The organism is Mesorhizobium sp. B3-1-8, from assembly GCF_006439495.1.
In the GTDB taxonomy this organism is placed as follows: Bacteria; Pseudomonadota; Alphaproteobacteria; order Rhizobiales; family Rhizobiaceae; genus Mesorhizobium.
On sequence record NZ_VFTK01000025.1, the window covers coordinates 1 to 57,671 of the forward strand.

Genomic DNA, 57,671 nt, shown 5'->3' on the forward strand with positions numbered 1-57,671 from the left:
ATCCCCAAAAATCAGTGTTGAATCTGATTTGCCGGCCTGTGGGAATCCCAATTCCTTAAATCGTCACTACGGCCTAAAACGGAATCGCGGATATGGTTGCCGGAGAACCGAATGACGTGCGATTGAAAAGTGTCGACGGCCAATGGATTGTTCAGGTCGTCGAAAATGGCAAAATAACTCGGCGTCTGTTCAACGCTCAAGCCGTTGCCGAGAGCTACGCCGAATTCCAGCGAATTAGACTTGGCCTACCCGGAAAGCCACCAATTTGGGAACCCGGTGGATGAGCGCGCTAAGAGGATTCCTGAAATACCAGACTTTATCATCGACGATGTGCTCGACCTCGCCGAGTACTCTGATCGCCGTATTGTCACTACCCCGGTTGATACACACGGAGTCCGCCTCCGTCTCCACCTCACAGTCGTGACCTCAGAATCGCTTTGCGAGCGAATTGCCAACGCGCTGGAGTGCCGGTACGGCGAATAGCGACCCTAAAGCCAAACTGCTTCCGTGGGTCGACAATATCCGTGATCACGCATTGCACGCCTAGCACCGGCATTGCGGCCAAGCTCGTCTTGCGATGTCACAGGGGAGAGGGCTTGGTTCGCGCAATGGACTAAACGCCATTGCTGAGCTGGTTAGTCGTAAGCGCTGTTGTGGGGCCACCTTTCGGGAGAGGTCGCGATCTGTGAGGTTGCCGGTTCTGTATTGGGATCGGAGATCGGCTTGTGTCTGGACTTGACCTTACGCTTGACCCTGAGCGGCAGCCTCGACGTTTCGAGGTGATCAACGGTGCTGGCGGTCGGCGCCAATGGTCGGTGGATGACAAAGCACGGATCATTGCGGAGACGCTGGAGCCGAACGCAATCATTTCCGAGGTCGCCCGCCGTTATGGTCTCAGGCCGCAGCAGGTCTTCGCCTGGCGTCGCGAGGCGCGCAAACAGGCCGCTTCGGTGCAGCAAGATTCTCCCGCCTTCGTGCCGGCGGTGGTGGGCGCGCCGGAACCTATAGCCAGGCGTCCACCGAAGCAGCGGAACCGGAAAGACACCCGAGACGCCGGCGTGATTGAGCTTGAGATCGACGGCATCGCCATGCGCGTTGGCCGTGGCGCCGATACCAAGACGGTGGCCGCTGTAATCCGCGCGCTGAAGGCGACGACGTGATCGGGCCGACGGGTGCAGTCAAGGTGATGGTAGCGACCAAGCCGGTGGACTTCCGGAAAGGGGCAGAAGGATTGGCCGCGCTGGTGCGCGAGACGATGGGCGCCGATCCGTTCAGCGGCGCCGTTTACGTCTTCCGCGCCAAGCGCACCGACCGGATCAAGCTGATCTTCTGGGATGGCACCGGCGTCTGCCTCTATGCCAAGCGTTTGGAGGATGGGGAGTTCCGCTGGCCGAAAGTGCATGACGGCATGATGCGGCTGACGGCCGCGCAGCTCTCGGCGCTACTCGAAGGGCTTGACTGGCGGCGAGTCCACGAGGCGCGCCGGACCCGCGTTCCAGCCCAGGCCGGCTGACCCGCGACGAAGTGAATCAGCCTGGATTCCGCTGTCGCGGGCTGTCGGCGAATATGGTCTGATCCTGTCATGGCGATGACTGCTGACCAGCTTCCCGACGATCCGGACGCGCTGAAGGCGATGGTCCTGGCGCGCGACGTCGAGAACGCCCGCCTTCACCAGATCATCAAGGAATGCAGCGTCACCGCTTCGGCCGTCGTGCTGAGACGCTCCCCGAGGATCAGTTGCTGCTGGGCCTCGAAGAGGCCGAGCAGTTCGAGGCGGCCGGCGAGGAAGAGAAGGAGCAATCTGCTCCCGCCGAGCGCCAAGCAAAGGCCACGAAGCGCCGAGCGAACCGGGGCGCGCTGCCGGCACACCTTCCTCGCGTGGAGATGGTCGTCGACATCGAGGATCAAGCCTGCCCGTGCTGCCGCAATGATCTGCATCGCATCGGCGAGGACGTGAGCGAGCGGCTCGACATCGTTCCGGCGCAGCTGCGTGTGATCGTTGTGCGCCGGCCCAAATATGCCTGCCGCGCCTGTGAGGATGTGGTCGTTCAGGCTCCGGTGCCCGCCCGGCTGATCGAGGGCGGCCTTCCGACCGAGGCAACGATCGCCCAGGTCCTGGTCTCAAAATATGCCGATCATCTGCCGCTCTATCGTCAGGCACAGATCTACGCCCGGCAGGGCATCAATCTCGATCGCTCCACGCTCGCCGACTGGGTCGGCCGCGCCGCCTGGCACCTGCGTCCGGTGCATGAGCGGCTGCTTGGCAAGTTGAAGGCTTCGCCGAAGCTCTTCGCCGACGAGACGACTGCGCCGGTGCTCGATCCCGGCCGAGGCAAGACCAAGACTGGGCAGCTCTGGGCCTATGCGCGTGATGATCGGCCATGGCAGGGAGCCGACCCGCCGGGCGTCGCCTATGTCTACGCACCCGACCGGAAGGCCGAGCGTCCGATCGCTCATCTCGCAGGCTTCACTGGAATCCTACAGGTCGATGGCTATGGCGGCTATCGTGTGCTGGCCGACAAGAGCGACGTGACGCTCGCCTTCTGCTGGGCACACGTGCGCCGACGCTTCTATGAACTGGCGGCAGCCGGTCCCGCGCCGATCGCCAGTGAGGCGCTGAGACGGATCGCCGACCTCTATAAGATCGAGGACGATATCCGCGGCCGATCGGCCGATGAACGCCGTGCGATGCGTCAGAAAAATAGCCGCCCGATCGTCGCCGACCTCGAACCCTGGCTGCGTGAAAAGCTCGGCCTGATCAGCCAGAAGACAAAGCTCGCCGAGGCGATCCGCTACACGCTCTCGCGCTGGCAAGGCCTCTCGCGCTTCCTTGACGACGGCCGCATCGAGATCGACAGCAACACCGTCGAGCGCTCCATCCGTCCGATCGCGCTCAACCGCAAGAACGCGCTCTTCGCTGGCTCGGACGGCGGTGCCGAACACTGGGCAGTCATTGCGTCGCTGATCGAAACCTGCAAACTCAATGGCGTCGAGCCACTCGGCTATCTCGCCAATGTACTCACCAGGATCGTCAACAGCCATCCGAACAGCCAGATCGACGACCTGCTGCCTTGGGCCTACATTCGGGCGCCCGAGCTAAAGGCCGTGGCCTGAGAACACCGCTTACGGTTAGTCTAGTCGCGTCTTCATTGAGAACAAGCCTGGACGGCACCACGAGCGCGGCGGCCGAACACTCCCCGTCAGTGCCTCTTTGTGCGGCTAACGGGACCGCAATTGCGTTACTAATTGCGTCCGATCGCCTTAAGCGCGTTTTTCAGGGCAAACAGTTTACGATCCCGCTCTTCGACCAATTCGGCTTCTGATCGCCCCCCATAGTCGTAGAACCCCGCGCCAGAAACAATACCAAGGCGACCCGATGCAACAAGACTGTCAACAGCATCCGAGCGACCGCGAACCACCGGCGGCACATAAGTCTTGTTTGCGAGAGTCTTCTTTATAAGGGCAACACCGCTGTAATCGCATTTCATAAGATGGCCAAGGAATATCATTCGCTCGGCAATTCCATACTTGATTGACGTATCAATGTCTTCAGGTGTCGCAATCCCTTGGTCAATAAGTGAAAAAATCTCCAAACTTATTGCCGCCTGCAAGCGGTTTGCTATATAGCCACTCACGAACGCCTTGAGGACCACCGGCCGTTTTCCTAGCCCCACCAGGAAGTTTTTCATTGTTTCAACTGTCGCAGGAGAAGCTTTCGGACTACCCACAATATCGACCAGATCGACGATGTACGGCGGGGTATACCAGTGGACGATCAGGGCGTTCGAGAGACGGCGTCCAGGAAAGAGAGGGAATACGTCGAGGTGGGACGTATTGCTCGCAATGATCGCGGGCGCCGGCGCCCATCGATCGATTTCCTCAAATACCCTTCTTTTGGCGTCGACGTCCTCGCTGATCGCCTCGACGACGAGATCTGCGCCAGAAACTGCCTTTTTTAGGTCTACGCAAGCCGATATTCTTGAAATCGCGGCGTCAACTTCCTCGCGGGTTGCTCCGTTCGTCGAAACGATAACGTCGCCTGTGATTGCAAGCTGAGCAACTGCCTTTTCGAGTGCGTCCGTAGTGAGATCATTTAATATGACGTCACACCCGCCCATCGCATGCACCAAGCCTATTGCATGCCCGAGGAGTCCTGATCCTACTATGGTTACTCTCTTATACGGAATTTCCGTTACCTGCATTCTCTTCTCCCCAATACTCGTACACCGGCAGAAATCTTTTGCCAGATAAAATTCTAGTTGCTTGCTATTAATGATATAATTAATAGAACTCGCTCGGACTTAGTCACCTTTAGGAAACAGAGCCGGCTGTGTTGGCTGTCCAGAAAGCCCGTTTTGCAAATCAACAGCAAACTGCCTTAAGCTCGGCCCGAGCGTTGTTTCGCAGGATTCTTTTGTAGCGATTTCGGTCGTGCCACCGCAAGTTATCGCCACGAGCTGCGAGCCATCCGTTGGCATGAATGGCACACCCACGGCGTTGATAAAGGAATACCATTCTCCATAGGACACTACGAAACCATCCCGCCCGTACCGCTCGAGCGCGCCACTAATTAGCGTCTGGATACGCTCGGAGTTTTGCGGTTCAGCGCGGAGTAGCTTTTCAACTAGGTCTTCTCGATCCACCTCGTTCATCCCCGCGATGTAGGCTAGCCCCATAGCTGATCGCCACATGTGCAACCGTGCACCCACGGTCACACGTAACATGACTGGACTCTGGGAGCGGCAATAGGCGACATACATCATGTCCATGCCCTCTTTGATGCCCATGGACACAGTGAGATTCGTCTGGTCCGACAGGATCTGCATCAGGGGCCGCGCTACGGAAATGACTGCACTCGCGCTTAGACCTGAGTAGCCGAGCGCTATTGTCGCGGGTCCGATACTGTGGCGTCCCAGCGAGTGGTCGTAGTTGAGATAGCCCAAGCCGACGAGGGTATGCGTGAGGCGGGAAATAGTTGCCTTTGCTAAGCCTGTGCGTTCGGCCAGTTCGAGGTTTCCCAAAGACTGATCCGCAGGCGTAAAAGCCCTAAGTATCTGGAGGCCGCGCAACAGAGCGGTCGAATAGTGCACGCCTTCGTCGCCATCGCTATTGGATATTGCTCTTTTTTTCACCTTGTCCTCGTCAGCGGCTATAGGCGCAAACAAAAACGAAATTTAATTTCATTATATTGACGATGGTTGCGAAGCTTGTCAAATCGGAAACGGAACGGGGTAGCTTTACGCCATAGATCGACGGAATCTCCAAGCACTCCGAATGGGAATGAAACAATGTGGAACGGCGGGTGCTTCTGAAGAATGCCATCCCCAGCCGCTCAGCCCACCCCTCCGGTTGCACCTTTTTGTACTAGGCTCTTCAGAGCGCAGGCGATTTATGCCAAGGCCGACCGGAACTGCTCGATAGCGCCCCAGGCTTTTGCTCAAGGACTTGCTCCAGGGATGATGGTCTTACGGTACTCGCTTGCCATCCCACTCCAGCAAATGAGCCGGTTCCTCGTTGAATTAAAAATTGCGAAATTTAATTCCATTTTTGTTGACGCATAATGGATCAATGGTCAATATACCCAGAGGTGTCTAGTCCTCAGGCGCTGCGGCATTCAATTGTGATCTGACTTTGGGCTGAGCCGATAGCGATCAGGCCGACCAATCATATTGGCTTTGAGAGACGCGTCATCAAATGCCGATCGACCTTCAGCGTCCGTTGGCATGCTCGAAATCTGAGTATGTAAACAGGAATGGATCAATGACCTCCCTCACTGTCGCAGAATGGCTCGCCCGAACCCTTGCCAGGAACAACGTTGACCATGTGTTCTTCATCGACGCCGTGATGCGCCGCACTCTGGTTGAGATGGAGCAAGTCGGCATAAAACGGATACTGGTCCACAGTGAAAAGGCCGCAGCCTATATGGCCGATGGCTACGCGCGAGTCCGGAGCGCGCCTGGACTTTGTTTTTCGCAGGCTGTGGGCGCCGCCAATCTCGCAGCAGGCTTGCAGGATGCGTTTTTGGCACAAAGTCCTGTCATAGCGATAACGGGCCGAAAGGTGCTTTCCTACCGATATCGCAACGCATATCAGGAAGTTCCACACCAGCCCCTGTTTTCTGCCGTCACAAAATTTACCGGTGATGTCGATAGGGCCAGCGACGTGCCGCGGGTATTTGGATATGCTTGGAGAACAGCATTAGCCAATACGCCTGGCCCAGTTCACCTCGATTTCGACGGGCTTATGGGCGAGCGCGTTGAGAGAGGGACGATTGATGCGCCAATTGGCAGTGGCATTTCTCCCGGTCCGGCGCCTATGCATCGTACGCTTGCGAATGAGACCGAGCTCGCGGCAGCGATCGCTCGCCTGAAAGGTTCCAAACGCCTGGCAATTGTTGCCGGAACAGGTGCAATGCTGTCAAACGCAGGGCGCGAACTCCTGACAGTTGCCGAAAGTTTCAAGGCGCCAATCGCGACATCTCTGGGCGCGCGAGGCATCGTTCCAACCAGACACCCTCTATCCGTAGGTACGGTCGGCAATTACTCTGCCGCCCCGGCTAATCAGACTGTCAGCGAGGCTGACGTCGTCCTCTTCGTCGGTTGTCGAACCGGCGATCAGGTGACACTGGATTGGCAAGTGCCATCCATGGAAACGCCGATCGTCCATCTTGATATCGATCCCCTGGAGATCGGCCGTAACTATCCAAATACAGTCGGCATTTGCGGCGACCCCAAAATGTGCCTCGCGCGCTTGCGAGAGATGGCCGGCAACTTGAACCGTGACATGGATTTTGCCGAAACAGCTGCAAGACGTATGGATGCATGGAGGGCGTCGGTCAGGCCTGCTCTAACCGATAACTCTGCTCCCATAAAGGTCGAACGACTATGTCATGAAATTGGCGATGCTCTTCCCGCTGACGCAATCCTTGTCGCCGATACCGGATATTCGTCGATCTGGACATGCACACATATTGAGCTAAACGGAGCTGGTCAAACATACTTGCGGGCCGCCGGATCCCTCGGTTGGTCTTTCCCAGCGGCAATGGGGGCACAATGCGCAGCGCCTGAACGGCGCGTCCTTTGCTTCATCGGCGATGGTGGTTTCTACTATCACCTACCAGAGTTGGAAACTGCTCGTCGATATAAAATTCCAATCGTTGTGATCGTGAACAACAATAGTGGCTTTGGCCAGTCGATTACTGGCATCCGGGCGGCCCAAGGCGAGACTCCCGGCAATCCTGACGAACTCGGTTGCTTTGGACCACTTAATTTCGCCAAAATTGCCGAAAGCTTCGGCGTTCACGGAATTCGTGTCGAACGCCCCCCGGAAATTGCAGAGGCCTTGAGCAAAGCCATTTCCCTAAAGGAGCCAGTGGTTATCGACGTCGCAACGGACATCGAGCCCCGCGCACCAACGCCATGGAAACCAGTCAGTCCAATGTGACTGTCAGGCTAGAAATCACTAATTTAGAGAGACATCCATGCTCAGTTATGACCTTTCGGGGAAACGTGCGCTCGTGACAGGCGGTGCGTCCGGCATTGGCCTCGCGACAGTAAAGCGTCTTGCAGAGTCGGGGTGCAAAGTTGCGCTGAACCACCTCCCGGACGATCCACGAGGCTTCACGGAGGTACAAATACTGCGAGATCAGGGATTTGACGTGATCAACGCTCCGTTCACGATAGGCGGCGGAAATGAAGACGAATTGGTCACCAGCGTCGTCGATCAGTTGGATGGCATCGATCTTCTGGTCAACAATGCCGCCACGCCCGGCGCGCGGCACCCTATCTCGGCTACAGACTTAGAACTTATTACCGATGAACTCTGGTCGGCAGTTCTGCAGACCAATCTGGTCGGCTTGTTCCGTTTGACTCGGGCGGCCGCCCCGATTTTGAAGGATGCGGGCGGAGCAGTTGTTAGCCTCGCCTCGGTTTCGGCCCTCACATCACGCGGCTCGAGCATGGCCTATGCTGCAAGCAAGGCCGGCATCATCACCCTCACGCGTCATCTCGCGCAGGGACTGGCGCCGAAAGTGCGTGTGAATGCGGTTGCGCCAGGCGCAGTCGACAGCACCTGGCAGATCGAATGGACCGAAGAGCAACGACGCAGTTCCATTCAGGCAACGCCTTTGCGCCGACGATGTGCTCCCGAGGACATTGCCGAAACGATTGTCTATCTGGGCTTTGGCGCTCCAATGATCAACGGTCAAACCATCGTTGTTGACGGAGGACTTACCTTGTAGAACGGGCAGTGCGAGAGCGCCTATGCCGCTTTCAACTTATCGAGACAACAAGTCGACAACCGGCGCAACCAACGCGAAGCTGACCGGAAGGGTCAGAAGGCACGCCGTTTCCCGATCGAGATCTCCACTTTTGCATCTGCGAGGAAGATTCTGCTTGCAGAAATCGGTTGCCACTGCCTACAATGATAGATGGAATTAAATTCCAATTTATTGAATCTCAGCAACTGAACTGTTCATCGCGCCACCGGAGACAGACGAGGGTATCGGCCCCGATATCCACGAAGAGGCCCAGCGTCTTTGTCAGACCGGTGTCGCGTGGCGGCTGGGAGCAATCGCAGGGTTGAGCCTGCCCCATACGGTGGCCGCTCTAAGCTCAGAAGCGCGAGCGCCCATAGCACCTATTATGCAACAATCAACCTAAAAGAGGACAGGCTCATGTCTAAAGTTGAATTGCTTAAGCGTCGCGACAAGCTCCTCGGCGAAAACGCTGTAACATTCTACGAAGACCCAGTGCATATCGTGCGCGGAGAAGGTGTGTGGCTATGGGATGCCGACGGCAAGCGCTACTTGGATTGCTATAACAACGTACCGCATGTCGGGCATTGTCACCCTCATGTGGTCGACGCAATCGCCAAACAGGCGGCCACACTCAATACACACACACGCTACTTGCATGAAGGAATTCTCGATTACATCGAGCAGCTTACCGCAACGTTTGAACCGAGCCTAAGTACCGCAACCCTCACGTGCTCCGCCAGCGAGGCGACCGATATCGCATTGCGAATTGCTCAAGTGGCGACCGGCAAGACCGGCGTAATCGCGACCGATCATACCTATCACGGCAATACGGCCGCTGGATCTCAGCTCTCGGTGCGCACACCACCGATTGGAGGGTTTGGCGGCCATGTCCGGCACGTGCCTGCTCCTGACAGCTATCGCCCGCTCGGTGGAGAGGCTGGCCAAGCATTCGCTGATGCATTTGCAGCAAAAGTGGAGGCGGCAATTGAAGATCTGCAGAAGACACCGCACGGCTTCTCAGCGCTAATCATTGATGCCTTTTTCTCAAACGAAGGTTTCCCGGATCTGCCCGCAGAGTTCCTTACGAAGGCTGTCGCTGCCGTACGAAAGGCCGGCGGCCTAATAATTGCCGACGAAGTACAGCCGGGCTTTGGACGAACCGGCGGCCACATGTGGGGCTATCAGCGCGCAGGCATCGTTCCAGACATTGTGACACTTGGAAAGCCGATGGGAAACGGTCATCCAATCGGCGGCGTCGTGACGGGATCGGATTTGATCAACGAGTTCCGCAAGCAGTTCCGCTACTTTAATACATTTGGTGGAAATCCGGTTTCATGCGCGGCCGCACGCGCAGTCCTTGACGTGCTTCGCGATGAGAACCTTCTCGAAAATGCAAGGAACGTCGGCACCTATGCGATCAATGGCCTAAGAAGGCTGGCGCAGAAGCACGACATGATCGGCAATATCCGCGGCGCTGGTCTCTTCTTCGGTGTGGAACTGGTGCATGACCGATCAGCCAAGACCCCTGCCCCCGATCTGGCGGTCAAGGTAACTGAAGACATGCGCAAAAAAGGCATCCTGATCGGGAAGCTAGGCATACATCAAAATGCCACGAAGATCCGTCCGCCGATGCCGTTCTCTGTCGAGAACGCGGATCTCATGTTGTCGACGCTCGACGACGCTCTCGGACGGCTTTAGCCACTATGACCACGATCTCAGCAGAACTGCAGGCTGCTTTGGACCTCAGAGCCAAAGAGGCGCTTTCACACTGGAATGCCTCAGGGCAGACGCCTCAGCTCGTAAAGTATCGCGAGAACGCCGTGTTCAAGGTAGAGATCGATGGACAGCCAGCCGCGTTGAGAATTCATCGCGCTGGCTATCATCAAGAGGCTTCGCTGAAGTCAGAGCTTACCTGGATGTCGTACCTCCGGTCGAAAGGACTGCCGGTTCCGGGGCTTTTGCCAGCAAATGACGGTAAATTTCTGGCGCGTCTTCCTAACAATATTGTCTTTGAAGAACAATATGCTGACGTTATGTGCTGGGTATACGGAGAGCGTATCGGTGACGTTGGCGTCCCGCTCGCCTTCAGCGAGGAGCGCCTCACGCGAATATTCGGTGCACTCGGCGCCGAAATAGCTCAAATGCACAACGCTGCAGATGAATGGGCCATGCCTGCCGATTTCGAACGGCACGCCTGGGATTTCCAAGGATTGCTCGGAGAGACACCTTTTTGGGGCAGATTCTGGGATTGCCCCGATCTTTTGAACGAGCAAAGGGATCGCCTCTCGAGGCTAAGGGTGTTCTTGCAGCCGAAGCTTCGTTTGATTGAAGCAAGCGGGCTAGATTACGGCATGATCCATGCAGATTTGGTCCGCGAGAATGTAATCGTGGATGGTGATAGCATCGGGTTGCTCGATTTCGACGATTGTGGGTTCGGATGGCGCGTGTTCGATCTGGCTACGGTTTTGTTCGGCCACCGAAACGAACGCAACTATGACTTGATCAAGTCATCGCTTCTTTCTGGCTATTGCAGCCGACGCCAACTTCGAGAAGAAGATATTGCCGCCTTGCCGATATTTATCCTTCTCCGAAGCCTGACATATGTCGGATGGATTGCAGAGCGGCGTGAAATTCCAGGATCAGCTGGTCGGCTGTCTTACTTTGTAGATACGTGCCTTTCGCTCGCATCGAGTTTCGGCTTCGATAGCGATCTGTCCTAGCGAGGTTCGAGGTTCAAGCGCACGGACTATCGAGTGAGCCGGAGGCCTTATCTAGTGTCCAACCTGCCGACGAGACGAGTAAGGCGCAGGATCTCGTGCATGGCACGGGATGGGATATCTTTGCAGAAGTCTTGCTGCACCCGGATCAGGCGAGCAGCGATGGACTCGTATTCCCGATGATCCATCCTAGCGCCGCCAACATGCCCGAGCGGTCCATCAAATTTCCCACCTGGTGACTGCGTATCAAGGTGACTTCCCCGCCAGGACCGGCGGAAGTGACGGATCCGCCCCCTCTCATCCCGCAAACATGTTGCCCATGACTTCCACCGAAACTGCGAGACCAGCTTCCTCGCACCAATGACGAAAGAGTTGGCGCGCATCACGGTCGCTGTCGGTCAACGCCAGCCGATCGCAGCCATTATGAGGCCGCGAACCGATGCAGCTCATCGTCATGATGTCCGCCCAAAGACGTTCACTATCGATGCTGGGACGAAACACTAGAGTCGATCCTTATTTCTAGGCAGTGGTGCAGCTGTCCGACCATTCAATCGGTCTCGAGATCACAGGACGGAGGTTCAAGGGTCCAGGACCCCCCCAGCCAAGTTTTTTGTTTGAGGCGACTGTGCAATCCTCCGTTGACATCCAAATGATGACACGACGGCCCCTGATGTCGGGCAGCGAGGCATAGCGCGGCTGGTTAAGGCGCAGGGTCGGTGGTGACGATCGCTAGCATCGTCAGTTCGACGGTCTGCAGCCCGCCGTCGACTTCGCGAGTCAACTTGGCCTTGTCGCCCTCAATTGCGACCTTGCAGCGTGAATCTACACCGCGCCCCAGCATCTGGCCTGTTTGGTCGACTTCCTTCAGACAGATCGCCTCCTCGACCGCGCTCTTAGAACGGGAAGCTACTGACGGATCAGAAGCATATCTGAGGCCGACCAGCCAAGGTTGATTCGTTGTCCGACGGGAATGGCTTCGAGCGAGCGGCTGGTCGGCTGCTGCTGTTGGAACTCTATTCCATTGTCGAGCCGCACCTTGCAGCGAACCGCCCCCGGCAGGAAGGTGACGTCTTCCAAAATGCCTGAGACCATATTGTCCATCGCCAGATTTTCCGTTGCGATGATCATCGCTTCCGGCCGAATGCACCCGCAGATTTCGCCGGCGCTGCCGACCGGAACATGTGTGGACCGCATGACCGTCCCTGAACTCGTTCGAACGCTGACGCCACCGGCCTCCCGCTTGAGCTCGGAAATGTCGATGATGTTGGCGTGCCCCAGAAAGGAGGCCACGAAGCGGCTATTCGGCAACTCGTAGAGTTCGCGAGCCGAACCGACCTGCTCAATGCGGCCATCGCGCATGATCGCGATCCGGTCCGCAAGGGAGGCAGCCTCGCTCTGATCATGCGTGACATAAAGGAAGGTCGAGCCCACCAGACGATGGAATTGTTTTATCTCATATTGCATCTCGTCGCGCAGGTTCTTGTCGAGGGCACTGAGCGGTTCGTCCATCAATAGCAGCAGGGGATTGTAGATGGCCGCCCGCGCAAGCGCCACGCGTTGCTGCTGTCCGCCCGAGAGCGCAGACGGGTAGCGGTCCGCCATCCCTCCCAGCCGAACGAGATCGATCATCCGCGCCAGCCGGGTGGCTATGTCCGACTTTGGAACCTTGCGCACCCTCAGTGGGAAGCTGATGTTCTCGGCGACTGTCATATGAGGAAATAGAGAATACCCTTGAAACACCATTCCGATGTTCCGCTGAAAAGGCGGTTTCGTCTCAACGTTGACATCGTCGATACGGATTTCTCCCGAGGTTGGCATGATGAAGCCCGCCGTCAGACCCAGCAGAGTCGTCTTGCCGGATCCGCTTGGGCCGATGACGGCAAATATTTCACCGGGTTCCACGTCTATACTCGTCGGGCGCAGCGCGTATAGGGATCCATATTGTTTCGCGATGCCATGAAAACTTAGCTTGTGACCACGCTTATCAGCCATGTCAGTGGGACGACCCATTTAAAGAAGCTGCAGAAGAACGACGCTGGATGAAGGCTACTGCCACCAACAAAAGCAAGGAAATACTTACAACGATGGCCGATGCTGCTGCGATCGTCGGGTCCATCTGATACTGCAGTTCGCCGAACATGAACTTTGGAAGAGTTATCGTGTTCGAGTCGGTTAGGAACAAGGCCTAATCTCATCGAACGAGGAGGCGAATGCGAAAAGACCGCCTACGAGTATAGATGGCCTGATCATCGGAAAGGTGACGTTCCAGAAGGATTGCCACCAAGTTGCGCCCATGGTCATGGCTGCAAGCTCATAATTTGGGCTGATACCCCGTAGAGAGGCGGTAACTGTGATCATTACTAGTGGTGCGGCAATGACGGTGTCGGCTATGATTACGCCGGTGTAGCTGCCAATCAAACCAGCTGCGGCGAGAACCGGAAACAATCCGATCGCCAGAATGATCTGCGGCAGCATCAGCGGCGCTAGAACCAGCGCGGAGAACGATCGCTGGAATGGTATACTGCCGCGAACAACTGCAAGCGCTGCAAATGTACCGATGACAACGGCGAGAATCGTAACCGGGACACCTACCTTGAGGCTATTTATGAAGGAAAGCGAGTAACCCGAGGTATCGATCAGTCGCCGATACCATTCCAAAGAATAGCTTTCGGGCGGAAAGCTCAAGTACCGCTCGCTGCCGAACGATAGCGGAAAGATAATCAATGTAGGAACTATCAGGTACACCATCGTCATATAAACAACTATGTGGATGGCAATCGATTGTCCTTTAATAAAGGTTTTCCACATGTGTTCAGACCCTGCCCGGTTTGATGCGGGTAAGCCGCTCGTAAAGCAAGAACAGTCCGACCGAGATGAAGAGAAGAGTAGTCGACAGCGCCGATGCTAGCGGCCAGTTCAGCGTCTTGCGTACATGCTGCTCGATCAGCATTGAGACCATCGCATCCCGAGCGCTGCCCATCAGGGCCGGCGTCACGTAAAACCCCAGCGCTGTTATGAAGACCAGAAGGAAGCCCGCAAACACGCCGGGCAGGGACAACGGAAGATACACCATGTAGAATACCTGGATCGGATTGCCTCCGAGGATCGAGGCTGCACGAATCTTGGTCATATCCATCTGCCTCATGGTGCTAAGCAGTGGAAAAATGACCATCGGCAAGAGAATTTGGACCATACCAATGTGAACACCGAGCTGGTTGTTGAGCAGCCGGAGGGGCTCGCCGATCCACCCGAGGTCTAGGAGGGTATTGTTGATGACGCCCCGTCGCTGCAGCAGCGAGATCCAGGCATAGGTCCTGATGATAACGCTCGTCCAGAACGGGATCATGATCAGGGCGATCATCAGGTTTAGCTTCAGGCCGTTGGCCCGAGACATTAAGTATGCGAACGGATAACCTAGAAACAAAGTGCAGATAGAAACCGTGAGGGCGGTCCGAAACGTATTGATCAGAACATTGATATGGGCTGGGCTGAAGAAAATCGCTTCATAATTGCCAAATCCCCAAGTGGGCTGGACCAAGCTTCTGACCACGACAACTAGCAGCGGAAGCAAGAAAGCAGGCCCCAGAAACAAAAGTACCGGCAGACTCAGAAGGCGATAGCCGCGGTCCAGGCTCCAGCTCTTAGACATGAGCAGAGGCCTCCAGTTCGGGGTCGACGATCGTCGGGGTGGTACTCGCCAAGAGAGCCGACATATATGCGTCGTTTCCTTCAAGTGTCTGCACTGGCCGAATATTTGAGATGACCATGCTCCCGGCGGGGGCATCGAACTCTCCCGAGATGACATGGACGAGAAGGGCAGACGCCAACTGACGCCTGCCCTTCTGATCAATCGGTCAGCCGTTGGTCCATTCGGTGAAGCGCCGCATGGCCTCGGCGCCGTTCTTCGCCCACCACGAGAAATCTTGCAGGATGGTAATCTTCCGGTTTTCCGGCCCAGTTGGAGTCCTAGCCAGCCGATCGGCTGGCACCAATGCAACGCCGGATTTGTTGGCCGGGCCATATGGCACATAATCTGTCAGCTTCGCCTGGTTTTTCCCCTGGCCGACAATCACTGCAAGCTCCTGGGCCCACTTGCTGTTAGGGTGGCCCTTCGGGATGACGAAGGCGTCCCCGTCCAGGACTGCGTCCTGGAAAGTGAAATCAATCGGCTTGCCCTGTTCCTTCAGCTGCTGGGCACGGCCGTTCCACAGGAAGCCCATATCGGCCTCGCCGCTCACCATGTTCTGCTGCGACTGCGAGCCGCTCGTCCACCAGACAAGATCGTCCTTGATCCGATCCAGGCTAGCGATTGCTCTGTCTATATCCAAGGGATAGAGCTTGTCACGCGGAACACCATCGCCGAGGGCAGCAATGTCCAGCGTGAGTGTCGCGGCCTTCTGAAGCGTCCGCCGCCCCTTTATATCGCCCGTCTTCTTGAAGAAATCCGTCCAGGACTTCGGCGCCTTATCGCCCGGATACACGTCGGTGTTCCAGGCCAGGCAACTTCCTGCGACGAGCGTCATGAACCAATAATCTGTCGCCATGCTGTCGAAGAAGTCAGCGCGGTCGATCATCCCGTAGTCGATCGGTTCGACAAGGCCCTGTTCCTGAACGACGCTGGCTTCTGCGGTTGCCGTTAGGATCACGTCGGCTTGGCCCCAAGCCTTGTTCTCGACGATGGCTTTGATTTCGGCAGCACCCATATAGGCCTGGGGAACAATCTTGATCCCGGTCTTCTGCTCAAAGGGCTCGTAATATGCCTTGCTATAGGCGTCCCGCAGAATCGAGCCACCGTCGGCAACAAAGAGTCGCTCAGGTTTGGATTGTGCGAGAGCAGGCATTGCAAGAGTGCTCGCTGCGACTGCGGCGCTCGCCTTCAGGAACTCTCGCTTGGTTAGCTTAATCTGTCCGAATGGATCTGCTTTAGCCATAATCATGCCTCCTTCGGCGACTCTCAAGGGCGACCATATTTAGAATATAATTCCATTAATGAGACACCTCACCGCTCCGGTGTCAATCTGAAAAGAGCTATTCTAAACCATAATTCAATGATTATTTTCGGTGAGTTTTCGTGAAAAACATACTTGTTACAACAGACGCCTTAAAAGCGTCAGTTGTATCTGTAGCGTATTGCAAAAAAATCGAAGAAACTATCTGCTCGTTTCTCGAATCTCTTCCTCAATTGCCTCATCTAAAGCTCGAATGAGCTTTTGAAGGTTGCGAATGTCTATTGCTCGCCCCAGATACACGACAGGGTTCTTATTGGCATCGGCAGCGAATTGCCTGCGCCGGATAACCAGCTTCCTTCTCATACTCAGAAGGTGGCCCAGTGCAGTGTCACCGCTTTCACCCGTTTCCACTGATGCGGAGACGCCGGCATAAGAATTGTTGTCTGCAAGAAAATCATGCTCCTCTGCGGGAGGGGGGGGCTTCAACATGTGCATCTCCAATCATCGGCGGCGTCAGCCCAAAGCAACTTGCTTGTCCCAAATTTCGCGAAGCGGCCCAGTCGTTCCAAAAAGGGGATCCTTCGCCGGTATCGGGACGCGCAAGACTTTTTCTAGCGCTTCAGCGAATTCCGCCTCTTCGCAAAGGCGGAAGTCGTGGATGCCGTATCCCATGGGGTATGCTCCAACCACGTCGAGGTCGTCGCTGATCGCCAGTCCAAGATGCCCGACGCCTGCCGGAACCACGACCACGTCGCCCCTTTCCAGTTCGACGTCAGCACCATCCTCTCCCCCGATCCGACCCCTCTGAGCACCTCTCGTGAAGCCTATCAACTCGTGCGCATCGCTGTGGAAATGGTGCTTTGGGTAGAGACCGCGGCGACTGTACCAATCCGGAAACCACCCGTTCGATCGCAGCAGGGCCTCGAAATCTCCAGGAGATCCGGAAATGGCGTTCCTGTATATCAACACGGGGTACCGCGAATTGGGCACCGTGGGACTAGATTTGAAGAAGTGCGTGTCCACGTTCATGAAAGCCTGAACCTATTCGTTATCAACACCACTGTTTAGACTAGCCCATTCAATAGCTTATTGCGGTTGATGACCTTCAGCCGCTCGCAGGAACAAGGGGGGAAAAGCCACAAGCCGGGTTCGCAAATGCTATGTCCGAGGCAGGGCCTCCCAGTTACAAACGCCGCCCTGCCTTCAGGCCGTCAAGTACCGCTTCCTCGGCAGTCCGCGGCGTCAGGCAGTCGCCGATGATATGGGTTTCGACGCCCAACCCCTCCATTTCATCTTCGAGTGTGCGGTCGGCCCGCACACCGTCGCAAAGCACGAGTGTGTCCACATTTTCGAGGACGATCGGCTTCAGGGCCATGATGTGTTCGAAATACACGCTCTCCGTGTCCGCTCCATAGAGTCGCGCATAATTCACGACCTTAATCCCTGCGTCGAAGATGCGACCGTTCAGTTCGTCGCGTACATAGTAGGGAATCATGTCGCCCGGCTGCGTACCGGTGACGGCAAGCGTCACTTCATGACCGGCCGCAGCTAGCTGCAGACTCACCCCCAATCCAACCCAATCGCATAAGGCATCAGCAACAACGACCCGTTGCCCCGCCTTTACGCTCCCGGACAAGACGTCCTCAGCAACAAGCGTGCGCATGCCTTCGAACCGGGCCTCGTCCGGGGCCCCGGGCTTGCCGCCAGTTGCCAAAACGACCGCGTCAGGAGCAAGCGCCTCGATCATCGTTCGATTTACGTGGGTTCCAAGGCGCACCTCCACGCGGGCCAGCTCCATTTCCCGGGTCAGATTTGTGACGATGCCGCCGAACTCCGCCCGGCCGGGAAGACTGGAAGCGATGTTCGCCTGCCCGCCTAATCTGTTGCCGGCCTCGCAAAGGATGACGCTGTGTCCGCGGAGGGCAGCAACTGTGGCGGCCTTCATACCGGCGGGCCCTCCGCCCACCACCAGCACGCGTTTGGTGACGGTTGCCTGCGGATAGTTTGCCAGTGAGGTTTCACGGCCAGATTCCGGAAATTGAATGCAGGAAACGCTGTATCCTTTGTGCAGATGGCCAATGCAGGCCTGATCGCAGCCGATGCAGGCGCGGATATCGTCGATCCGGTGCTCAACCACTTTTCTGGCGATTTGCGGATCACAAATCATGGCGCGCGTCATGCCCACCGCGTCCGCTGCGCCTTTCGCGATCGCGTTCTCAGCCAGATGCGGTGTGTTGAACCTGCCCGTAGCAATCACAGGGGACTTCAGGACCCGCTTCGCCATTTCAGCGAAGGGCATGAGATATCCCGCCGGCATGGCCATTGGAGCAACGATGTGCATTCTTCCGCCCAAAGTGGGGCCACTCCCAACCACAAGATGGAAGTAATCGACGATCCGCGACTGCTCCAAACGCTGCATCGCTAAAAGCGACTGGTCCGCTTCTAGTCCTGAGTTGTCGAGATCCGCCACCGACATTCTGACCCCTACTGCGAAGGACGAACCGACTTCCGCGCGGATGGCGATGCAAACTTCTTGAAGGAAGCGGAACCGGTTCTCAGCAGTCCCTCCATATTCGTCGGTGCGGCAATTCATTGATTCCGTCAGGAACTGCGCCGGCAGATAGCCATGATTGGCGACGATCTCGACGCCGTCGAGCCCTGCAATCTGCACCCGCCGGGCGGCGGATGCATAGCCGGCGACGACTTGCCCGATTTCCCGAACCGATAAAGCCCTGGGCATGGTGTGCAGCTTTTCATTGCGCACAGCCGAGGCGGAATAGGTCACCGGCCTGGAACCGTCGGAGGATCCGCCGGCATCCTTGCCCGAATGAAGGAGCTGGCCGAACAAGGTTCCGCCCGCCTCGTGCACCGCATCGGCCATCTTCCGGAAGCCCGGAATGGCGTCGTCGGTAAAAAGTTCGATCTGGTTGTCGTAAGTTGCGGAATTCTCGTCGATGCTCGAGGCCGACAGGATCTGAAGGCCCGCTCCGCCGCGTGTGCGGGCCAGCTGATACGCGATGTAGGCTTCGTCTATCCGGCCCCGGACCTGGTGTCCGGAATCATGAGCTGTGAATACCATCCGGTTCCTCAGCAAGACATTCCCGATCCGTAGCGGGCTGAGCAGGTTGGCAAAGGCGGTATCAGTCATTGCGAGTTTCTTGCCTTCAAAAGCCGCGTCCGAACCTTGCCAGCTTCGGACGCGGCGAGCGATCCATCGATATAGTGGGCTGCAACGCCTGGGCTGAGCCGGGCGCCCGTGTCGAACGGTTTTTTAGAACTCAAATCCGACAGAGTTGATTAATATCAGGATATTTGGCTCTGTCAAGCGCTCTGCGGATTGCCGTCTGCCACTCACGACGAATGACTTAACAATGCTTTGTTGCACTTGCATCGTGCAAATTACACTTAGAACAATAACGTCTTATCTCATGCATCGAAGATACAATCAAATATAAACGCCTTAGAAATCTGGCTGATCGGACTGGCTACGCATGTGAGAATGGCGGCCAGTCCGGGAGAAGAAGCTGGCTAGCAATTGGAAAATTGATTGCTGGAGCTTCCAATTGCGCCGCCGATGACAGGTCTATCGCGACGCAGACGTTGATGCGGCCGTCCAGCAGGCGGTGCATACCTTCGGCCACTACAACGGCGGGGAGGACTGCTTTGCCGTGTCTACGCGAATGGTGCGGATCTGGCGTCAGCAGCATCCACCATTGAGTACAATCGCGAGGAGAATACCGATCGCGAAACTGGTCCACTGATTTCAAAACGCCAGCGTGACCACGCTCCGATTTCGTCGCGCTCGTATCCGAACCAGAGCCGGACGGAACAGGACCTCAGAACGAGGTGCCACCGAAGGGTGAGACCAAGTTGTCCTGCAGGCGATCGAGCCTCACTACCCCCAAACGGTCCGAGATCTGAAGGCGTCCCGACTCGGCCAGTTGCCACCAGCGCGTGCCGCCCAGAAAGGCCGCCGAGGCCGAAGAGATGTCGGCTATGACGTCGGCCCGACAGTTCACGCGTTCGACATGGCCGGATGCGAAGCGCAGCTTGACCGCGTTCTCAGGCAGGAGCCGGTCGACGATCTCGAGCACGATGGGCTCCACGCCGGCGCGATCTTCGAAGGTGCTCGCGGCAAAAGCTGCCTCCGCGTCCACCAGGCGCAACCACGTCTCGTCGCGGACGGCGCTGACCCGAACGCTGCGGCTGTCCTCCAGTAGGAACGGCAGGACGTCGTCAAGGGGCCTGGTCGAGAGGGCGATGCGATGGGCGATGTCGAGGTCCAGTAAGTATCCGATCAGGGCCACATAGGCCTGCGCATCGTGGGCAACCAGGTCATCGACGATCACGGCCCTGTTCCTGCTCTCGAACCAGTCGCCCCCACTGGCCGCGTGGTAGCGCACATAGCCGGTGTCTCCGCCGGCATCGCCGCAAATCGCGGCGTACGCGCGCGTTGGGCCGTGCGCCATACGCGCCAAGGTGGCGCACCACCAGATGTCGCCTCGCGATACCGCAGCGACCCGTGGGGCCAGGTGGTTCTCGAAGATCTTCCGCAGGCGCGCCCAGCAGGCGTCGACTGGCTCGACGCAAACGATCTGGGCGCGGTCAAGGCCAGGCCGTAACTTCGCCGTCGACCGATCCAGTTCGACGTCCATGACCCGGTTGGCGATGCCGTAGCCGAAATTGCCGTAGATGTGGCCCTCCGTAGCGCGCAGCGTGGCGATCGGCTCACCCGCCTGACGAGCGGCCCTCAGCTGGGCGACCAGCAAGGCCTTGGCGATCCCGCGGCGCCTGTGGCTTGGCAAGACGCCGACATGGGTTACGGCCGCCTGCCTGACCCAGTGTCCGCCCGGCACCCGGATCGACGACGCGTGCGAATTCGTCGTGCCGACCAGGTTGCCGCGGTCGAATGCGCCGAAGGCGCGCGCCGGTTCGAACAGACGCTTCAAGACCGTGTCGTCAATGGTGTGGAGCGCCGGCAGCCCGACCATCGCGGCGCGGAAGACATGGGCCGCCGTCACAAGATGCTCGGTTCGGTGCAGGACGCGGATTTCGACCGGCGGGACCGGGGGCTCTGCCCCCGGTCCCGGAAGTTCGCCTGACTTCATCTGATTTGCGCAGACGGCTACCGGCTGAGTTCGGCCAGAGACAGGATCGCCGAGGTGTTGTAACGCACTCCCTTGATGTCAGGATTGTAGGTCAGGATCAGATCGGGGCTCACCAGGGTCAGAATGATGCGGTCATTGATCATTTCCTGGCCGGCCTGATGCCACAGCTTTTCCGCCTCGTCCCCTGAGGCCGCGAGCGCCTTCTTGTAGAGGTCCGCGACCCGTGGGTTCAGAATCGACGGATCGCGGCTGGCTCCCGCCCTCCTGGACCAGGGCGTCCCCGGGGTCATGGCGAAGTAGTCGAGATACTGGGATGTGCCGAAGTAGTCGGGCGCATAGTAGACAGCGGTGAGCGGGATGCCGTCACCGCTGACGCGCTCTCGCCAGTTCGAGAACTGCATCGGCTCCAAAGTCACCTTGATGCCGATTTTCGCGAGGTCCTGCTGTACCTTCTGCATGAGCAGAGAGAGGTCCACGCCGTAGACGTTGAGGGCGGGGAACGCCGCGGCAAGCTCGAAGCCGTCCGGATAGCCAGCGTTGGCAAGCAGCGCCTTGGCCTTCTCGATGTCGGTGGGTTGGTCCTCGAAGCCGCTGCTACCGGGAAAGCCCAGCGGGATCGGGGTGCTGATGAGCCGCCCCTGCCCGCCGAGGGTCAGGTCTAGGATGCCTTTGCGGTCAAGGGCGAGCGAGATGGCTTCGCGCACTTCAGGCGACAGCGGCACCTTATTGGCCTTGGCTCCGGGAGACAGCGCCACGTAGATGAAGTTGAAGGAGGGGGCGGTCTCGACCCTGACGTTGCTGCCTTGCAGCGCCTTGGCGGTCTCGGGATCGATCTGCATGGCGATGTCGGCAGTGCCGTTCTGCAGCATCTGCACCTGGCTGACTGCGTCCTTGACCTCGCGGATGACCACGTGCTTGAAGGCCGGCGGTTTGCGCCAGTAAGCCTCATTGCGTTCTAGCCGCAGTTCGACATTGGGTTCGTAGCCATCAAGAACGAACGGGCCACTTCCCGCCGAATGCGTCAAGAACCAAGCTTCGCTGGTGTCCGTCGTCGGCGCCGTCTCGTCGGATTTGGCGCCATGCTGCGTGGCCAGGTTGCTGTTGACCACGTTCATGAAAGAGCTTGCGGTCATGCCTATGAATTCCGAGTTCGGCGATTTGGTGGTCACCACGAGGGTTTTGGGATCTGGTGTCTCGAGCTTGGCCACACTAGCCATGTAGAAAGCCGCGCTACCCTTCAAGTTCTTCAGGCGCTCCCACGACCACTCGACGTCCTTTGACTCCACCGGCGATCCGTCAGCAAACTTGGCTTGCGGATCTATAGTGAAGGTGAACTTCGTCTGGTCCGGGCTGATCTCCCACTTCGAGGCCAACACAGGAACAACTTTGTTGTCTTTATCCATGGTAACCAGCGACTGGTAGACGGCGCTGTTGTACATCATGCAGGAGTCGCAGAACGCCCTCTGGGGGTCGAGCGACGGGAAGTCGAGGTCCCTGGCAACGACGAGGGGGCCGTCGTCTGCAGCAAGGGCATGCCCCAGGCTGGATGCCGCGATGGTGGCTATGAGCATCAAGCCGCCCACCGTAGCCCGTTTGTATCGACTGTTGTTCATAGATCTCTCCCATTTTTTGTCGATTGCGCTTTTGTTTGCACCGGGACGCCTGGGGTGGAGCGGGCACAAGCCCATCGCTCGTTGCCAGCAGCGTTTCCTGGCACGGTTAGATCACACTTCTGGCTAGTTGATCTGAAATATGGAATTTAATTCCATACCCCATTGAACGCGACACTAAGCCGTGCCAACATGAATTTGCAATAGAAAATTTTGTCACTGCCGGTAGGCGCCAGAAGCACCCACAGTTGGGAACCCATCGGCTCAGAGAAAATCGGCAGGATTGCTGAACAGGTGGATGATGGATTACCCTGACGTGCTGCTCTACATCGATGGAAGATGGACGCCCTCGAGGGACGGACAGTTTGTGCCGGTCGTCAATCCCGCAACGCAAGCCGTTGTCGGGCGGGTCGCACAGGCAGGCACGATGGATCTTGACGCCGCGCTGGCGGCTGCCCAGAAAGGGATTGCATCGTGGGGGGCGATATCCCCTTTTGAGCGCTGCAAATTGATGCGCAGGGCCGCCGACATATTCCGGCAGCAAACCGAAGAGGCCGCGCGCCTGTTGACGCTTGAACAGGGCAAGCCCCTGGCCGAGGCAAGAGCCGAGGCTCTCGCAGCATCAGATCTGATTGAATGGTTCGCCGAGGAGGGGCGGCGTGCCTACGGCCGCGTCATCCCGCCCCGGATCGGCAACGTCATGCAATTCACAGTCAAGGAACCGGTCGGGCCCGTCGCCGCGTTCACGCCGTGGAACTTCCCGATCAACCAGGTAGTTCGCAAGCTATCGGCGGCGCTCGCCGCCGGCTGCTCCATCATCCTGAAAGGATCTGAAGAGACACCGGCCTCGGCAGCTAAGTTGGTGGCCGCCTTCGCCGAGGCGGGAATCCCGGACGGCGTCGTCAATCTGGTCTATGGCATTCCTTCCGAAATCTCTTCCTATCTCATCCCGAACGAGGTGATCCGCAAGATATCGTTCACCGGTTCAACACAGGTTGGCAAGCAGATCGCAGGACTCGCCGGACAGCACATGAAGAGGGCGACGATGGAGCTGGGCGGACACGCGCCGGTCATTGTCCTCCCCGACGCCGATATTGGTAAGGCCGCCAAGACGATGGCGTTCTTCAAGTTCAGAAACGCTGGACAGGCATGCATATCGCCGACTCGTTTTCTCGTCAGCGAACCTGTTTACGACGAGTTCGTGGAGCGCTTCGTTGCAGAGGCCCGTGCCCTCAAGATGGGAGACGGTATGGCTGAAGGCACCACGATGGGACCACTAATCAGCGAACGCCGCGTCGAGGCCATCTCCTCCCTCGTGCAGGACGCCGTCCAGGCCGGAGCGGAGCTGGTGACCGGCGGCCGGAGACCCACCAATGCCGGATACTTCTTCGAGCCCACAGTCCTGAGCCGGGTTCCAATTACAGCACGCGCCATGAACGAGGAGCCGTTCGGGCCTGTCGCGCTCATGTCACCGGTGGACAACCTTGACGCGGCCATCGCCGAGTCGAACCGGCTGGGATTCGGCCTGGCCGCCTACGGCTTCACGGGTTCAGCCGCCAGCGCGGGGCGCATGTCGCGTGAAATCCGAGCCGGAATGGTGTCGATCAACCATCAGGGACTCTCCCTCCCCGAAGTGCCGTTTGGAGGCATCAATGAATCGGGACACGGCACCGAGGGAGGCGCGGACGCCTTGGAGCCCTACCACAACACCCGCTTCGTCACGCATTTGCAGGCGAGCTAATCGGGGCCGGCTCAACCATGCCCTCCACGGGACGCTCTCCGTGCCGGCGGCATGTATGTTATTTGTCGGTCGGATCTTGTTCGCTCAGACGCAGTTGCAGTCCGCTGACCAGTTACCCGCTGACCGGGACTGAGCCTGTTCCGGCAGACAGTCCTGGTCGCGATGTCCGATATGCCACCGCAGCTGATCGCAAGCATCGGCGACCCATCCGTCGGCTCGAACGGACGCCTACCGCATTGATGTAGGGATACCATTCGCCGAAGGACGGTCTGGTGTGACCGCGCCGAGGATATCAAGACTGCGAACCGGGGCCGAGGGATGGAGCGTTCCTCCTCGACGGCCTCGTCTCGGTTCGCCTTAGCGCGCTTCTTCACGGGCCACTCTCCAAGTTTATGGAATTAAATTCCATCAATGTTGACGTGAAGCGCTAGACGCGTCAATGATGACATGCGTGCAATCGCAGTTCGTCGACGACAATAGGTTTGTTCACATGTCGAACTATGTTTTCCGGCGCCTTGTCGCAATGCCCTTCTTGGTGCTCGGCATCGTCACGATGGCGTTCTTCCTGACGACAGTGACCAAAGGAGACCCACTCACCGCCCTGGTCTCCGAGCAGCAGATGAACAACCCGGAGGTCGTCGCGGCGGCCCGGCAGCGCTGGGGCCTGGATAAGAGCCTTCCGGAACGTTACGTCACCTACGTGACCAATCTGCTGCGCGGCGACATGGGGACCTCCTTCGTCACCAAGCGGCCCGTGCTGACGGACATCGCCGCGCGGCTGCCTGCAACGCTGGAACTGGTCATTGCCGCGATGCTAGTGGGCACGACCGGTGGGATCGTTCTCGGCCTCCTTGCCGCGTACTGTCGCGACAGCTCGATCGACCAGACGGCGAGGGTGTTCTCCCTCCTGGGCTCGTCGCTTCCCGTGTTCTGGATCGGACTGGCCCTCCTCTTCCTCTTCTCGGTCCACTTCCAGATCCTGCCCGGGCCGGGCAGGATCGATCCGCGCATGACCCCTCCGCCCGCTGTCACGGGCCTGATGACGGTCGATGCACTTTGGGCCGGTGACCTGGCAGCGTTCCGCAGCGCCATCTCGCATCTGGTCCTGCCCTCGCTTGTCCTCGGCTGGGCCGTGGCGGGAACGATCTCGAGGCTCGTGCGCGCCAACATGCTCGACGTGATGGCGCGAGAGTTTATCCTGACCGCCAGGGCTAAGGGCGCTGGCGAGCTGCGGGTCGTTTTCCGCCACGCCTTCCGCAACATTCTAATCCCCGTCTTGACCCTGATCAGCTACTCATTCGCCTATCTCATCACCGGCGCGGTGCTGACGGAGGCGGTCTTCGCCTGGCCGGGCATGGGCTCCTATGCCGTGCAGGCGGCGCGGTCGCTCGATTTCCCTGCAATCATCGGCGTCACCATCGTCGGCGGAATGATGTTCTTGGTCACTAATCTGCTGACCGACATCGCTTATGTGATCGCGAACCCGCGCGTGAGGCTGGCGTGATCGGCGCCGCCCGCCTGCCACTCAACCTGCGCAAGCCCTTGGCGACGGGACTGGCCTCGCCGATGCTCGCCTTCGGCGCCGCCGTCATCATGTTATGGATCGTGGTCACGCTGTTTGTCTGGCGCATCGCGCCCTACGATCCGTTCGAGATGGTCGCGCGGCGACTTCAGCCGCCGTCCATGCAACACTGGTTGGGCACCGACGCGCTCGGGAGGGATGTGCTTTCCCGCACCCTGCATGGCACCAGGCACTCGCTGCCGATCGCGCTCGTCGTCGTGGTGTTCTCCGCGGTCCTCGGCTCCGCCGCCGGCGCGGTCGCGGGTTACCGGGAAGGCCTGGTCGGTGCCGCCATCATGCGACTGGTTGACGTCACCCTCTCCTTTCCCCCGATGCTTCTCGCCATGGCGGTGGCGGCGTCTCTGGGGGCAGGTCTCGAGAACGCCGCGCTGGCCATGATTGCCGTCTGGTGGCCCGTTTATGCGCGCCTAATGCGGGCCCAGGTCCTAGAGGTTCGCGAACGCGAGCACGTCGAGGCGGCAGTCGCTGGCGGGGCCGGGAACGCCAGGATCCTTCTCAAGCACATCCTGCCCCTGTGTTGGACACCCATCCTGATCAGCGCAACCATGGATCTGGGCCAGGCTATTTTGCTCGCCGCCTCGCTGAGCTTCATCGGTCTCGGCGCCACGCCGCCAACGCCCGAGTGGGGATCCATGATCTCGGACGGCGCCGCCTTCTTCTACAACTGGTGGATCGCCCTCGGCCCCGGCCTGGCCATCGTGAGCGTAGTCCTCGGGTTCAACTTCATTGGCGACGGCGTTCGCGACTATTTCGACCCGAGGTCGCGGTGACGAGCATGATGCAATTCGCTCCGCCCGCCAACGGGCCGCCCTTGCTGCGGATCCGCGACCTTCGCGTCAGCTTTCGCAAGCGCGGACAGGCTCTCGAAGCCTTGCGCGGCATTGATCTCGACGTCGGCCGCAGCGAGGTCCTCGGAATCGTTGGCGAGTCCGGCTCCGGAAAGTCGATCGGCATGCTGGCCGCGCTCGGGCTCGCCCCTCCGAACGCGGTCGTCTCCGGCTCGGTCCAATATTTTGGCGACGAGCTCCTTACCAAGTCGCGGCGCCAGATGCGCAATATCCGGGGCGCGAAGATCGCGATGATTTTCCAGGATCCATTGTCGTCGCTCAATCCGACAATGCGTGTCGGCGACCAGATCATCGAGGCTTTGCAGCTCCACCAGCCCCGGCTCAGCGCTAAGCAGGCCACGCAAAAGGCGCTCGAACTTCTCGAGCTGGTGTCGATACCGCAGCCGGACCAGCGTCTGCGGCAGTTCCCGCATGAATTTTCCGGCGGCATGCGCCAGCGCGTGATGATCGCGATGGCTGTCGCCAACGGGCCGGACCTCCTGATAGCGGACGAGCCCACCACGGCGCTCGACGTCACGGTCCAGTCCCAAATCATGGGGATGCTGAGACAGCTCCAGGCCAAGCTCGGACTCGGGCTGGTGCTGATCACCCACGACCTCGGCGTGCTGGCCGGGCACGCCAACCGCGTCGCCGTTATTTACGCCGGACAAGTCGTGGAGCAGGCCGACGTTTTCGAGTTGTTCCAGAACCCGCGCCACCCCTACACCCGGGGGCTGATTTCATCGATACCCAAGCTGACACAGTCGGGGGGGCGCCTGTTCTCCATCGCCGGTTCCCCGCCGCCCCTCGGACAGTTCCCGGCCGGCTGTGCGTTCCATCCGCGCTGTGACCATGCAGGCGAAATCTGCCGACAGGTCCCCCCGCCCACAGTGGTCGTCGGCCGGCCGGATCACAGTTCGGCCTGTCACTTCGCCAACGTCCTCGCCGAATGGGGCGGGGTCGGAGCACGTGTCAAGGAATAATGGCATGCAGGAACGTGACAGAACGCGCGGCCGAGACGGAGACGTCCTCCTTAGGGTCCGCGACCTGAGAAAAATCTTTCCGGTCGTGGCCGGGATGATCCTCCGACGCGAGGTGGCACAGGTGAAGGCCGTGGACGGGGTTTCGTTCGAGCTACGGCACGGCGAAACACTGGGTCTGGTGGGAGAGTCTGGTTGTGGCAAGTCTACGCTCGGAAAGGCGGTTCTGAGATTGACGGAGCCGACGTCCGGCGAGGTCAGCTACCGTGGCGAAGACATTCTCTCTCTTACGCCGGCGAAGATGCGCAGGATGCGTCAGCATCTGCAGTTCGTCTTCCAGGACCCCTACTCGTCGCTGCATCCGCGCATGTGTGTCGAGGACATCGTCGCCGAGCCTTTGCGTATGCTCGATATGTCGCCGGCCGAGCGCAGGGATCGCGTTCGCGCGATTCTCGGCCAGGTCCAGCTCACGGCCGAGCACGGCAAACGCTTTCCCCATGAACTCTCGGGCGGACAGCGACAACGCGTCGTGATCGCGCGGGCTCTAGTACCCGAACCCGAGGCGCTGGTACTCGACGAGCCGGTTTCTGCGCTCGACGTGTCGGTCCAGGCCGGCATTTTGAACCTTCTACAGGATCTCCAGCAGCAGCTTGGGATAGCCTACCTTCTCATCGCCCACGACCTCTCGGTCGTTCGCCACATCTCGAAAAATGTCGCGGTCATGTATTTGGGCAGGATCATCGAGATGGCGGACGCTGCCGAACTCTACCGGCACCCTCGCCACCCCTACACCACTGCGCTCCTGTCGGCCGTACCTGTCGCGGATCCAGTAGCCGAGCGCAGCCGCGAACACATCCTCCTAAAGGGAGAGATCCCCAGTCCCCTCACGCCGCCATCGGGATGCACGTTCCGTACACGTTGTCCCAGGGCGCAAGCGATCTGCGCCACGCACAAGCCGGAACTGGCCGACATCGGTGATGGTGGCCTGGTTGCCTGCCACTTCCCGAACTGACTGCGCGGCGCCCGTCGAAGAAGCGGCGCTCAACAGACGATCCGACTGGCGCGTCTTGGCTGAACAGTCTCTTCGCCCGCTGCCGGCTAGACTAACGTCCGCGACGGCGAGGCCCGACCTCGATTGGGTTGTTTTGCAAAATTCGGTGAAGCAGTAAAAGCAGCGTGAACGACCGCACTCAGGTGGCGGCGAGGAGTTCGAACTGTTCAGCGATAGACGGATTTGGATTGTAGGCGTGCCTCGCCTGTCGTTTGCGCATCATATAGATCATCTCGACCCCGGCCAGGGTTGCAGTCACGCTTGCGAATGACTTGAAACCGAACATCGCCCACACTCGGCGCTTGATGCGCCGATGATCCTGCTCGATGCGGTTGTTGAGGTATCGGCTCTGGCGGATGCGAATCCGCTTCGGAGCGCGCGGGGAGCGATCCCGCAGTCGGTTCTCGGCATCGCAAGAGACATCGCCTCGCAGCTAGTTTGGTCGAGATGGCGATCCTTGAACATCAACAATTCTCCGGCAAGATGCCGGTCACCTATGCCACGCCGGCCATGAGCGAAAAGTTTGCAACAGAGACCGTCGGGGATCGTCGCTATGGCGTATTCCTTCATACTTGGGATTTTAGAGGCCGAGACCGCCGATGCAGACATACTTGGTATCGAGATAATCCTCGATGCCCTGATGTCCGCCTTCCTTGCCGAGGCCCGATTCCTTGACGCCGCCGAACGGCGCTTCCGGCGTGGTGATGAGGCCGTCATTGACGCCGACCATGCCGTATTTCAGCCCTTCCATGACGCGGAAGGCGCGGCCGAGATCGCCGGTGTAGAAATAACAGGCAAGGCCGAACTCGGTGTCGTTGGCAAGCGCGATCGCCTCTTCCTCGGTCTCGAACTTGAACACCGGCGCGATCGGGCCAAAGATCTCTTCCTTCATGAAGCGCATTTTCGGCGTCGCGTTGGCGATGACCGTCGGCTGGAAGAACGAGCCGCCAAGCGCGTGGCGCTTGCCACCGGCGACGACCTTGCCGCCCTTGGCGGTGGCGTCCGCGATGAATTCCTCGACCTTCTCGACCGCCTTCTCATCGATCAGCGGCCCCTGCTGCACGCCCTCTTCGAGACCGGAACCGACCTTCAGGCCATTGCTGGCAGCAACGAGCTTCTCGACGAACTTGTCATAGACGCCGGCCTGCACCAGGAAGCGGTTGGTGCAGACGCAGGTCTGGCCGGAATTGCGGTATTTGGCGGTAATCGCACCGGCGACGGCGCGCTCGATGTCGGCGTCGTCGAAGACGATGAACGGCGCGTTGCCGCCAAGCTCCATCGACACCTTCTTGACGGTGACCGAAGACTTCTGGATAAGCATCTTGCCGATCTCGGTCGATCCGGTGAAGGTGATCTTGCTGATCAGCGGGTTGGCGCAGATTTCGTCGCCGATCTCGCCGGCGGCACCCGTCAGGATGTTGATGACGCCTTTCGGGAAGCCGACCTCTTCGGCCAGCGCACCCCAGGCGAGACCCGAATAAGGCGTCTGCGTGGCCGGCTTGACGACCGCGGTGCAGCCGGCTGCCAATGCCGGGCCAAGCTTGCGGGCCAGCATCGAGGATGGGAAGTTCCACGGCGTGATGGCGGCGATGACGCCGACCGGCTCCTTGGTCACCAAGATGCGGCGGTCGGCCCACGGCGACGGCACGACGTCGCCATAGGTGCGGCGGCCTTCCTCGGCGAACCACAATATGTAGGCGGCGGCGGAACCGATTTCGCCCTTCTATTCGAACAGCGACTTGCCCTGCTCGATGGTCAGGAGTTCGGCCAGCACGTCCTGATTGTCCATCATCGCGTCGTGCAATTTGCGCAGCAGCTTCGAGCGCTCGAGCGCGGTGGTCTTGCGCCAGGTCTTGAAGGCGGCGTCGGCGGCTTCGATGGCGCGGCGGGTTTCGGCCTTGCCCGACTTCGGCACGGTGCCGATCTTGAGGCCCGTGGCCGGATTGTTGACGTCGACCGTCTGGCCGCTGTCGGCCTGCACCCATTCGCCGTTGATGAGATTGGCCTGCCGCATGAAATGGCTAGTCTTCTGAAGCATTCTCTAAACCTCGAGCCCTCGCAGCCAGGACAGTTGACTGCCGTCTTTTTCCTAGTCGTCTGCAATATCGGCGGTTTTGACCTACCCGTTTGATCCGAAGGCGATGCATCGGTACCTACCGTTGCAACTCATTTTGCAGTTCCGGCAGGATGACGAAGAGATCGCCGACGAGGCCGTAGTCGGCGACCTGGAAGATCGGTGCTTCCTCGTCCTTGTTGATGGCGACGATGACCTTCGAATCCTTCATGCCGGCCAGATGCTGGATGGCGCCGGAGATGCCGACGGCGATGTAGAGATCGGGCGCCACCACCTTGCCGGTCTGGCCGACCTGCCAGTCGTTCGGGGCATAGCCGGCGTCGACGGCGGCGCGGGAAGCGCCGACGGCGGCACCGAGCTTGTCGGCGACGGGCAGGATGACCTCCTGGAACTTCTCCGAGGAACCCAGCGCGCGGCCGCCCGAGATGATGATCTTGGCCGAGGTCAGCTCCGGACGATCGTTCTCCGACAGCTTGTTCTCGACGAAGGAGGACAGCCCCGGATTGGCCGCCGCGTTGACGCTCTCGATGGCGGCCGAACCACCTTCGGGTGCAGCCTGGAAGGACGCCGTGCGCACGGTGATGACCTTCTTGGCGTCGGTCGACTGCACGGTCTGGATGGCGTTGCCGGCATAGATCGGCCGCTTGAAGGTGTCCGGCGAGACCACTTCGATGATCTCGGAGACCTGGGCGACATCGAGCAAGGCTGCGACACGCGGCGCGACATTCTTGCCCGACGAGGTGGCCGGGGCGACGATCGTGCCATAGGACCCGGCGAGCGACACGACGAGGGCGGCCAGCGGTTCGGCGAGGCGCTCGGTCAGCTCGTCGGCGTCGGCGAGCAGCACCTTGCGGACGCCCTTCAGCTTGGCGGTGGCGTCGGCGGCAGCCTTGGCGCCCTTGCCGGCCACCAGCACGTCGACATCGGAGCCAATCTGCAGCGCGGCCGACAGCGCCTTGGCGGTCTGGTCGGACAGCGTTGCGTTGTCATGTTCGGCAATCAGAAGAATAGCCATTTTCTTATCCCTTTCTCGATTGCTGCCTAGAGTACGCCGGCTTCGTTCTTGAGCTTATCGACCAGCTCGGCGACGCTCTTGACCTTGACGCCTGCCTTGCGGCCGCTCGGCTCCTCGGTCTTGATGACCTTGAGGCGCGGCTTGACGTCGGCGCCGTAGTCGGCGGGGCTCTTTTCGTCGAGCTGCTTCTTCTTGGCCTTCATGATGTTGGGCAGCGAGGCATAGCGCGGCTGGTTGAGGCGGAGGTCGGCGGTGACGATCGCCGGCATCTTCAGGTCCACCGTCTGCAGGCCGCCGTCGACTTCGCGCGTCACCTTGGCCTTGTCGCCGTCGATGACGACCTTCGAAGCGAAGGTGCCCTGCGCCCAGCCCAGAAGAGCGGCCAGCATCTGGCCGGTCTGGTTCGAATCGTCGTCGATCGCCTGCTTGCCGAGGATGACGAGGCCGGGCTTCTCGGCGTCGACGACGCCCTTCAGCACCTTGGCGACGCCGAGCGGCTCGGTCTGCTCGTCGGTCTTGACCAGGATGGCGCGATCGGCGCCCATGGCGAGTGCGGTGCGCAAGGTCTCCTGCGCCTGCTGCGGGCCGATGGAGACGACGATGATCTCCTCGGCCTTGCCGGCTTCCTTCAGCCGGATCGCTTCTTCGACCGCAATCTCGTCGAACGGGTTCATCGCCATCTTGACGTTGGCGAGTTCGACCGCCGAGCCGTCGGCCTTGACGCGAACCTTCACATTCGCATCCACAACCCGCTTCACGGGCACAAGTATTTTCATCACAGTGGATCCTTGCACCTAATACGACTTTCGGTACGCATCTTTCAGCACGATTTTTCCGTCCGAGACCTGAAACAGGTCCACACCTCGCATCTTGGAAACTCGAGGATCGGCAGCCCAGTCCGTCGTCTCCCACACCACGAAAACTGTCTCGCCGCAGGGGTACACACCTAGTGTCTTGAGCGAGATGGTGGACTGAGGCGATAGCAGGGGATCCACCACTTTGCTAAACGGCACCTTGCCTTTGAACGTTCTGCCTGGCTCTGGCCCGGTCGTTCCGACAAACATAATTTCATCGCCAACCGTCTCCATCACCTCTTCAAGATCGTATGCTTCCCATGCATCCATGAACGCCTTCACGACATTGATCGGTTCACCAGAAGTTTTGGCCGTCTCTTTCACAGACATAGGCACCATGGTTCCCCATCTCTCTCAACCGGCCTGATTATCCACGTCGTGCTCGATAGTCTTGCCGCCTATCGGGGAACCAATCAAATCGAATAATGGCAAGGGATGTGCCGAAATTGTCATGATCCCGCACGGTAGCTATTGACGACCGCGACCTTCTCGGAAGTCGATGGCCCATCATGAACGACGCTACTTTGGCGCTTTACGCTTACCGCCTAGACGCAATTGAGGTAGGCCGCATCCCTTATCCGATCACGAAACTGCCCAAACCGGGAGAGCTGCTAGCCCTCAGGGCAATGAGAAATGCGTCGCAGTTGTCAATGGAGCCCATCTTGGCGAGAAATCCTCCACACCGTCGATGTAAGCACTTGTCGAACTCACTTTACGCATTAAAGGTGCAAAAATTGTCATTGTCTGGGGCCGTTTGCTCAACTCAAACAGCTCGAATTGGCTGTATGCTCTACGGTCCTCGCCCTAGAATGGTCAGGCGTCTCTTCGAAAAGTAATGTTGGATTTCTGGAACCCCGTCCATGCGCCGTACTCTCTTTCCCTCGATTCACGCAATGATGGCCTTCGAGAGTGCGGCTCGGCATGGAGGAATAATGAGGGCTGCAGACGACCTACATCTTTCACAAAGCGCGGTTAGCCGTCTCGTCAAGCAAGTGGAGGACGCAGTCCAAGTTAAGCTTTTTGACAGAGTTCGCCAACGGCTAGTACCCACCGAAGCTGGACGGACCTATGCCCGACAACTCCGCAAGATCTTAATCGAGCTTGAGCAAACAACGCTGCAAATTATGGCCTATGGATCTGGCGGAGAGCAAGGTACTCTCAATCTAGGAGTGTTCTCCACATTTGGAACGAAGTGGCTCATACCTAGATTAGAAGAATTCCGGCAATCGAACCCAAACATTGTCGTGTCTTGCTACGTTCGGTCAAGGCCGTTCTCTTTTGATGAAGATCCTCTCGATGCCGCAATTCACTACGGCGAGCCGATATGGCCCAACGCCGTCGTTGAACCACTGTTCGGCGAAGCGCTGGTGCCGATAGCAAGCCCTCATTTGCCTGGCATTGAAGGTTTAAAGGAAGCCAAGGATGTGCTGTCCTTTCCAATTTTGCATGAAGTCACACGTCCTTGGGCGTGGAACCAATGGTTCGAGCAGGAAACCGTCCAAATATCGGGTACACTTCTAGGGGCGCGTTTCGACCAGTTCCAGATGATTGCTCAAGCTGCTAAATCCGGCCTGGGGATTGCGCTCGTACCGCGCTTTCTGTTCGAGTCGGAGATCGCTTCAGGGGAACTGTTTGTACCTCTCAATAAACCCCTGATCGGTGACTCAAAATATTATTTAGTCTACCCCCACAGGAATTCTGCGAGTCCTAGCGTTCTCAGTTTTAAGTCATGGCTTTTGAAGTCGGCCCAGCAGGAGCAGACAAGCCCGGGCGCGCTTGCAATCAAACCAGAGATCCGGCTTCGCACAAAGCGCAAAGGCTCGCCATAAACGTCAGACAACGGCTCAGTTCGCCTACTAGTATGTATTCGTCCGGCTTGTGCGCCTGGTTTATACTTCCTGGTCCACAGACAACGGTTGGGATACCAGCCGCTTGAAACAGGCCACCTTCCGTTGCGTAGGAAACTGCTGAAACGCTGTTTCGCCCAGCCGCTTTGAGCGCAATCTGTTCAGCTAAATTCAGAGGCTGGTGCGAAAGGCCTGGGACGCTGTTTAGCTTAATTGTTTTTATCGAAGTTTTCGGCGCAATCTTTTGCATTTCGGAGGCAAGTTCTTCCGACTTGGTTTCAATGCGATGGATCGCTGGCATTTCGTCAACGCCAGGCAGAGGTCGGATCTCCCAGGTAATCCGACAATGAGCAGGGACGATGTTTTTGACTGTTCCCCCCGAAATGAGCCCGATGTGCAGGGTTGAGTAAGGCGGGTCAAATCGGCCGGTTACATCTCCTTCGTTGCGCAGAGCCTCGGCGCTGGCCTCCATTTCCATGATCAGACGCGCGGCATAGGTGATGGCGTTTACGCCTTTCATTGGGGCACTTGAGTGAGCTTCGGCGCCGGTCACGTCGGTGACGAATGTCATGGTCCCCTTGTGAGCATCGATCACGTCCATGCTTGACGGCTCACCAACGATCGTGGCTTTGGGCAGTGTTCCAAGCCCAACGATACCCTCGATCATTGGCACCACGCCCCGGCAACCAACCTCTTCGTCACACGAGAACGCCAGATGTATGGGTGTCTGTAAATTAGCCTTCACAAACATCGGAACTGCGGCCAGGACAACAGCAAGAAATCCCTTCATGTCGCAGGTGCCGCGGCCATAGACACGATCATCGCGTCGGACCAGTTTGAATGGATTTGTACTCCAGGTCTGGCCATCCACCGGGACAACGTCCGTATGTCCCGAGAGCATGATGCCGCCACGGTCATTCGGGCCGATGGTCGCATAGAGATTGGTTTTGCTACCCGGCACGTAATCGAACCGTTGGCATCTCACTCCATGTTGCGCGAGGTAGTTCTCAATGTAATCCGCAATGTCCAGATTGCTGTTTCGGCTGGTGGAATCGAATTCCACCAGCTTTTCCAGAATCTCAAGGACGCGCACAATTCCGTCCACCACGAATTGATGCTCCTGTTCGAAATGAATTAATTCGGGCTCAGATAGATCGTCTTTTTCTTGAGATAGGTTTCGAGACCGTAACGCCCATCATCGCCGCCAATGCCGCTCCGCCGGTAACCTGTGTGATGGGCCCCGATTGCTTCCGGCCCCACCCGATTGACGAATACTTCGCCAAATTCAAGTTCACTCATCGCTCGCACGACGCGCCTGTAGTCCTTCGTGAAGAGATACGCTGAGAGCCCATAGTCGGAATCATTTGCCTGGGCCAGTGCATCGTCGAAGTCCGAAAATCTCAGCACGCTCGCAATCGGACCGAAGACCTCTTCACGAACGATGTCCATGGATGGCGATAGATCGGTGATGATAGTCGGTTCGAACCAATAGCCGCCTTTGGTAGGCGCGTCCTTCGGACGTCCTCCGCCAACGACGACTCTAGCGCCTTGATCCACGGCACGCGCAAGCATCGCCTCGACCTTTTCTAGCTCGGGTTTGCTTACCTTTGGACCGACATCAGGATCGGATTGCGGCTGCCCGACCCTCAAGGCTTTGACGCGCTGCTGGAAACGCTCCAAGAAAGCGTCATAAACCTTCGCGTCAACATAGGTGCGCTCATTACACGTGCACACCTGACCACAGTTTCTGAACCGCGAGAAGGCAGCCCTTTCTGCTGCGTAGTCCAGATCGGCATCCTCGCAAACAATGAGGGGCGCCTTGCCTCCGAGCTCCAGCGACACTTGTGTAACGTTGTCGGCGGCACTGCGCATAATCTCGCGGCCCGCCCTTACACTGCCCGTGAGGGTGATTAGATTTGTACGCCGATCCCCGACCAGGGCCGCCCCGACCTCGAGTCCGCGTCCTGTCACAACATTCAAGACACCCTTGGGTAGTCCGGCTTCTTCAAAGAGAGCAGCAAGGCGTAGTGCCGACAGGGGCGTGATTTCGTGCGGCTTGACGACGATCGTGTTGCCGGCAATGAGCGCCGGGGCAACCTTTCGTGCTGTCAGCGACAAAGGATAATTCCACGGGATCAGACCAACCACGACGCCCGCGGGAACCCGCAAGATGAGAATCTGCTCCCCCGGATTGTCTGATGCAATTGTGTCGCCCTCGATCCGTCGCGCCCATTGCGAGTGATACTCAAGCTGCAATGCCGTCCCCAAGACCTCTCCTCTCGCTTGGGAGAGCGGTTTGCCCTGTTCCTGCATGATGGTTTCGGCGAAGCTATCGACCCGGTCACGAAGGAGGCCCGCAACCTTGACAAGATAGTTTGCGCGCTCAAATGCAGGCGTCTTGGTCCAGATCCTTGCGGCCGAAATCGCTGCATCCAGTGCCTTGTTCGCCTCCTCTTTCCCGCCTGCCGGCACGCTCTCGAAAACCTCTCCAGTTGCCGGGTTATCAACCGGAATGCGGTCCGAGCCAGATCCTTCAACCCAATACCCACCAATAAAATGCCTCGGTTTCATCATCGACCTCATAGTGTTTCGCAGGTGTTCTGGGTTGCGTTACAAAACCCGATCCATGAAGACACTGTATGGATCGTCTGCCGGATAATCGCCGAAGGAACCGCATCGGGTGAAGCCGCAGACTGCAAACAACGCCAGTGCCTCCGGTTGGGAAATTCCTGTCTCAAGTCGCATAAGCGTGATGCCCTCTTTGAGTGATGCTTCCGCCAACGCTTCGATCAGCTTTCGACCTATGCCCAATCCCCGGGTGGCATTGGATACAAAAATGCGTTTTACTTCACTGTACTCCTTGCCCTCCATTACGATGCCGCCGCACCCCACGAACTCACCATTTAGTTTGGCACCAAAGAAGCGGACGTTTGGCTGGCGAAGGGTTTCGACACTGGCGAAATGGTTGCTTTCGGCCGGATATAGCGCGCTCATATAGGCGTTCAGTTCATCGAACATCGCTGTGATCGCGGGTGTTCCAGGATCGACGAGAGCGATTTCGATTCTATTCATCGCGTTCATTCGGTTCTCCTCCTAAGCCGCGCTGGTTATGCGAGCTGGGTTGCGGTGTTTAGGCCTTCGAACACGGCCTCTTCCGCCGTTCTAGGCGCAAGTGCGTCACCGATAAGGTGAGTCTTGATCCCAAGGGCTCGGAGAGGGCGGGCAAGTTCATCGCGCGGCCGATTTGGAGAGCAGACGACAAGCGTGTCGATGTCATCGACGACGACAGCCTCCTGTGATGCGGTGTGCATCAGATAGACCGTTCGGTTCTCTGCACCGAACAGGCGCGAAAATGGGGTCATTGTCACGCCGAGGGTGTGCAGGCGTGCAATCGCCGCATCGCGCACATAGTTCTGGATGCTGATGCCCGGACAAACCCCATTCACTGCCAACTGGACGTAAGCGCCCTCTACGGCGAGTTTCTCGGCGACGCCAAGTCCGATCCAGTCTGCGAGCCAGTCATATACGACGACTCTCTGCCCGGTCTTCGCCTTGCCAGAGATCACTTCGTGCGCGTGCACAACATCGATTCCTTGCCCCTGCTCGAAGCGCGGCAAGCTGCGTTCGCTTCCCGTGGCGAGGATGACAATATCCGGCTGGTGCGCCACGATTGCTTCGGCCGTTGCGGTGGTGTTGAAGCGAACTTCAACGCCAGCAAGCTCCATTTCTCTCGACAAGTTTGTAATGATGCCGCCAAATTCGCTTCGGCGAGGCAGGAGTTGGGCCAGTTGGGCCTGTCCGCCAAGACGACTCGTGGCCTCCAATAGCGTGACTTGATGGCCTATCTCGGCCGCAACGGACGCGGCTTTCATTCCGCCCGGTCCGCCGCCAACAACAAGCACCTTCTTTGAAATCGCAGCCTTGGGACGCGATCCAAATTGGAGTTCTCGCCCGCTTTCCGGATATTGGATGCATGAGATAGACAGCCCCAGCTGGGCGTGTCCGATGCACGCCTGGTTGCAGGCGATGCAAGCGCGAATATCATCAGTCTTTCCGAGTTTTGCCTTCTGCGGCATTTTCGGATCGCAGATCATTGCGCGAGTCATGCCGCACATATCGGCAGAACTGCTCGCTACAATTTCCTCGGCCTCGTGAGGTTGATTGATCCTGCCAGCGACGAATACGGGCTTCTGAATCGTCTGTTTCAACTTTTGCGCAAACGGCGCGAGATATGCGTTCTTGATCGACATTGGCGGTGCGATGTGCACAGCGCCTGACGACGACGCAGAGGTTCCCGCTATCACATTGAAATAGTCGAATCGGCTACGCAGCGATCTACAAATTTCCAGTGTTGAATCATCATCAAAGCCGGCGACGTCGTATTCATTGCTGGAAATGCGAATGCCTGCGATGAAGTCATCACCCGTCTCGCGCCGGACACAATCGGAAACCAGTTCTAGAAAGCGCAAGCGTTTTTCGGGCGAACCGCCGAATTCATCTTCACGGAAATTTATGTTCGGGCTTAGAAACTGCGCTGGCAAATACCCGTGGCTGGCAACGATCTCGACGCCTTCCGCTCCTGCTTCCTTCATGCGACGCGCGGCCGCGCCATATCCCTGAATGATTTCGTGGACCTCCTCCGTCTCCAGGGCACGCGGCACAATTCGAAACCTCTCTGCGGGCGACGTCGATGCGGAATAGGCGGCTTGCGCGACACCGTTCCTGCGGCCGAGAAGTTCGCGTCCAGGATGGAAAAGCTGTACAAATGCACGGGTGCCTTCAGCCTTGATCGTGTCGAACAGGATCTTGAATTGAGGAATGGATGCATCGGACGTCCCCATAAGAACTTCCGACGTGTAGCGGGCGGTCTCGTGCACGCCGACAACCTGAACGATGATGAGGCCTGCCCCGCCCTTTGCACGGGCTCGCTGATAAGCGACGAGAGCATCCGAAGGGGCGCCATGGTGCCCTAGGTCCGTGTCATGACCCGTGGAAAAGATCCGATTGGGGACCGTTACCCCCTTGATGGTAAAGGGGGAAAACAGATGGGGGAAACGCACGACTACATCCTTCTCTTTCTTGCGAGTTCTGCGTGGTGCGCAGACTGGCACGATCAGGCTTTTCCGGACATCTCGCTGACTACCCGGCCGATCGCCAAGGAGGCAGTCAGGCCTGGCGATTCAATGCCGTAAAGATTGATCAGACCTGTCTGCCCGTGAGTGTGTCTGTCATGAATTGCGAAATCTGTTGCTGATCCCCCGGGACGCTCGATCTTGGGCCGGATCCCAGCGTATTCAGGCGACAGGAAAGCCGTACGGACGCCCGGCCAGTAGTCGGCAACCGCGTCATAAAATTCCGCCGCCCGGTCCCCGTTCGGGAGGTAATCTACTTCATCAATCCATTCGACGTCGGGACCAAATCGCACACGTCCCGCCAGATCAATTGTTGCGTGTACACCAAGCCCACCACCGGATGGCACAGGATAAATCAAATGCGAGAATGGCGGTTTACCGGAAAGGGAAAAATAGTTGCCCTTGGCGAGGTGACGGGGAGGAACTGTGCGTCGATCAAAGCCAATGAGATTCGCCGCAAGAATCTGTGCGCCAAGACCACCAGAATTTACGACAAGTGACGCCTGCACTTCATACCCATCGTCACCGATCGTGAGACAGATGCCGTCATGCAGACATCTCCCTCCGATGACGTTGGTGTTGAAGGCGATCACACCACCAGCCGCCTCCAAGTCCGCCTGGAAAGCCAGCATGAGCCCGTGGCTGTCGACGATCCCGCTAGACGGCGACATCAGCCCGCTGAAGCAAATCAACTCGGGCTCAAGGTCGCGTATTTCGTCTGCACCGACGGTACGAAGATCGCTCACTCCATTTTTGATCCCAGTCTCCTTAATCCTGGTAAGCGTAGACGCCTGAGTTTCGGAGGTGGCCACGATTATCTTTCCGCAACTGCGGTGGGAGATATTGCGGTCCAAGCAATAGCGGTAAAGCTCTTGTCTGCCTTCGACGCATAACCGAGCTTTCAAGGATCCGGGGGAGTAGTAGATTCCGGCGTGGATGACCTCGCTGTTTCGCGAGCTGCACTCGGTGCCAATAGCATTGTGACGTTCAAGAACCACCACTTCGCGCCCGGCCATAGCCAAGGCACGGGCAATGGCAAGCCCTACAACGCCCGCACCAATGACAACCGTGTTCAGCTTGTCCATGCTTCCTATTTACCTCTACCTGCCAGGTAGGCCTCCTGTCTGATCTGGCTAAGCGAGCGCGCAGGCGTCAGGGCCTCCGGATCGGTCAGACAATGCAGAATGGCTGGTTTCCCGGCCGCCATCGCGCGCCGCAGTGCAGGAATGAAGTCATCAGTTTTTGTGACGGTCTCGCCGTGTCCGCCGAAAGTGCGGGCATAGTCTGCAAAATTGGGATTCTTCAATGCGGTGGCGACGACTCGCCCAGGATATTCCCGCTCTTGATGCATTCGGATGGTGCCATACATTCCGTTGTCCACGACGACGACAATGATGTTGAGGTTGTACTGAACCGCCGTCGCAAACTCCTGGCCGTTCATAAGGAAACAACCATCCCCAGCGAAGGCTAGAACGGTTCGATCGGGATTAACGCGTTTGGCTGCGACAGCAGCAGGGACGCCGTAGCCCATCGATCCGGATGTGGGTGCAAGCTGGCTACCGAAGGTCCGAAAGCGATAGAAACGGTGTACCCACGTTGCATAGTTCCCTGCTCCGTTGCAGATCACCGCGTCGTCGGGCAGTTCATCGCGGAGCGCGCAGATCGCGGCTCCCAGATTGAATGGGCCCGGGACGACCGTAAAGTCCTCGCTCCAGTCGAGATATAGCTTGCGTCCCTCATCGACGCGCGCGGAATGCTTGTGCGACTGGTGATGGTCATAAGTATTGACCGACTTCAGGAACGCTCCCGGCGACATATTGAATGAAAGGTCCGGGCGGTATACGCGGCCAATCTCACCAATTCCTGGGTGAACGTGAACTAAGGTCTGTTCGGGACAAGGAATGCTCAGAAGCGAATAGCTCTGGCTGGGTAGTTCGGACAGACGACCTCCGATGAGAAGAATCAGATCACTTTTCTTGGCATATTCGACCAGCTTGGGGTTTGAGCCGGCCCCAAGGTCACCGACGAAATTGGGGTTGTCTGCAGAAACGAGGCTTTGCCTTCGGAAGGAGACGGCAACAGGAAGGTCGTGCAACGTCGAAAAGCGCGCCAGTGCTTCAACACTTTCTTTGTCCCACGCTGATCCACCGGCAATAATCAGCGGTGCTGACTTCGTTTCGATAAGCTCCATCAATCTCGTCAGACAGGCGGCATCGGGAGCCAGCTGCGTCGGTTGATACGGCCTCGATTGAGGAACGCTCGACTGCTCCACGAGCATATCCTCCGGAAGGGCGATCACCACAGGCCCAGGCCGGCCGGACATGGCTACATGGAACGCCCTGGAGATGATTTCCGGTATGCGGTCCGGCGAGTCGATCTCGGTCGCCCACTTGGCCATTGAGCCAAAGACGGCACGATAATCGAGCTCCTGAAAGGCCTCACGCTCGCGCATACCACGCTCGACTTGACCAACGAACAAGATCATCGGCGTGGAATCCTGCATCGCGATATGAACCCCCGGCGACGCATTCGTCGCTCCTGGACCCCGGGTGACGAAACAGATTCCTGGTTTGCCCGAAAGTTTCCCATGAGCTTCCGCCATCATGGCGGCTCCGCCTTCTTGTCGGCAGATGGTTACCTCAATGGGAGAATCGTGCAGTGCGTCAAGCGCCGCGATATAGCTCTCACCAGGAACACAGAAAACGTGCTGTGTGCCTTGCAATCGCAGTTCATCGATCAGGATCTGACCTCCGGTGCGGAGGGTGTTGACGTTGGCATTTATCAAAGGGGTATTCATGATCTCGATCCACTTATCGATGCTACGCGGACGCCACGCGGCGGAAATCCAGCAGGCTTACAGCTTCAGCTATTCTGGCGACGGCCGCGGTCAGGCTCGCTTGGCTCGCTGCATAGGAAAGGCGCATATGTCCGGGCAGCGCGAAGGCGGAGCCTGGAACGAGCGCGACATGAGCTCTTTCCAAAAGATATTCGGTAACGTCGCGGTCCTCCAGCAAGGGTCGTCCGCTGGGTCCACGTGACCCAATGATCCCTTTGACGCTCGGAAAAAGATAGAAAGCTCCCTTTGGGGCCTCGCAGGAAATTCCCGGTATCCGCGTCAGGGACGAGATAAGATAATCGCGCCGTCTGCCAAACGCTTCTGCGCGCTGCCCAACCACTTCTTGAGGACCATTGAGAGCAGCCAAGGCTGAAGCCTGACCGATCGAGGATGCGCTTGACGTTACCTGACTTTGAACGACGGCCATCGCAGCGATGAGTTCGGCCGGGCCCGAGCCCCACCCTATGCGAAAGCCCGTCATTGCGTAGGCCTTCGAAACGCCGTTCACGATAAGAAAGCGGGAACGCAGGTCAGGCGCAAGCCGCGCCGGGGAAACATGGCTAAATCCGTCATAGACGATGTGCTCGTAAATCTCGTCGCTCATCACGAGCACGCGGGGATGACGACGCAAGACCTCAAGTAGAGACGAAAGCTCTCCGGCGGTGTACGCGGCCCCCGTCGGATTTGAAGGCGAGTTCAGCATCACCCAGCGGGTCTTGTTAGTCAAAGCCGCCTCGAGCGCTGCGGCGTCGAGCTTGAAGTGTCGATCCTCACCGCAGGGTACCAGCTTCGGCTGCCCGCGATTGATAGTGACCATGTCCTCATAGGACGTCCAGAACGGGGTTGGGATAACCACCTCGTCTCCCGGTTCCAATGTCGCAGCCAGGGCGTTGAAAATGACTTGCTTGGCACCACAGCAGACGATGATCTCCGACGGCCTGTAGACCAGTCCATTTTCCCGTTCCAGCTTCGCTGAGATAGCCTCTCGAAGCTCTAAGGTGCCCTCCAGCGCAGTGTATTTTGTCTGGCCATCTTTGAGAGCTCTTGTGACCGCCTCCTTGACGTGATCCGGCGTATCAAAGTCCGGTTCGCCCGCCCCTAGGATAATCACGTCGTGACCGCTGCGCCGCATCTCCTGTGCACGAGCGCCAATCCGCAATATCTCTGAAACGCCAATCTTTTGAAGGGTCTTCGAGCGATATTCGGGCATCTCACCCGGCACGACTGTGACAGACATACGGTGACCTCATGCGAATTTTCTGATTCCGATTTTGGGGTAAATTGATGCACGCACAAAGACCTGTTTGGTCATGAGTTCTTTCGTTTATTGCAACAACCTGGCCTGTGATCGGTCGTTTGCTCGGTTCATCGCAATGCCCCCCAACCTGTTGAGCGCCGATGGCGTCGGCACCGTCGAGATCATGCGGCAATCGGCAACTCCAAGACTTGCGTGTGGCGCTGGCGTGAGCGCTTCGCCGCGAAGGCTACGAGGGGCTGCTGCGCGACGGGACGCAGCCCTCGTCGAGCCGCTCGGTATCTCCCAGAAGCAGTTCGCGGTTCTTGAGGTGATATTCCAAAATCCCGATGTCTCGCAGGTCGACATTGCCCAAGCGCTCAGCACCGATCGCGCGACGATGATGGCGGCGCTGCCTCTGCCGAGCACAACCAGCAAGCCAACCTTTCGTCTGAACCGCCGATCCCGGCGAAATCATCGCCTCGTCAACGTGGCCTTCCACTAGCCGGTCTTGACGGGAATCCGCGCCTCGATCCGGCTGAAGACGAAGACGAGGATGCCCGTGATGGCCATGTAGATCAACGCCAGCAGCAGCAGCGGTTCGTAGGTCAGGTAGGTGTCCTGCCGCACCTTGGACGACACCGCGAAGATGTCGATGACGCTGATCGTCGCCACCAGCGGTGTCGACTTCAGTTGCAGCACTGTTTCGCCGGTGAGCGTCGGCAGCGCCCGGTAGAAGGCCTGCGGCAGCCAAATGCGGCGAAATATCTTCCAGCGGCTCATGCCGAACGCGCGTGCCGCTTCCAACTGGCCTTTCGGCACGCCGGCGAAGGCGCCGCGCATCACCTCGCCCTCATAGCCGGCGAAGGACAGGGTCAGCGCCAGCACGCCATAGGGCCAGGCCTGCCTGAAATACGGCCACATCCAGGATTCCCGGACCCACGGATATTGCGGGAACAGCGAGCCAAGCCCGTAATAGAGCAGCCAGAGCTGCAGGAGCAGCGGCGTTCCGCGGATGATGGTGCAGAAGACCTTGGCCGGCACGGCGAACCAGAATGGGCCACCGGCCTGCGCGAGGCCGAGCGGCACGGCGAACATGAAGCCCAATGCGCAGGTGACGGCGAGGATCCACAGCGACCGCCAGATGCCGAGCAAGCCCATCTCGTAGTATTGCGGCAACCAGTCCCAGCGCATGAAGAAGACAGCCGACAGCACCAGCCCCAGCGCGATCAGGATCAGCACGATGCGATGCGGCTGCAGCCACAGCGAAGTGCGCGTCACTGCATTGATGACGGTCGCTTCGCTGGCCATCAGCGCGCGTCCTTGATCGAAGGCATGCCGCGCCTCGACCAGGCTTCGAGGCGGCCAAGCATCAGGTTCGAGAACAGGGATACCGCCAGATAGAGCGCGCCGGCGGCGAGATAGAATATCAGATAGGCCTTGGTCACGCCTGCCGCCTGCCGTGTCGCAAGCGTCAGCTCGAAGAAGCCGACGACGGCAAGCAGTGCGGTGTCCTTGGTCGCGATCAGCCACAGATTGGCGAGACCTGGAATGGCAAAGGGCAGCATCGCCGGCAGCGTGATACGCCTCAGGAGAAGGCCGGGAGACATACCGTAGGCGCGGGCGGCTTCGATCTGGCCCTGCGGAATGGCGAGGATGGCGCCGCGTATGACTTCCGTCGAATAGGCGCCCTGGACGAAGCCAAGCACGGCTATGCCGGCCACCAGCCCGCTGATATCGACACGCTGGTAGCCGATCGCGGTCAGCACCTGGTTTATCAGGTCGGTGCCGGCATAGTAGAGCAGCAGGATCAGCACCAGTTCCGGCACGGCGCGCACGATGGTCGTGTAGACGGCCAGCAGATCGCGCACCACCGGGCCGCCATAGAGCTTGCCATAGGCGCCACAGATGCCGATCAAAAGTCCAACGCAAGTGGCGCCGACGGCAATCTCAAGCGAATGCAGCAGCCCGAGCATGAGCGTCCCGCCCCAGCCGACGGGCGCGGGCGAGAGGAGTTCGACGATGCCGGCCGCCGAGGCCGGAAAAAATGAATCGATCAGCTTCGCCCCCGGATTGCTGGCTCTGTCCGCCGACGCCAGATGCCGGGGGCAAGCATGCGTGGGAATGGTCGGCTGAAGCGCATGACCCTGTCGTCATGCCCTCCAGCCCTTGAGAGGGTCGTCAGTTCGACTGCGGCGCGCCGCCGTAAATGTCGAAATCGAAGTATTTCTTCGAGATTTCGTCATATTTGCCGTTGGCGCGGATCGCCTTGATGCCGGCGTTGATCTTCTCTTTCAGATCGGTGTCTTCCTTGCGCACGCCGGCGCCGACGCCCGGTCCGAGCACCTCGTCGTCGGGGGCCACCATGCCCTTGAGATCGCAGCAGGCCTTGCCCGGGTCGGTCTTGAGGAACTCCTTGAGCGCGATGGAATCGGCCTGCACCGCATCCAGGCGGCCCGCGGCAAGGTCATTGTTGGCTTCGTCCTGGGTCTGGTATTCCTTGATCTCGGAAGCCGTGCTGCCGAAGTGCTTCTTGGCGTAGACGGCGTGCACGGTCGACACCTGGACGCCGACGACCTTGCCCTTGAGATCGTCGGGCGTGGCGCCGAACTTCTGGTCTTTCGGTCCGATGATCGCCGTCGGCGTGTTGTAGTACTTGTCCGAGAAGTCGATCGTCTTCTTGCGTTCGTCGGTGATCGACATCGACGAAACGATAAGGTCGATCTTCTTGGTCGTCAGCGCCGGGATGATGCCGTCCCAGGCGACGGGCGTGATGACGCAGTCGAGCTTCTCCTTGGCGCATACGGCGTCGATGAACTCGATCTCCCAACCGACCCACTTGCCCGAAGCATCCGGCGAGGTGAAGGGCGGATAGGGTTCGGCGGCGACGCCGATCTTGACCGGATCTGCCTTGGCCACGCCCATGGCGGCGACGCCGAGCAGCAGCGCCGCGGCGAATGTCTTCAGAACAGTCTTCATTTCATACTCCCAGTTTGTTGTTGGTTCCCGGTTTTCTTCCGTCCCGGCCTGTCCCTAGCCGATGTTGCGGATGAACTGCTTGAGCCTTTCGGATTTCGGCGCGCCGAAGATCTGCTCCGGCGGGCCTTCTTCCTCGACCAGCCCGTTGTAGAGATAGACGACATGGGTCGCGACCTCGCGGGCGAACTTCATCTCATGGGTGACCAGCACCATGGTGCGGCCTTCGCGCGCCAGGTCGCCGATCACCTTCAGCACCTCGCCGACCAGTTCGGGGTCGAGCGCCGAGGTCGGCTCGTCGAACAGCATGACGCGCGGATTGATGGCCAAGGCGCGGGCGATCGCGGCACGCTGCTGCTGGCCGCCTGAAAGATAGGCGGGATAGACGTCGCGCTTTTCGGCAAGCCCGACGCGCGCCAGCAGCTTTTCGGCCTGGGCGACCGCCTCGTCGCGCTTGACGCCGAGCACATGCACGGGAACCTCGATGACGTTCTCGATCAGCGTCATGTGGCTCCACAGGTTGAAATTCTGGAACACCATGCCGAGCTTGGAGCGGATGCGCTCGATCTGCCTGCGGTCGGCCGGAACGGTGTGGCCGTGGCTGTCGGCCTTCAGCTTGATCTCCTCGCCATTGACGCGGATGATGCCGCTGGTCGGATTTTCGAGGCAGTTGATGCAGCGCAGCAACGTCGACTTGCCGGAGCCCGAGCCACCAATGATTGAAATGACGTCGCCTTCCTTGGCGGACAGAGAAACGCCTTTGAGGACCTCATAGGGACCATAGCTCTTATGAAGCTCAGAAACCTGGAGCGCCACTTTATCCACGGTGGTCAAGGTTGGCCTCATTGTTGCGCTGGCATAGCCGCCGAGCTTGCGGAACGGTCGAAACCCAACAACATTCCTGACCTGCCACTGAGAATTTCCTCCATCTGAGATTAGAGTCCGGCCCTTGATCGAAGGACGGACTGATGAAGAGAAAGCGGTTCACGGAAGAGCAGATCATTGCGGTTCTGCGCGAGCACGAGGCGGGAGCGAAGGCGGGCGATTTGGCTCGCAAGCACGGGGTCTCGGAGGCGACGCTGTATAATTGGAAGGCCAAGTATGGCGGGATGGACGTGTCCGACGCCAAGCGCCTGAAGGCCTTGGAAGACGAGAATGCCAAGCTGAAGAAGCTGCTCGCAGACCAGATGCTCGAAGCCTCGGCGCTGCGTGAGCTTCTGTCAAAAAAATGGTAGGGCCTGCCGCCAAGCGCGAAGCCGTTGCGCATCTGCAGGCCGTCATGGGCCTGTCGGAGCGTCGGGCCTGTTCCTTTGTGGGCGCTGATCGCAAGATGATCCGCTACCAGTCCCGGCGTCCGCCCGAGACGGAGCTGCGTGGTCGGCTGCGTGACCTCGCCAACCAGCGCCGACGCTTCGGCTACCGGCGGCTGTTCATCCTGCTCAGGCGCGAGGGCGAGGCATCTGGGGTCAACCGCATCTATCGGCTCTACCGCGAGGAGGGCCTGACGGTGCGCAAGCGCCGGGCAAGGCGGCGAGCGGTCGGCACGCGGGCGCCGATCCTGGTCGAGGCAAAGCCGAACGCGCGCTGGTCGCTGGATTTCGTCCATGACCAGTTCGCCTGCGGCCGGCGGTTCCGGGTGCTCAACATCGTCGACGACGTGACGCGCGAATGCCTGGCGGCGATCCCGGACACGTCGATCTCCGGCCGCCGGGTGGCGCGTGAACTGACGGAACTGATCGCCCACCGCGGCAAGCCCGGCATGATCGTATCCGACCACGGCACCGAGTTCACCTCGAACGCCATTCTCGCCTGGGCGAAGGATCATCGGGTGGAATGGCACTACATCGCGCCGGGCAAGCCGATGCAGAACGGCTATGTCGAGTCATTCAATGGACGGATGCGCGATGAGCTCCTGAACGAGAGCCTTTTCTTCGGCCTGGATCACGCCCGCAGTGCCATCGCCGAATGGAGGGAGGACTTCAACACCGCCAGGCCACATTCCTCGCTCGGATACCAGACCCCGGCAGCCTATGCCGAGGTCATCACCGCAACCGGCTCCGACGCTGCGCTAATCGAAGGCTCCGCGCCTCCGCCGGTTGCTCAACCCGCGCCACAAGGCGTAACAAAAACTGTCGAGGCTCTAATCGCAGCTGGATGACAGTTCAGTGGCAGGTCAGGCACTATCGCGCACCAGGCATCGTCCAGCGGACCTGGGGCTGGAGCCCGGTCGAGGAAATGATCCTGCTGTCACTGGATCGAAGCCCAGGGACGATCAATCACGTTTCGGAGACGCTCAAGATCCCCCGACAGCTGGCCGGCTCCACCGTGGCGCGGCTCATGCAGTTCGGCCTTGTCGAAGTCAGGCTCTCGCCGCACCCAGTCCTTGTCACCAGCAGTATTGGTCATGACTTCATCCGTACCGGCCGCGCACTTCCTGAACGCTGGGCCGATCGTGAGATCGGCATCAGTGTGGTCTACGAGAAGGTCGGGCTGTCCGTCTTCAGGACGAGGGACGTTGACACGATCCCAGTCACCAAGCTTCCTGCCAAGGGCGCAATCATTCGGTTTCCGGAAGGGGAACCACCCGAGACGAATTATTCAATGATGCAACGCGTCAACGAGTTCATGGTCGGCATGCTGAGGCCCGGAGAATGGCTGCGCGGCGTTCAGGCCAACAGTTCCTTCCTTGAGGCGAAATTCCTCGTGCTCAATCTCGATGAGGTCGGAGCCGGCGTCTTTCCGCAAGGTGCGAGCGACCAACTCGTCGAGGCCCTCAAAGCGACGATCAAGACCGGCGTTCTACCGAAGACCAGCACACCGCCACCCGAGCGTCCCGCATCTATCCAGACCCGGTTCAGCGCCAGCGACATCGTCGTCGGGGCCGAGCAGCACTTGCAACGCTTCGAGCAGATTGTTGGCGCAGCCAAGTCCAACATATTCGTCCTGTCCACCTTCGTGGCTTCTCAGTCGGATGAACAGGGCCGGGATCGTCGGGAACGCATCGTGCGAGCCTTGGAGGATTCGTGCAAGCGCGGGGTGAGATGCCACCTCTTCTTCGGCACTTCGCTCGATCGCGCCAAGCACGCCGCGGCCATGCAGGAACTCTATCTGCGCTTGTCCACGGCACGGCAAACCAGAGGATTTCTTCTGGTACAGAGGGATCCGGTCGAGAGCCATGCTAAGTTCCTCGTTGCCGACGATGGCCACGACGGCGCGGTGGTGCTGATTGGATCGTGCAATTGGCTCCACTCTCCCTTCTCGGCCGTTGAGGTTTCAGCCGAACTCAGAGAGCCCAACGCGGTCGCAGAAGGGCTGGATCTGCTCCGCGAGATTGTGTCCAGGCTCTCAAGCGCCAGCCGATCCGTGGAGGCACTGCAGTTCATGGCGTCCGAGCTGCGGCGCCAGCGAAACATGCTGTCGACGTCTGAAGAGGCGCAGGCGCCGGCGGCGACGCTGACGATCCTGCTTGCCGCTGACCATGAGCGCCTGCTGCGCGTTGCAGCCCACGATGCGCTGCAGCGCTTCGTCTGCTGTACCAACAAGGTCGGCGCGAACATGGTCCCGGCGCTGTTCGATCCCGCCGAGGTCGCCGGCCGGCGGCTCAGCGACGTGCGCATCTATTATTCGCGCCGGACCGGACCGGTGAAGCGCAGCCACGTCACAAAGGATCGCGAACGGCTCCACGGCATCGTGGACCTCACAGGTGTGCCCGAACCGCATTTGCATGCGAAGTTTCTGGCCTGGGACTCCGACCACGTCGTCGTCAGCAGTCTGAATTGGGGGTCCCAGTCAGGACTCGAGGACAACCCGCTCGATGAAATCGGCCTCTATCTTGAGGGACCCAAGTTGGCGACGTCGTTGCTCGAGACCTGCGAGCGTGAACTCGAATGAGATGGGCGCGGCGCTCTGCTGTTTCAGGCGTGCCGTATCCTCGCAGTTGGGGAACTGGCTGCAGCCCAGAAAACGGCGATTGGCTGTTCCGGTCCGCTCGACCAAGTAACCGGCCCAACATGCCGGACACTGGCGCAGAAGGTCGCCGGCGACAGTCTCGAAGCAGAGGTTGTCACCGGCGATCTCGGAGAGCTCTCGGATGTATCGAGATGGTTCCCGGGCGCTCCCTATCGTGGAAGCCTGCGGATTTGGCAATCACGGCCGAACTTCGGGGCATCCTGTTTTCGTCGCTGCGCCACGCAGGCGGCACCAACCAAGTGGTCTTTCCGGCCAATCGTTCGGCTGAGGCATGACTCGGGCAACGCCCGATCAAAATACCTGGTCCTCAAGATTATGGCCCCTAGCCTTCTTCCTCTTCGGCGCCCCTCTCCCCGACAAGCCCCACCGGAATGTCTCCCGCCAGTAGCTTTTCCTTCGACAGCAGCCCGGCGTCCTCGAGCGCCTCGAAATCCGGCAGCTGGCGCAGCGTGTCGAGCCCGAACTGCGACAGGAAATTTTTCGTCGTCACATAAGTGTAGGGCGCGCCCGGCTGCGGGCTGCGCGGCCCGGAGGCGATGAGGTCCTGCGCGCGCAGCACGCCGATCAGATCGCGCGACACCTCCTTGCCGAAGAAGCTCGACAGCTCGCCACGCGTGATCGGCTGGAAATAGGCGATGCACATCAGGACGAGCGCCTCCGACTGCGACAGCTCTTTTGCCCCCTCCCCCGCGACTGTGCCGAATGCGGCGTGGATGACGTCGCCAAAAACCTTCTTGGTCCGGTGCTGCCAGCCACCGGCGACCGCTACTAGTTCATAAGGTCGACCGGCGAGTTCGGCGCGAATGTCATCGATAATCAGGTCGAGATTGCAGCTTCTGCCGATCACCCGCGCCAGCACCTCGCGCGGCACCGGTTCGCTGGCGGAAAAAATCACGGCTTCGACGCGGCCCATCCACTCGCGCCAGCGTAGTTCCGGCGGCAGGTGCTCGAGCTCGGTGTCGAGCAGCGCCGGCTGTTCGTTTATCTTGCGGCGGACGGAGGCTTGGCTCATCGCTACAACCCAAACAGCCGGAAGCTGGTGCGGCCTGACAGCTCGCGCGCGGCATCGAGTTGCTGGAGGCGCTCGAACAGGCGGCGCGCCGCAAAGCGCGACAGGTTTTTGGTCGTCAGGGAGCCGGCGACGGCATCCTCATTGAGCAGCAAAAAAATCACGTCGCCGGCGCCTTTGGCGCGCAGCTTCGGCGCCACCGCCAGGAGTTTGTCGGCGCGGCGGGACAGCTCGGCGGCCAGCCGGCAGGCGTCGGCCGCTGCTTGAACAATCGCGACGCAGACCGCCCGCTCAAAGCTTTTTTCCCCGGCTCGGATGCGCTTGCCGCTGGGCTCGCTGCGGAAGGCCGGAGCAAAGGCCTGGGCCATGAGCAGCGGCAACGGCCGCGGCCAGCGCAGGCTTTGCGCCAGCACCAGGTCAGCGAGCCACCAGCCAAAAAGCTCGGCATCGGGGCGCATGGCGACGACGCGGGCGGCGATTGTCGCGGCGGCAAACGGCGCCGGCCGCCGCGACCCCGCCACGTCTTCGATCTGCGTGTGGAGGTCGGCGAGCGCCGCGTCGTCCCAGGCGAGCCCGAGCATCTCGGCCACTTTTGCCAGCCGATCGGCGCTGACCGCCGGCGGCTGAATCGCCAGCTGGCGCCAGGCGCCAAAAATGGCGCCGGCGGGGCCGGGATCGGCGCCGGCCGGGCAAAGTTGCCAGGCGTCGCGCAAGCCGGCCGCATCCTCGGCGCGGCCGGCCAGCCGCATGCTGGCGGCGGCGCAGTTGAGAGCCAGGCGCTGCCGCCAGGCGCCTGCCCAGGCAGGCTGCGCGCGGGCGAGCGTGTCCAGCGCGCCCAAGGCAGCGCCGGCCTGGAAGGCGGCGTCAACGTCGCCGAGGGCGCCGCCGCCGGCCGTAAGCGCCCAGGCCGGGACGGTTGGCGGCGATGCCGGCGCTGCGGTCGCGGGATCGAGGCGAATCATGATTTCGAGGGTAAATCGCCGGTGCGCTTTTGGCGATGATTCTCGGCACAAAACGCACAGCCTGTCGTCTGATCAAAACGAATGATAATGTTGCAATATCAGTCATTTAAGAATGCCATGCCCGCCGCCTTGGGCGGCAATGATCTCCATCGGCTCTCCTGACGCATTGTCTGCTTTTTGGACCCGGGTTCTTGGATCGACTCCATAGCTGAACGGCGGCGTGCAGCTGTCGTTTGGTTCATGGAAAACGCACAATGGACGTTGAGTGAGACTTTCCGGTTCCCATGGGCTTTGCAGCACTAGTGTTAGATCCATCACGCCCAACACCGTAGAAAATATGGCGGGGTCTCAGAGGGGGGAAAGGCGGTAGCGCTCTCCCGCTACTATAACCCCCGCCGGGCAGAACCCCTTTCCCATTTGCACGCCGCAGCCGCCGATTAGAGCCCGAGCCGAACGCAGGCCTTCACTGCACTATGGAAGCCCGCCTACGCATAGGGCATGCTACAATTTTGGCCCTGCAGACAGGCGAAGCCGTGAGGCGACATTCACCCACGCTTCGACCAATGACTGCGCAGCGGATTGAGCGAGCGCTCGACCGCGTCGCCGAGATTATTGTGGCGAGAGGCGACGATGGGGAGGCATGGCTCCCGCTATACGAGCTTCTGGAGCGCGCCCTGCAGGATCATCGAGCGAAGGAGGAACGCCTCGCCGCAGTGCGCCAGCGTGTCAAACGATCGCTGGATCGAACGGCAGAACGATCTTCATAAGTTCCTCTTGCCACATCTTCATGTCGCCGCCCTCGCCGTATTTCGGACGGTCGATCGTGTGGCCCATCAGCATGCGCCGAAGCTCCTCGTCCAGTCTACCGTTCTTCATGCGGTCTTCGAATGAGTGGCGCAGGGAATAGACGGTGTGATTATCGGTCGGGAACAAGTTGTGGTTCTTGAAGTGCTTGTTGAGCAGGGCTGACAGCGACGCCTCGCGATCCTTGTACCGCGGGAAGCCTCTGGGATGCTTCTTGAACACCTCAAGCGCCACGCCGACCAACGGCACCTTGCGCACCGACGAGGCGGTCTTAATCTCTCGTGGATCGTCGGGATCGTCGCGCGGCTCGACTGAAATGTGCGGCACCTCGTGGTCAACATGGATGACACCGGCATGCAGGTTCGCGAGTTCGCTCGGCCGGGCTCCTGTCTCAGCGAAGGCAAGCACGATTCCACGTGCCTCCTCATTGAGTGCCGCAAGCGCGCCAGGCGCAAATATCTTGTCGCGAATCCAGTCGGTCGGAAACGGCGGCCGACTGCGCTTCGATTTGTCGGTGAATGACAGATCAGCGAACGGGTTCTTCTGTTCGGGGAAACCGAGATGGCGAAAGTAGTCGGCGTAAAGGGTTCGAAGGTTGCCCATGTTTCGGTTGCCCGTCGATGCTGAACGGTCCGGTCGCCCTTTGTCGGGCGCAACACGGTCCAGCCAATATTTATGTACCGCTCGCGCGTCGTCGCGCGTGATCTCGCTCATTGGCTTGTCTGCGATCAAGCCGATGAAGACATCGACGCTCATTTCGCGCTTTGCCTTCCAGCGCTTCTTCTGGTCAGGACTTTTTGTACGGATTTCGTCACGGGCAATCTCGTTGAAGTATAGCTTCAGCGCTTCCGATATCTTGTCGTCAGGGCGGGCGACCGCGCCGCCAATCGCGTCGACAGATGGCGATTTGGCAGGCTCGCCTATCGTGCTCTCTACCCGCTGCAGGATCGTATCGAGGGGCTCGGCGACCAAGATCTCGGCGAGCGGACGATAGACGAATCCCAGAGACTCGGCGCGCTTGACGGCTTGGCGGTATCGGACACGCGCCGCCTGTGGATTTTCACCTAACATCAACGAAGCCCACAACGCATTGTCCGCAGCCTCGTGGAGATCTCTGGCGGTGCGCGCCTTTATGCGGTCAGTGGTGTCGAGGGCGTGGCGCACGAACACGCCACGCTCGTCGAGGTCCCTGACCTCTCTGGGCACGCGGCGGTAGTAATGGAAACGATCGCCCCTCAGTTGCAGGAAGCGGTCAGGATCACGCTCTTCGCGTCGTCTTCCCACGTTTCTAAAACACCATTTGTATCACAATAGGTAACACAATAGGTAACACAAAATGGAAAAAGGCCGCAAGGCCGATCACCTGCAGTGGAAAATTCCACAATAAATTCAATTACTTATCTGAAAAAACGGTGGTACCGTTGGCTGGGATCGAACCAGCGACCTCCGGATCCACAATCCGGCGCTCTAACCAGCTGAGCTACAACGGCACGCCTGCCTGAGTTGGATCGAGGAAGCTTCTTTCTCCGCGATCCGCTCTGTCGTTCGGCGATGCGTCAAATACGGGCTATCGGATTCTAATTCAAGGGCTTTGATAAGGGAAAGGACGGGTTTCCTCATCCGCCGTCGTCAAGGCAAAAGAAAAGGCCGGCGGGAGGAGGTGCCGGCCTTTTCCTGTTACGAGCCAGCGGGAGGAGGTGCTGGCTGGTCACCCCGGAAATGGAGGGAGGAGGTTCCATCCCCGGGTATCTGGTTGTTCAACCCTATCGCACGACTATTTGTCTGACGAAATGCGACGTTTTGATGCATCGCAGGGTTGTGCGCGAAAATCAGGCAGCCTTGGCGTCCTTCATCGCCTTCTCAAAGGCGCTCTTTACCGGCTTGGAGACGTCCTCGACCGCCTTGGTGGTAACGGCCTGGAACTCCTTGGCCTGCTCGACGGCCATTTCGACGCGCTTGCGCAGGAAGGAGGTCTGCAGCTCGACGACTTCCGAAAGGGTCTTGGCGCCGACCAGGGCTTCGAGGTGCGAGAAGCTGGCCTCGGCATTGGCGCGCAGCGCGGCGATGGCCTTCAGCGAAACGTCGCTGGAAACGGTCTTGGCGGTCTCGTAGGTCGACTCCAGAACCTTCTGGGTCTCCTCGGCGCCGGTCTTCAGCTTGGCATAGGCTTCCTTCGACTGCTCGACGCCCTTCTCGGCGAAGGCGCGGATCTGGTCGGTGGCCTTGGAAGCATCGAAGCTCGGGAATTCGACGTTCTCGATGGTCTCGGCGGTCTTGGCAGTGGTCTTGGACATTTTCCAACCTTTCGGGGCAGCGGCTTTGACAGAAAGCCGTCTCGTTCATGTATGATGGCAATATAAAGGGTTTTTTGTGCATTGCAATATCTTTGTTGCACCGCACCATAAAATCTTCCCCGACGCCAGCCATAGGGCCGTTAACCAAGAGCCCAGAGATTTCGACCCATGCAAGCCTAGGCTTGTGGACCTTGGGGCCACAGGCTTTTATTAACAAAGCGTTAACTGAAAAAATGCCCGCTCCGGAGGGTTGGCCAGCGCATGCCGCCTGAAAACTACTCCTTCCTCGACGTTGCCGTACTCGACGCGGTGCGCCAGCGCTTTGCCGCCGGCGACGCGCTGGCCATTTTATCGACCGACCTCGAACAGGTGATCTGGGCGAACGGACCGGGGGCGTCGATGTTCGGCTATCCGGATATCGAGGCCATCATCGGCGCCTCGGCGCGGCTGCCGCTGGTCGCGCGCCGGCAGATCATGGCAACCAGCGGCTTTCCCAACATCGGCAGCGATCGCACCATCACGGTGAGGCTGGCCACCGGCATGGTGAGCCGCGCAGCCGGCTTCCTGGCCAGCGCCGTGACGATGCCGGACGGCGAGACGGCAATCATGCTGGCGGTACCGGCGGCGCAGACCAGTTCGCGCAGCACCGGCGAAATCGCCAGCCGTGCAATCGGCGGCTTTACCGAGGCCGGGCATTTCATTGCCTTCGTCGACGCCCAAGGCGATGTCGAAGCAGCCTCGGACGGCTTTGCGGCGCTCGGCATCGAGCCGCGGACGCTGGCTGCCCTGGTTGCGGATGTGGCAAGCAGCGGCGACCGCGTCGTCAAACGCCTCGTGCCGGGCACCAACACCTCCTATCCGGCCGGGTTTGCACGGCTCACCGATACGCGCCATCTGCTGGTGGTGATCGACGAGGACCAACTCGACGACTCCGGTGGCGGCCAAGACGATCAGCCGGTCGCCGACCAGGGCGATCAGACCGGCGATCAGCAAGTTGCGGCGCCCGAGGCGGTTAGCGCCCCGCCGCTAGGTGAAAGCCCGGCAATCGAGCCCGAGCCTCAGCCCGTCCAGGACAACCCAATGCCTATCGTGGCGGCTGGCGAAGGGGCCGAGCCAACGCCGGAGGCTCCCGACGGCGACGCGGAGAGCCGGACCCTGGCGCGCCAGCGGTCTACCCGGACCGACCATCAGGCCGACGCCGCCGACACCAGCCGGCAGGCCGCCGATGCCCGCGCCGGCCAGCACGATCATTGGTACTTCAATGCCGGCAACGAGGACACCGGACATGCTCAACCGGCAGCGCCGGCGGAGGACGCACCGGAGGGCGCCGCTACGGCCAAAGGTCAAGGGCAGGATGGCGGCGAAACCGCCGCACGCGAAACCGCCACACCCGCCCAGCCGACCCCGTCCCGCGACATCGACCGCTCCGCGCCGCCATTGCGCTTCGTCTGGCGCACCGACGCCGAAGGCCGGTTCAGCGCGCTGTCGCCCGAATTCGCCGACATCGTCGGCCAGCCTGCCGCCGATGTGATCGGCCGCCGCTTCAAGGATGTTGCAGCCACTTTCGGCCTCGACGCCTCGGGCGAGATCGCCGGCCTGCTCGACCGGCGCGATACCTGGTCCGGCCGCTCGGTGCTGTGGCCGGTGGCCGGAACCGGCCTGAAGATCCCCGTCGATCTGGCGGCGCTGCCCGTCTATGGCCGCAGCCGCGCCTTCGAGGGGTTTCGCGGCTTCGGCGTCGCGCGCAGCGCCGACGCCGTGGCCGATCCGGAGGCGCTTGGCATGGCCCTGGTGCCGAATGCCGCACCAGCCGGAGCCGCTGCTGCCAGGGCCGAGCCGTCGG

General features: G+C 59.5%; 46 protein-coding genes, 1 tRNA gene and 5 pseudogenes (1 of these 52 running past the window's edge). 17 read left to right on the forward strand and 35 right to left on the reverse strand.

What is annotated here, in order from left to right; translation table 11 throughout:
• Positions 1–779 precede the first annotated feature (779 nt).
• The 3 genes and pseudogenes from FJ424_RS22090 (at position 780) to FJ424_RS22100 (ending at position 3,114) form a co-directional block, all read left to right on the forward strand.
• Positions 780–1,160, forward strand: coding sequence for a transposase (locus tag FJ424_RS22090; protein WP_246677321.1), 381 nt, complete (start codon positions 780–782; stop codon positions 1,158–1,160).
• Positions 1,157–1,513, forward strand: coding sequence for an IS66 family insertion sequence element accessory protein TnpB (gene tnpB, locus FJ424_RS22095; protein WP_023709031.1), 357 nt, complete (start codon positions 1,157–1,159; stop codon positions 1,511–1,513). Before FJ424_RS22090 ends, tnpB begins: the two co-directional genes overlap by 4 nt.
• 69 nt (positions 1,514–1,582) lie before the next feature.
• Positions 1,583–3,114: pseudogene (locus tag FJ424_RS22100) on the forward strand (IS66 family transposase).
• Between the two features lie 128 nt (positions 3,115–3,242).
• Here FJ424_RS22100 and FJ424_RS22105 read toward each other — a convergent pair.
• Positions 3,243–4,202, reverse strand: coding sequence for a 3-hydroxyacyl-CoA dehydrogenase family protein (locus tag FJ424_RS22105; RefSeq protein ID WP_140655491.1), 960 nt, complete (start codon positions 4,200–4,202; stop codon positions 3,243–3,245).
• A gap of 99 nt (positions 4,203–4,301) precedes the next feature.
• Positions 4,302–5,132 (reverse strand): IclR family transcriptional regulator, encoded by an 831-nt coding sequence (locus FJ424_RS22110; RefSeq protein ID WP_246677322.1) that lies wholly within the window; start codon positions 5,130–5,132, stop codon positions 4,302–4,304.
• A 628-nt stretch (positions 5,133–5,760) separates the two neighbouring features.
• Between FJ424_RS22110 and FJ424_RS22115 the strand changes: the two genes are divergently transcribed.
• The 4 genes from FJ424_RS22115 (at position 5,761) to FJ424_RS22130 (ending at position 10,977) form a co-directional block, all read left to right on the forward strand.
• A complete protein-coding gene (locus FJ424_RS22115) occupies positions 5,761–7,443 on the forward strand; it encodes a thiamine pyrophosphate-binding protein (protein WP_181182089.1) in 1,683 nt (560 codons plus the stop codon).
• A 37-nt stretch (positions 7,444–7,480) separates the two neighbouring features.
• Entirely contained in the window at positions 7,481–8,239 is a 759-nt protein-coding gene (locus tag FJ424_RS22120; RefSeq protein WP_140655485.1) for an SDR family oxidoreductase, read from the forward strand.
• Between the two features lie 435 nt (positions 8,240–8,674).
• Positions 8,675–9,955, forward strand: a complete 1,281-nt coding sequence (locus tag FJ424_RS22125; RefSeq protein ID WP_140655482.1) for an aspartate aminotransferase family protein — start codon at positions 8,675–8,677, stop codon at positions 9,953–9,955.
• 5 nt (positions 9,956–9,960) lie between these two features.
• Positions 9,961–10,977, forward strand: a complete 1,017-nt coding sequence (locus FJ424_RS22130; RefSeq protein WP_140655480.1) for a phosphotransferase — start codon at positions 9,961–9,963, stop codon at positions 10,975–10,977.
• 666 nt (positions 10,978–11,643) lie between these two features.
• On the opposite strand, the pseudogene FJ424_RS34105 reads toward FJ424_RS22130, so the two are convergent.
• From FJ424_RS34105 to FJ424_RS22180, 10 genes and pseudogenes are all read right to left on the reverse strand, one after another.
• Positions 11,644–11,836: pseudogene (locus tag FJ424_RS34105) on the reverse strand (electron transfer flavoprotein subunit beta/FixA family protein); the annotation flags it as partial.
• A gap of 44 nt (positions 11,837–11,880) precedes the next feature.
• Positions 11,881–12,966 carry an ABC transporter ATP-binding protein gene (locus tag FJ424_RS22140; protein ID WP_181182088.1) on the reverse strand — a complete coding sequence of 362 codons (1,086 nt, stop codon included), beginning with the start codon at positions 12,964–12,966 and terminating at the stop codon, positions 11,881–11,883.
• A 180-nt stretch (positions 12,967–13,146) separates the two neighbouring features.
• Complete coding sequence (locus FJ424_RS22145; RefSeq protein WP_140655474.1) at positions 13,147–13,782, reverse strand: ABC transporter permease; 636 nt, start codon at positions 13,780–13,782, stop codon at positions 13,147–13,149.
• Positions 13,783–13,786: 4 nt separating this feature from the next.
• Complete coding sequence (locus FJ424_RS22150) at positions 13,787–14,623, reverse strand: ABC transporter permease (RefSeq protein WP_181182087.1); 837 nt, start codon at positions 14,621–14,623, stop codon at positions 13,787–13,789.
• A gap of 205 nt (positions 14,624–14,828) precedes the next feature.
• Positions 14,829–15,905: an extracellular solute-binding protein gene (locus FJ424_RS22155; protein ID WP_181182086.1), complete on the reverse strand. Its 1,077-nt coding sequence runs from the start codon at positions 15,903–15,905 to the stop codon at positions 14,829–14,831.
• Between the two features lie 219 nt (positions 15,906–16,124).
• On the reverse strand, positions 16,125–16,412 hold the full coding sequence (locus FJ424_RS22160) for a hypothetical protein (RefSeq protein WP_140655466.1): 288 nt from the start codon (positions 16,410–16,412) through the stop codon (positions 16,125–16,127).
• 24 nt (positions 16,413–16,436) lie between these two features.
• Entirely contained in the window at positions 16,437–16,952 is a 516-nt protein-coding gene (locus FJ424_RS22165; protein ID WP_140655464.1) for a hypothetical protein, read from the reverse strand.
• 154 nt (positions 16,953–17,106) lie between these two features.
• Positions 17,107–19,071, reverse strand: coding sequence for an FAD-dependent oxidoreductase (locus FJ424_RS22170; RefSeq protein ID WP_140655461.1), 1,965 nt, complete (start codon positions 19,069–19,071; stop codon positions 17,107–17,109).
• Between the two features lie 688 nt (positions 19,072–19,759).
• Complete coding sequence (locus FJ424_RS22175) at positions 19,760–21,031, reverse strand: GNAT family N-acetyltransferase (RefSeq protein ID WP_140655459.1); 1,272 nt, start codon at positions 21,029–21,031, stop codon at positions 19,760–19,762.
• A 17-nt stretch (positions 21,032–21,048) separates the two neighbouring features.
• Complete coding sequence (locus tag FJ424_RS22180) at positions 21,049–22,644, reverse strand: ABC transporter substrate-binding protein (RefSeq protein ID WP_246677323.1); 1,596 nt, start codon at positions 22,642–22,644, stop codon at positions 21,049–21,051.
• 295 nt (positions 22,645–22,939) lie between these two features.
• On the opposite strand from FJ424_RS22180, the gene FJ424_RS22185 reads away from it, so the two are divergent.
• Entirely contained in the window at positions 22,940–24,382 is a 1,443-nt protein-coding gene (locus tag FJ424_RS22185; protein WP_210239433.1) for an NAD-dependent succinate-semialdehyde dehydrogenase, read from the forward strand.
• 143 nt (positions 24,383–24,525) lie between these two features.
• Here the strand turns inward: FJ424_RS22185 and FJ424_RS34110 are convergent.
• A pseudogene (locus tag FJ424_RS34110) lies at positions 24,526–24,647 on the reverse strand (IclR family transcriptional regulator); the annotation flags it as partial.
• 225 nt (positions 24,648–24,872) lie between these two features.
• Between FJ424_RS34110 and FJ424_RS22190 the strand changes: the two are divergent.
• From FJ424_RS22190 to FJ424_RS22205, 4 genes are read left to right on the forward strand one after another with little or no spacing between them, the layout of a single operon-like run.
• The gene (locus FJ424_RS22190; RefSeq protein ID WP_140655456.1) at positions 24,873–25,886 is read left to right on the forward strand and encodes an ABC transporter permease; all 1,014 of its coding nucleotides are present in this window, start codon (positions 24,873–24,875) and stop codon (positions 25,884–25,886) included.
• The gene (locus tag FJ424_RS22195) at positions 25,883–26,734 is read left to right on the forward strand and encodes an ABC transporter permease (RefSeq protein ID WP_246677324.1); all 852 of its coding nucleotides are present in this window, start codon (positions 25,883–25,885) and stop codon (positions 26,732–26,734) included. Before FJ424_RS22190 ends, FJ424_RS22195 begins: the two co-directional genes overlap by 4 nt.
• 8 nt (positions 26,735–26,742) lie before the next feature.
• The gene (locus tag FJ424_RS22200; protein WP_140655503.1) at positions 26,743–27,774 is read left to right on the forward strand and encodes an ABC transporter ATP-binding protein; all 1,032 of its coding nucleotides are present in this window, start codon (positions 26,743–26,745) and stop codon (positions 27,772–27,774) included.
• A 4-nt stretch (positions 27,775–27,778) separates the two neighbouring features.
• Complete coding sequence (locus tag FJ424_RS22205; protein WP_140655453.1) at positions 27,779–28,783, forward strand: oligopeptide/dipeptide ABC transporter ATP-binding protein; 1,005 nt, start codon at positions 27,779–27,781, stop codon at positions 28,781–28,783.
• A gap of 178 nt (positions 28,784–28,961) precedes the next feature.
• Here the strand turns inward: FJ424_RS22205 and FJ424_RS22210 are convergent.
• The 5 genes and pseudogenes from FJ424_RS22210 to FJ424_RS22230 all read right to left on the reverse strand — a co-directional run.
• Positions 28,962–29,243, reverse strand: a pseudogene (locus FJ424_RS22210) (DDE-type integrase/transposase/recombinase); the annotation flags it as partial.
• Between the two features lie 159 nt (positions 29,244–29,402).
• Positions 29,403–30,860: pseudogene (locus FJ424_RS22215) on the reverse strand (NAD-dependent succinate-semialdehyde dehydrogenase).
• Positions 30,861–30,975: 115 nt separating this feature from the next.
• A complete protein-coding gene (locus tag FJ424_RS22220) occupies positions 30,976–31,911 on the reverse strand; it encodes an electron transfer flavoprotein subunit alpha/FixB family protein (protein ID WP_140655450.1) in 936 nt (311 codons plus the stop codon).
• Between the two features lie 26 nt (positions 31,912–31,937).
• On the reverse strand, positions 31,938–32,687 hold the full coding sequence (locus FJ424_RS22225) for an electron transfer flavoprotein subunit beta/FixA family protein (RefSeq protein ID WP_140655448.1): 750 nt from the start codon (positions 32,685–32,687) through the stop codon (positions 31,938–31,940).
• An 18-nt stretch (positions 32,688–32,705) separates the two neighbouring features.
• The gene (locus tag FJ424_RS22230; protein ID WP_181182085.1) at positions 32,706–33,095 is read right to left on the reverse strand and encodes a nuclear transport factor 2 family protein; all 390 of its coding nucleotides are present in this window, start codon (positions 33,093–33,095) and stop codon (positions 32,706–32,708) included.
• A 566-nt stretch (positions 33,096–33,661) separates the two neighbouring features.
• Here FJ424_RS22230 and FJ424_RS22235 point away from each other — a divergent pair.
• The gene (locus tag FJ424_RS22235) at positions 33,662–34,594 is read left to right on the forward strand and encodes a LysR family transcriptional regulator (protein ID WP_281405443.1); all 933 of its coding nucleotides are present in this window, start codon (positions 33,662–33,664) and stop codon (positions 34,592–34,594) included.
• On the opposite strand, the gene argE is transcribed toward FJ424_RS22235, so the two are convergent.
• Genes argE through FJ424_RS22270 form a run of 7 tightly spaced genes read right to left on the reverse strand, consistent with a single transcriptional unit; the run spans position 34,548 to position 43,817 of the window.
• Complete coding sequence (argE, locus tag FJ424_RS22240) at positions 34,548–35,720, reverse strand: acetylornithine deacetylase (RefSeq protein ID WP_140655439.1); 1,173 nt, start codon at positions 35,718–35,720, stop codon at positions 34,548–34,550. The two genes, FJ424_RS22235 and argE, sit on opposite strands and share 47 nt — an antisense overlap.
• Positions 35,721–35,746: 26 nt before the next feature.
• A complete protein-coding gene (aldA, locus tag FJ424_RS22245) occupies positions 35,747–37,183 on the reverse strand; it encodes an aldehyde dehydrogenase (protein ID WP_210239434.1) in 1,437 nt (478 codons plus the stop codon).
• Positions 37,184–37,222: 39 nt separating this feature from the next.
• A complete protein-coding gene (locus FJ424_RS22250) occupies positions 37,223–37,693 on the reverse strand; it encodes a GNAT family N-acetyltransferase (protein ID WP_210239435.1) in 471 nt (156 codons plus the stop codon).
• 26 nt (positions 37,694–37,719) lie between these two features.
• Complete coding sequence (locus FJ424_RS22255) at positions 37,720–39,672, reverse strand: FAD-dependent oxidoreductase (RefSeq protein ID WP_140655433.1); 1,953 nt, start codon at positions 39,670–39,672, stop codon at positions 37,720–37,722.
• A 53-nt stretch (positions 39,673–39,725) separates the two neighbouring features.
• Entirely contained in the window at positions 39,726–40,829 is a 1,104-nt protein-coding gene (locus FJ424_RS22260; protein WP_140655429.1) for an NAD(P)/FAD-dependent oxidoreductase, read from the reverse strand.
• A gap of 5 nt (positions 40,830–40,834) precedes the next feature.
• Entirely contained in the window at positions 40,835–42,541 is a 1,707-nt protein-coding gene (locus FJ424_RS22265) for a thiamine pyrophosphate-binding protein (RefSeq protein WP_140655426.1), read from the reverse strand.
• Between the two features lie 22 nt (positions 42,542–42,563).
• Entirely contained in the window at positions 42,564–43,817 is a 1,254-nt protein-coding gene (locus FJ424_RS22270; protein ID WP_140655423.1) for a pyridoxal phosphate-dependent aminotransferase, read from the reverse strand.
• 73 nt (positions 43,818–43,890) lie between these two features.
• Here FJ424_RS22270 and FJ424_RS34115 point away from each other — a divergent pair, with 73 nt between their 5' ends.
• Positions 43,891–44,319, forward strand: coding sequence for a hypothetical protein (locus FJ424_RS34115; RefSeq protein ID WP_246677326.1), 429 nt, complete (start codon positions 43,891–43,893; stop codon positions 44,317–44,319).
• Here FJ424_RS34115 and FJ424_RS22280 read toward each other — a convergent pair.
• The 4 genes from FJ424_RS22280 to FJ424_RS22295 all read right to left on the reverse strand — a co-directional run bounded on the left by FJ424_RS22280 (position 44,316) and on the right by FJ424_RS22295 (position 47,615).
• Positions 44,316–45,125 (reverse strand): ABC transporter permease, encoded by an 810-nt coding sequence (locus tag FJ424_RS22280; protein WP_140655420.1) that lies wholly within the window; start codon positions 45,123–45,125, stop codon positions 44,316–44,318. The two genes, FJ424_RS34115 and FJ424_RS22280, sit on opposite strands and share 4 nt — an antisense overlap.
• The gene (locus FJ424_RS22285) at positions 45,125–45,790 is read right to left on the reverse strand and encodes an ABC transporter permease (protein ID WP_140655418.1); all 666 of its coding nucleotides are present in this window, start codon (positions 45,788–45,790) and stop codon (positions 45,125–45,127) included. The genes FJ424_RS22280 and FJ424_RS22285 overlap by 1 nt, the downstream gene beginning before the upstream one ends.
• A gap of 205 nt (positions 45,791–45,995) precedes the next feature.
• Positions 45,996–46,793: a transporter substrate-binding domain-containing protein gene (locus FJ424_RS22290; RefSeq protein WP_140655414.1), complete on the reverse strand. Its 798-nt coding sequence runs from the start codon at positions 46,791–46,793 to the stop codon at positions 45,996–45,998.
• Between the two features lie 54 nt (positions 46,794–46,847).
• Positions 46,848–47,615, reverse strand: a complete 768-nt coding sequence (locus FJ424_RS22295) for an ATP-binding cassette domain-containing protein (protein ID WP_246677328.1) — start codon at positions 47,613–47,615, stop codon at positions 46,848–46,850.
• A gap of 143 nt (positions 47,616–47,758) precedes the next feature.
• On the opposite strand from FJ424_RS22295, the gene FJ424_RS22300 reads away from it, so the two are divergent.
• Positions 47,759–48,948 (forward strand): IS3 family transposase gene (locus FJ424_RS22300; RefSeq protein ID WP_140655408.1). Its coding sequence is split into 2 segments (ribosomal slippage): positions 47,759–48,011 and positions 48,011–48,948, totalling 1,191 coding nucleotides; the frame shifts between segments, so codons are not numbered across the junction.
• 77 nt (positions 48,949–49,025) lie between these two features.
• The gene (locus FJ424_RS22305) at positions 49,026–50,681 is read left to right on the forward strand and encodes a phospholipase D-like domain-containing protein (protein ID WP_246677327.1); all 1,656 of its coding nucleotides are present in this window, start codon (positions 49,026–49,028) and stop codon (positions 50,679–50,681) included.
• Here FJ424_RS22305 and FJ424_RS34375 read toward each other — a convergent pair.
• From FJ424_RS34375 to FJ424_RS22340, 6 genes are all read right to left on the reverse strand, one after another.
• Positions 50,580–50,936, reverse strand: a complete 357-nt coding sequence (locus FJ424_RS34375) for a topoisomerase DNA-binding C4 zinc finger domain-containing protein (protein WP_140655404.1) — start codon at positions 50,934–50,936, stop codon at positions 50,580–50,582. The two genes, FJ424_RS22305 and FJ424_RS34375, sit on opposite strands and share 102 nt — an antisense overlap.
• Before the next feature lie 145 nt (positions 50,937–51,081).
• Positions 51,082–51,771, reverse strand: coding sequence for an SMC-Scp complex subunit ScpB (locus tag FJ424_RS22320; RefSeq protein WP_140655401.1), 690 nt, complete (start codon positions 51,769–51,771; stop codon positions 51,082–51,084).
• A 2-nt stretch (positions 51,772–51,773) separates the two neighbouring features.
• The gene (locus tag FJ424_RS22325; protein WP_140655398.1) at positions 51,774–52,730 is read right to left on the reverse strand and encodes a DUF1403 family protein; all 957 of its coding nucleotides are present in this window, start codon (positions 52,728–52,730) and stop codon (positions 51,774–51,776) included.
• A gap of 726 nt (positions 52,731–53,456) precedes the next feature.
• Positions 53,457–54,818, reverse strand: a complete 1,362-nt coding sequence (locus FJ424_RS22330) for an integrase (RefSeq protein WP_140655394.1) — start codon at positions 54,816–54,818, stop codon at positions 53,457–53,459.
• 129 nt (positions 54,819–54,947) lie between these two features.
• Positions 54,948–55,024, reverse strand: a tRNA-His gene (locus FJ424_RS22335).
• A 339-nt stretch (positions 55,025–55,363) separates the two neighbouring features.
• Positions 55,364–55,828 (reverse strand): phasin, encoded by a 465-nt coding sequence (locus tag FJ424_RS22340; protein WP_140655391.1) that lies wholly within the window; start codon positions 55,826–55,828, stop codon positions 55,364–55,366.
• A gap of 261 nt (positions 55,829–56,089) precedes the next feature.
• Between FJ424_RS22340 and FJ424_RS22345 the strand changes: the two genes are divergently transcribed.
• Positions 56,090–57,671, forward strand: the beginning of a protein-coding gene (locus tag FJ424_RS22345; RefSeq protein ID WP_140655388.1) for a PAS domain S-box protein. The gene runs 2,474 nt beyond the window's last position; 1,582 of the gene's 4,056 nt are visible here — the first part of the coding sequence; it begins with the start codon at positions 56,090–56,092; its stop codon lies off the right edge, out of view.

Bases quoted from the DNA above. Each gene is read 5' to 3' on its own strand.
- FJ424_RS22105 (WP_140655491.1), bottom strand. From the start codon at position 4,202: ATGCAGGTAACGGAAATTCCGTATAAGAGAGTAACCATAGTAGGATCA.
- FJ424_RS22115 (WP_181182089.1), top strand. From the start codon at position 5,761: ATGACCTCCCTCACTGTCGCAGAATGGCTCGCCCGAACCCTTGCCAGG.
- FJ424_RS22120 (WP_140655485.1), top strand. From the start codon at position 7,481: ATGCTCAGTTATGACCTTTCGGGGAAACGTGCGCTCGTGACAGGCGGT.
- FJ424_RS22125 (WP_140655482.1), top strand. From the start codon at position 8,675: ATGTCTAAAGTTGAATTGCTTAAGCGTCGCGACAAGCTCCTCGGCGAA.
- FJ424_RS22130 (WP_140655480.1), top strand. From the start codon at position 9,961: ATGACCACGATCTCAGCAGAACTGCAGGCTGCTTTGGACCTCAGAGCC.
- FJ424_RS22140 (WP_181182088.1), bottom strand. From the start codon at position 12,966: ATGGCTGATAAGCGTGGTCACAAGCTAAGTTTTCATGGCATCGCGAAA.
- FJ424_RS22145 (WP_140655474.1), bottom strand. From the start codon at position 13,782: ATGTGGAAAACCTTTATTAAAGGACAATCGATTGCCATCCACATAGTT.
- FJ424_RS22150 (WP_181182087.1), bottom strand. From the start codon at position 14,623: ATGTCTAAGAGCTGGAGCCTGGACCGCGGCTATCGCCTTCTGAGTCTG.
- FJ424_RS22155 (WP_181182086.1), bottom strand. From the start codon at position 15,905: ATGGCTAAAGCAGATCCATTCGGACAGATTAAGCTAACCAAGCGAGAG.
- FJ424_RS22160 (WP_140655466.1), bottom strand. From the start codon at position 16,412: ATGTTGAAGCCCCCCCCTCCCGCAGAGGAGCATGATTTTCTTGCAGAC.
- FJ424_RS22165 (WP_140655464.1), bottom strand. From the start codon at position 16,952: ATGAACGTGGACACGCACTTCTTCAAATCTAGTCCCACGGTGCCCAAT.
- FJ424_RS22170 (WP_140655461.1), bottom strand. From the start codon at position 19,071: ATGACTGATACCGCCTTTGCCAACCTGCTCAGCCCGCTACGGATCGGG.
- FJ424_RS22175 (WP_140655459.1), bottom strand. From the start codon at position 21,031: ATGAAGTCAGGCGAACTTCCGGGACCGGGGGCAGAGCCCCCGGTCCCG.
- FJ424_RS22180 (WP_246677323.1), bottom strand. From the start codon at position 22,644: ATGAACAACAGTCGATACAAACGGGCTACGGTGGGCGGCTTGATGCTC.
- FJ424_RS22185 (WP_210239433.1), top strand. From the start codon at position 22,940: ATGATGGATTACCCTGACGTGCTGCTCTACATCGATGGAAGATGGACG.
- FJ424_RS22190 (WP_140655456.1), top strand. From the start codon at position 24,873: ATGTCGAACTATGTTTTCCGGCGCCTTGTCGCAATGCCCTTCTTGGTG.
- FJ424_RS22200 (WP_140655503.1), top strand. From the start codon at position 26,743: ATGCAATTCGCTCCGCCCGCCAACGGGCCGCCCTTGCTGCGGATCCGC.
- FJ424_RS22205 (WP_140655453.1), top strand. From the start codon at position 27,779: ATGCAGGAACGTGACAGAACGCGCGGCCGAGACGGAGACGTCCTCCTT.
- FJ424_RS22220 (WP_140655450.1), bottom strand. From the start codon at position 31,911: ATGGCTATTCTTCTGATTGCCGAACATGACAACGCAACGCTGTCCGAC.
- FJ424_RS22225 (WP_140655448.1), bottom strand. From the start codon at position 32,687: ATGAAAATACTTGTGCCCGTGAAGCGGGTTGTGGATGCGAATGTGAAG.
- FJ424_RS22230 (WP_181182085.1), bottom strand. From the start codon at position 33,095: ATGTCTGTGAAAGAGACGGCCAAAACTTCTGGTGAACCGATCAATGTC.
- FJ424_RS22235 (WP_281405443.1), top strand. From the start codon at position 33,662: ATGGCCTTCGAGAGTGCGGCTCGGCATGGAGGAATAATGAGGGCTGCA.
- aldA (WP_210239434.1), bottom strand. From the start codon at position 37,183: ATGAAACCGAGGCATTTTATTGGTGGGTATTGGGTTGAAGGATCTGGC.
- FJ424_RS22250 (WP_210239435.1), bottom strand. From the start codon at position 37,693: ATGAACGCGATGAATAGAATCGAAATCGCTCTCGTCGATCCTGGAACA.
- FJ424_RS22260 (WP_140655429.1), bottom strand. From the start codon at position 40,829: ATGGACAAGCTGAACACGGTTGTCATTGGTGCGGGCGTTGTAGGGCTT.
- FJ424_RS22265 (WP_140655426.1), bottom strand. From the start codon at position 42,541: ATGAATACCCCTTTGATAAATGCCAACGTCAACACCCTCCGCACCGGA.
- FJ424_RS22270 (WP_140655423.1), bottom strand. From the start codon at position 43,817: ATGTCTGTCACAGTCGTGCCGGGTGAGATGCCCGAATATCGCTCGAAG.
- FJ424_RS34115 (WP_246677326.1), top strand. From the start codon at position 43,891: ATGAGTTCTTTCGTTTATTGCAACAACCTGGCCTGTGATCGGTCGTTT.
- FJ424_RS22280 (WP_140655420.1), bottom strand. From the start codon at position 45,125: ATGGCCAGCGAAGCGACCGTCATCAATGCAGTGACGCGCACTTCGCTG.
- FJ424_RS22285 (WP_140655418.1), bottom strand. From the start codon at position 45,790: ATGCTCGGGCTGCTGCATTCGCTTGAGATTGCCGTCGGCGCCACTTGC.
- FJ424_RS22290 (WP_140655414.1), bottom strand. From the start codon at position 46,793: ATGAAGACTGTTCTGAAGACATTCGCCGCGGCGCTGCTGCTCGGCGTC.
- FJ424_RS22305 (WP_246677327.1), top strand. From the start codon at position 49,026: ATGATCCTGCTGTCACTGGATCGAAGCCCAGGGACGATCAATCACGTT.
- FJ424_RS22320 (WP_140655401.1), bottom strand. From the start codon at position 51,771: ATGAGCCAAGCCTCCGTCCGCCGCAAGATAAACGAACAGCCGGCGCTG.
- FJ424_RS22325 (WP_140655398.1), bottom strand. From the start codon at position 52,730: ATGATTCGCCTCGATCCCGCGACCGCAGCGCCGGCATCGCCGCCAACC.
- FJ424_RS22340 (WP_140655391.1), bottom strand. From the start codon at position 55,828: ATGTCCAAGACCACTGCCAAGACCGCCGAGACCATCGAGAACGTCGAA.